Annotated in this window: 49 protein-coding genes (1 of these 49 cut by a window edge); 41 read left to right on the forward strand and 8 right to left on the reverse strand. The window is 48.3% G+C overall.

Annotation, left to right across the window (positions count from 1 at the left end; all coding sequences use genetic code 11):
- Both HP401_RS04165 and HP401_RS04170 read left to right on the forward strand, forming a co-directional pair.
- On the forward strand, positions 1-678 hold the 3' portion of the coding sequence (locus HP401_RS04165) for a carbon-nitrogen hydrolase family protein (protein ID WP_173604176.1). 279 nt of this gene lie to the left of the window's left edge; 678 of the gene's 957 nt are visible here — the last part of the coding sequence; its start codon lies off the left edge, out of view; the stop codon is at positions 676-678.
- A complete protein-coding gene (locus HP401_RS04170) occupies positions 666-842 on the forward strand; it encodes a hypothetical protein (RefSeq protein WP_173604177.1) in 177 nt (58 codons plus the stop codon). Before HP401_RS04165 ends, HP401_RS04170 begins: the two co-directional genes overlap by 13 nt.
- Before the next feature lie 333 nt (positions 843-1,175).
- Here the strand turns inward: HP401_RS04170 and pdxR are convergent, their stop codons facing one another.
- A complete protein-coding gene (gene pdxR / locus HP401_RS04175) occupies positions 1,176-2,639 on the reverse strand; it encodes a MocR-like pyridoxine biosynthesis transcription factor PdxR (protein WP_173604178.1) in 1,464 nt (487 codons plus the stop codon).
- A 246-nt stretch (positions 2,640-2,885) separates the two neighbouring features.
- On the opposite strand from pdxR, the gene HP401_RS04180 reads away from it, so the two are divergent.
- Positions 2,886-3,395 (forward strand): DUF2165 family protein, encoded by a 510-nt coding sequence (locus HP401_RS04180; RefSeq protein WP_173604179.1) that lies wholly within the window; start codon positions 2,886-2,888, stop codon positions 3,393-3,395.
- 190 nt (positions 3,396-3,585) lie between these two features.
- On the opposite strand, the gene HP401_RS04185 is transcribed toward HP401_RS04180, so the two are convergent.
- Complete coding sequence (locus HP401_RS04185; RefSeq protein WP_173604180.1) at positions 3,586-4,227, reverse strand: hypothetical protein; 642 nt, start codon at positions 4,225-4,227, stop codon at positions 3,586-3,588.
- A 200-nt stretch (positions 4,228-4,427) separates the two neighbouring features.
- Positions 4,428-5,744 carry an MBL fold metallo-hydrolase gene (locus HP401_RS04190; RefSeq protein ID WP_173604181.1) on the reverse strand — a complete coding sequence of 439 codons (1,317 nt, stop codon included), beginning with the start codon at positions 5,742-5,744 and terminating at the stop codon, positions 4,428-4,430.
- A 175-nt stretch (positions 5,745-5,919) separates the two neighbouring features.
- Here HP401_RS04190 and HP401_RS04195 point away from each other — a divergent pair, with 175 nt between their 5' ends.
- Positions 5,920-7,119: a hypothetical protein gene (locus HP401_RS04195; protein ID WP_173604182.1), complete on the forward strand. Its 1,200-nt coding sequence runs from the start codon at positions 5,920-5,922 to the stop codon at positions 7,117-7,119.
- A 116-nt stretch (positions 7,120-7,235) separates the two neighbouring features.
- On the opposite strand, the gene HP401_RS04200 is transcribed toward HP401_RS04195, so the two are convergent.
- Positions 7,236-7,898: an NAD(P)H-dependent oxidoreductase gene (locus tag HP401_RS04200; protein ID WP_173604183.1), complete on the reverse strand. Its 663-nt coding sequence runs from the start codon at positions 7,896-7,898 to the stop codon at positions 7,236-7,238.
- A gap of 112 nt (positions 7,899-8,010) precedes the next feature.
- On the opposite strand from HP401_RS04200, the gene HP401_RS04205 reads away from it, so the two are divergent.
- From HP401_RS04205 to HP401_RS04220, 4 genes are all read left to right on the forward strand, one after another.
- Entirely contained in the window at positions 8,011-8,391 is a 381-nt protein-coding gene (locus tag HP401_RS04205; RefSeq protein ID WP_173604184.1) for a winged helix-turn-helix transcriptional regulator, read from the forward strand.
- Positions 8,392-8,500: 109 nt separating this feature from the next.
- Positions 8,501-10,024, forward strand: coding sequence for a YcdB/YcdC domain-containing protein (locus tag HP401_RS04210; RefSeq protein WP_173604185.1), 1,524 nt, complete (start codon positions 8,501-8,503; stop codon positions 10,022-10,024).
- An 84-nt stretch (positions 10,025-10,108) separates the two neighbouring features.
- Positions 10,109-10,657: an RNA polymerase sigma factor gene (locus HP401_RS04215; protein WP_173604186.1), complete on the forward strand. Its 549-nt coding sequence runs from the start codon at positions 10,109-10,111 to the stop codon at positions 10,655-10,657.
- Entirely contained in the window at positions 10,644-12,332 is a 1,689-nt protein-coding gene (locus tag HP401_RS04220; protein WP_173604187.1) for a YcdB/YcdC domain-containing protein, read from the forward strand. Before HP401_RS04215 ends, HP401_RS04220 begins: the two co-directional genes overlap by 14 nt.
- A gap of 95 nt (positions 12,333-12,427) precedes the next feature.
- On the opposite strand, the gene HP401_RS04225 is transcribed toward HP401_RS04220, so the two are convergent.
- Positions 12,428-12,751, reverse strand: coding sequence for a hypothetical protein (locus HP401_RS04225; protein WP_173604188.1), 324 nt, complete (start codon positions 12,749-12,751; stop codon positions 12,428-12,430).
- A 43-nt stretch (positions 12,752-12,794) separates the two neighbouring features.
- On the opposite strand from HP401_RS04225, the gene HP401_RS04230 reads away from it, so the two are divergent.
- From HP401_RS04230 to HP401_RS04260, 7 genes are all read left to right on the forward strand, one after another.
- On the forward strand, positions 12,795-13,793 hold the full coding sequence (locus HP401_RS04230; protein WP_173604189.1) for a thiamine pyrophosphate-dependent dehydrogenase E1 component subunit alpha: 999 nt from the start codon (positions 12,795-12,797) through the stop codon (positions 13,791-13,793).
- Positions 13,794-13,821: 28 nt separating this feature from the next.
- Entirely contained in the window at positions 13,822-14,856 is a 1,035-nt protein-coding gene (locus HP401_RS04235) for an alpha-ketoacid dehydrogenase subunit beta (protein WP_173604190.1), read from the forward strand.
- Positions 14,857-14,890: 34 nt separating this feature from the next.
- Complete coding sequence (locus HP401_RS04240) at positions 14,891-16,135, forward strand: dihydrolipoamide acetyltransferase family protein (protein ID WP_173604191.1); 1,245 nt, start codon at positions 14,891-14,893, stop codon at positions 16,133-16,135.
- 13 nt (positions 16,136-16,148) lie between these two features.
- Positions 16,149-17,528: a dihydrolipoyl dehydrogenase gene (lpdA, locus tag HP401_RS04245; protein ID WP_173604192.1), complete on the forward strand. Its 1,380-nt coding sequence runs from the start codon at positions 16,149-16,151 to the stop codon at positions 17,526-17,528.
- A 190-nt stretch (positions 17,529-17,718) separates the two neighbouring features.
- On the forward strand, positions 17,719-19,602 hold the full coding sequence (locus tag HP401_RS04250) for a sigma-54-dependent Fis family transcriptional regulator (protein WP_173604270.1): 1,884 nt from the start codon (positions 17,719-17,721) through the stop codon (positions 19,600-19,602).
- 294 nt (positions 19,603-19,896) lie between these two features.
- Complete coding sequence (locus HP401_RS04255) at positions 19,897-21,591, forward strand: YcdB/YcdC domain-containing protein (RefSeq protein ID WP_173604193.1); 1,695 nt, start codon at positions 19,897-19,899, stop codon at positions 21,589-21,591.
- 349 nt (positions 21,592-21,940) lie between these two features.
- Positions 21,941-23,908, forward strand: coding sequence for a M6 family metalloprotease domain-containing protein (locus HP401_RS04260; protein WP_173604194.1), 1,968 nt, complete (start codon positions 21,941-21,943; stop codon positions 23,906-23,908).
- Positions 23,909-24,028: 120 nt separating this feature from the next.
- Here HP401_RS04260 and HP401_RS04265 read toward each other — a convergent pair whose 3' ends face one another.
- Positions 24,029-25,123 carry a suppressor of fused domain protein gene (locus tag HP401_RS04265; RefSeq protein ID WP_173604195.1) on the reverse strand — a complete coding sequence of 365 codons (1,095 nt, stop codon included), beginning with the start codon at positions 25,121-25,123 and terminating at the stop codon, positions 24,029-24,031.
- A gap of 145 nt (positions 25,124-25,268) precedes the next feature.
- Between HP401_RS04265 and HP401_RS04270 the strand changes: the two genes are divergently transcribed.
- The 21 genes from HP401_RS04270 (at position 25,269) to HP401_RS04370 (ending at position 47,806) form a co-directional block, all read left to right on the forward strand.
- Positions 25,269-26,447: a DUF4272 domain-containing protein gene (locus HP401_RS04270; protein ID WP_173604196.1), complete on the forward strand. Its 1,179-nt coding sequence runs from the start codon at positions 25,269-25,271 to the stop codon at positions 26,445-26,447.
- Positions 26,428-27,156 carry an alpha/beta fold hydrolase gene (locus HP401_RS04275; RefSeq protein ID WP_173604197.1) on the forward strand — a complete coding sequence of 243 codons (729 nt, stop codon included), beginning with the start codon at positions 26,428-26,430 and terminating at the stop codon, positions 27,154-27,156. Before HP401_RS04270 ends, HP401_RS04275 begins: the two co-directional genes overlap by 20 nt.
- Positions 27,153-27,998 (forward strand): DUF2785 domain-containing protein, encoded by an 846-nt coding sequence (locus HP401_RS04280; RefSeq protein ID WP_173604198.1) that lies wholly within the window; start codon positions 27,153-27,155, stop codon positions 27,996-27,998. The genes HP401_RS04275 and HP401_RS04280 overlap by 4 nt, the downstream gene beginning before the upstream one ends.
- A 348-nt stretch (positions 27,999-28,346) precedes the next feature.
- Complete coding sequence (locus HP401_RS04285; protein WP_173604199.1) at positions 28,347-28,919, forward strand: TetR/AcrR family transcriptional regulator; 573 nt, start codon at positions 28,347-28,349, stop codon at positions 28,917-28,919.
- 59 nt (positions 28,920-28,978) lie between these two features.
- The gene (locus HP401_RS04290; protein WP_173604200.1) at positions 28,979-30,865 is read left to right on the forward strand and encodes an alpha/beta fold hydrolase; all 1,887 of its coding nucleotides are present in this window, start codon (positions 28,979-28,981) and stop codon (positions 30,863-30,865) included.
- A 231-nt stretch (positions 30,866-31,096) separates the two neighbouring features.
- The gene (nikB, locus tag HP401_RS04295) at positions 31,097-32,032 is read left to right on the forward strand and encodes a nickel ABC transporter permease (protein WP_015893375.1); all 936 of its coding nucleotides are present in this window, start codon (positions 31,097-31,099) and stop codon (positions 32,030-32,032) included.
- 1 nt (position 32,033) lies between these two features.
- A complete protein-coding gene (locus tag HP401_RS04300; RefSeq protein WP_041749656.1) occupies positions 32,034-32,888 on the forward strand; it encodes an ABC transporter permease in 855 nt (284 codons plus the stop codon).
- Positions 32,889-32,925: 37 nt separating this feature from the next.
- On the forward strand, positions 32,926-33,915 hold the full coding sequence (locus HP401_RS04305; RefSeq protein WP_087348871.1) for an ABC transporter ATP-binding protein: 990 nt from the start codon (positions 32,926-32,928) through the stop codon (positions 33,913-33,915).
- Entirely contained in the window at positions 33,912-34,874 is a 963-nt protein-coding gene (locus HP401_RS04310; RefSeq protein ID WP_173604271.1) for an ABC transporter ATP-binding protein, read from the forward strand. The genes HP401_RS04305 and HP401_RS04310 overlap by 4 nt, the downstream gene beginning before the upstream one ends.
- Before the next feature lie 21 nt (positions 34,875-34,895).
- Positions 34,896-36,002 carry an aminopeptidase gene (locus tag HP401_RS04315; protein ID WP_173604201.1) on the forward strand — a complete coding sequence of 369 codons (1,107 nt, stop codon included), beginning with the start codon at positions 34,896-34,898 and terminating at the stop codon, positions 36,000-36,002.
- 17 nt (positions 36,003-36,019) lie between these two features.
- Positions 36,020-37,048, forward strand: a complete 1,029-nt coding sequence (locus HP401_RS04320) for a dipeptidase (RefSeq protein WP_064202045.1) — start codon at positions 36,020-36,022, stop codon at positions 37,046-37,048.
- Positions 37,045-38,358, forward strand: coding sequence for a helix-turn-helix domain-containing protein (locus HP401_RS04325; protein ID WP_173604202.1), 1,314 nt, complete (start codon positions 37,045-37,047; stop codon positions 38,356-38,358). The genes HP401_RS04320 and HP401_RS04325 overlap by 4 nt, the downstream gene beginning before the upstream one ends.
- 160 nt (positions 38,359-38,518) lie before the next feature.
- Positions 38,519-40,159, forward strand: coding sequence for an ABC transporter substrate-binding protein (locus HP401_RS04330; RefSeq protein WP_173604203.1), 1,641 nt, complete (start codon positions 38,519-38,521; stop codon positions 40,157-40,159).
- Positions 40,160-40,195: 36 nt separating this feature from the next.
- Positions 40,196-41,665 carry a serine hydrolase domain-containing protein gene (locus HP401_RS04335; protein WP_173604204.1) on the forward strand — a complete coding sequence of 490 codons (1,470 nt, stop codon included), beginning with the start codon at positions 40,196-40,198 and terminating at the stop codon, positions 41,663-41,665.
- The gene (locus HP401_RS04340; RefSeq protein ID WP_173604205.1) at positions 41,662-42,792 is read left to right on the forward strand and encodes a mandelate racemase/muconate lactonizing enzyme family protein; all 1,131 of its coding nucleotides are present in this window, start codon (positions 41,662-41,664) and stop codon (positions 42,790-42,792) included. Before HP401_RS04335 ends, HP401_RS04340 begins: the two co-directional genes overlap by 4 nt.
- Positions 42,793-42,804: 12 nt before the next feature.
- Positions 42,805-43,269 carry a GNAT family N-acetyltransferase gene (locus HP401_RS04345; protein ID WP_173604206.1) on the forward strand — a complete coding sequence of 155 codons (465 nt, stop codon included), beginning with the start codon at positions 42,805-42,807 and terminating at the stop codon, positions 43,267-43,269.
- Positions 43,270-43,498: 229 nt separating this feature from the next.
- Positions 43,499-43,858 carry a GIY-YIG nuclease family protein gene (locus tag HP401_RS04350; RefSeq protein WP_173604272.1) on the forward strand — a complete coding sequence of 120 codons (360 nt, stop codon included), beginning with the start codon at positions 43,499-43,501 and terminating at the stop codon, positions 43,856-43,858.
- A 23-nt stretch (positions 43,859-43,881) separates the two neighbouring features.
- Positions 43,882-44,361 (forward strand): DUF6530 family protein, encoded by a 480-nt coding sequence (locus tag HP401_RS04355; RefSeq protein ID WP_173604207.1) that lies wholly within the window; start codon positions 43,882-43,884, stop codon positions 44,359-44,361.
- A gap of 1 nt (position 44,362) precedes the next feature.
- On the forward strand, positions 44,363-45,571 hold the full coding sequence (locus HP401_RS04360) for an MFS transporter (protein WP_173604208.1): 1,209 nt from the start codon (positions 44,363-44,365) through the stop codon (positions 45,569-45,571).
- 16 nt (positions 45,572-45,587) lie between these two features.
- Positions 45,588-46,709 carry an AAA family ATPase gene (locus HP401_RS04365; RefSeq protein WP_173604209.1) on the forward strand — a complete coding sequence of 374 codons (1,122 nt, stop codon included), beginning with the start codon at positions 45,588-45,590 and terminating at the stop codon, positions 46,707-46,709.
- Positions 46,710-46,783: 74 nt separating this feature from the next.
- Positions 46,784-47,806 carry a vWA domain-containing protein gene (locus tag HP401_RS04370; RefSeq protein WP_173604210.1) on the forward strand — a complete coding sequence of 341 codons (1,023 nt, stop codon included), beginning with the start codon at positions 46,784-46,786 and terminating at the stop codon, positions 47,804-47,806.
- 57 nt (positions 47,807-47,863) lie between these two features.
- Here the strand turns inward: HP401_RS04370 and HP401_RS04375 are convergent, their stop codons facing one another.
- Complete coding sequence (locus tag HP401_RS04375; RefSeq protein WP_173604211.1) at positions 47,864-49,495, reverse strand: peptide ABC transporter substrate-binding protein; 1,632 nt, start codon at positions 49,493-49,495, stop codon at positions 47,864-47,866.
- A 233-nt stretch (positions 49,496-49,728) separates the two neighbouring features.
- On the reverse strand, positions 49,729-50,298 hold the full coding sequence (locus HP401_RS04380; RefSeq protein WP_015893358.1) for a DoxX family protein: 570 nt from the start codon (positions 50,296-50,298) through the stop codon (positions 49,729-49,731).
- A gap of 664 nt (positions 50,299-50,962) precedes the next feature.
- On the opposite strand from HP401_RS04380, the gene HP401_RS04385 reads away from it, so the two are divergent.
- From HP401_RS04385 to HP401_RS04405, 5 genes are all read left to right on the forward strand, one after another.
- Positions 50,963-52,285, forward strand: coding sequence for a glycoside hydrolase family 68 protein (locus HP401_RS04385; protein WP_173604212.1), 1,323 nt, complete (start codon positions 50,963-50,965; stop codon positions 52,283-52,285).
- A 33-nt stretch (positions 52,286-52,318) separates the two neighbouring features.
- A complete protein-coding gene (locus HP401_RS04390) occupies positions 52,319-53,659 on the forward strand; it encodes a glycoside hydrolase family 68 protein (protein WP_173604213.1) in 1,341 nt (446 codons plus the stop codon).
- An 81-nt stretch (positions 53,660-53,740) separates the two neighbouring features.
- The gene (locus tag HP401_RS04395) at positions 53,741-55,042 is read left to right on the forward strand and encodes a glycoside hydrolase family 68 protein (RefSeq protein WP_173604214.1); all 1,302 of its coding nucleotides are present in this window, start codon (positions 53,741-53,743) and stop codon (positions 55,040-55,042) included.
- Between the two features lie 166 nt (positions 55,043-55,208).
- Positions 55,209-56,588, forward strand: coding sequence for a sucrose-specific PTS transporter subunit IIBC (locus HP401_RS04400; RefSeq protein ID WP_173604273.1), 1,380 nt, complete (start codon positions 55,209-55,211; stop codon positions 56,586-56,588).
- 174 nt (positions 56,589-56,762) lie between these two features.
- Positions 56,763-57,605, forward strand: coding sequence for a PRD domain-containing protein (locus tag HP401_RS04405; protein ID WP_173604215.1), 843 nt, complete (start codon positions 56,763-56,765; stop codon positions 57,603-57,605).
- The last annotated feature ends 66 nt before the right edge of the window (positions 57,606-57,671 follow it).

Below are 57,671 nucleotides of genomic sequence, written 5' to 3' on the forward strand. Positions count from 1 at the left end.
GGGGAGGCAGCGCGCAAGGCTGGTGTGTATCTCATCATTGGTGTGATCGAGCGAGACAATGAAAATAGCGGTGGCACCTTATATTGTTCCGTCTTATTTTTCGGACCAGATGGTGAGTTGCTCGGCGTGCATCGCAAGCTGAAGCCAACTGCATCCGAACGGTTGATTTGGGGCGAAGGAGACGGAAGTACTTTACCGGTATTCGATACTCCGTACGGTAAGATCGGGGCTCTGATTTGTTGGGAGAATTATATGCCGTTAGCGCGAGCAGCGATGTATGCAAAAGGCGTTCAAATCTACATCGCACCTACAGCAGACGCGAGGGATGCATGGCAAGCTACCATCCGCCATATCGCATTGGAAGGTAGATGCTTCGTTTTATCGAGCAATCAGTACGTAACAAAAGATATGTATCCGACTGATTTGGCCTGCTACGATGATCTGGCTTCTTCACCAGACGAGATGAGCAGAGGTGGAAGTGCAATTGTGGGGCCATTGGGCGACTATATCGTCGAGCCTGTTTTTGGTCGGGAGGAGATTCTCTACGCTGATCTAGACATTCGCGATATCGCGTATAGCCAATTCGATTTTGATGTCGTTGGACATTACTCGCGACCCGATGTTTTTACATTGTTGGTGAATGAAGAGAAAAAAGAGAATGTGAAGTGGATGAAGTAAGTCCGTTTGTCAAATGCAGCAGGCCTCCATTGCTTGATGAAAGCGGTGGAGGTCTTGTTGCTGTAGCGGAGGAGAAGCGCATTTCCAGTCTACGCTTCAACCTACGCCCGCAAGGGGGGAGACTGTCCGCACCGGAACAAATGGCGGGAGCGCTTCAAACGTAGCAGTTTCGAAGAAGTATTCCATAAGTGAAGCTGAAATTCCCCGCCATTTCTTCCGGTGCTGAGATGGGCTCCAGAGGCGCTTGACTGGAAATGCGCTTCTCCTACGTAGCTTTGTCCAACATCCTTGTAGGTAAATCCAAGTAGTAAAATACTTGAATCAAAGCTTCCTGTCTTGACCTCTTAAACGCTCTGATAGCTTGAAAGAAACAAAAGCTGTACGAAAGCCCTGTCACATGTTTGGAAGGAGACCGCCCGAACGTAGAGAGGATACAGGCGACTGGAAAACATGTGGCAGGGCTGCCCCCGACCACAATCGTTGGCCGACCACCATCTTTATAACAAAACCGCCTTCAGCGCATCCGCAAATTTAGCGACACCAAGCGTAATTTCCTCTTCTTGTGGCCGCGCAAAGGTAAAGCGAACGTAGCCGGAGTCTGAACCATACACACTTCCTGGCACAAAAACGACTCCTCTGCGAAGGGCTTCTTCAAATAATTGGTTGTCGTTCACATCCGGGTTAATTTTACACCACAAGTGTAATCCGCCTTGGGGAATGGTGAATGAAAGCTCATTGGGCAACTCTTTTTGCAGTGCCTCCACAAGCAAATCTCTTCTGTACTGTAAATGCATGCGTAACCGCTCTAAATGAGGCAGGAAGTTATCGGAATGCAAAAACTGGGCCGCGATTTTTTGTGGCACCACGCTCAGGCCAAAATCCATCTGCTGGCGGGCATCTGCCAAACGCTCGACAACGGAATGAGGCGCCACCATCCAACCGACTCGTAAACCGGATGCAGCAATTTTGGAAAAGGAACCGATGTAGAGAACGGAGCCAAGCTGATCCAATGATTTGAGTGGTAGTGGAGGCTTGCCGTCATAGGAAGTGAGACTGAATGGATCGTCCTCTACAATCGGAAGACCAAGTTCGCTTGCTACATCCAACAGCTGCATGCGCCGAGTGGGATCAAGACAAATCCCAGTCGGGTTTTGAAAGGTAGGATTGATAAAGATCATTTTGATCCGATGCTTTTTATACAAGGCTCGAATATCTTCTGGATTCATGCCGTTATTGCTGACGGGGAGGCGGAACAGGCGGAGACCAGCAGATTGAAACATAGGCAACGAGTAACAATAAGAGGGATCTTCGATGGCAACTGCATCGCCGGGTGCAAGCAGACATTGGGTGATCAAATACAGAGATTGTTGAGAACCCGACGTGATCAGAATGGAAGAGTCCGTTGTCTGTACATTCCGGTAACGTGACAAATAGGAGACCAGTTCTTCACGCAATGGCGTAAAGCCTTGCGGATTATCGTATCCCAAATATTCGGTGAAGGGGTTTTCCTTCATCTGGGTACTGATCTCCTTGCTTGGTGAGAGCTGGGAAGACAATTCTCCACTCGCAAAATCGATGAGACTGCTGTCTTTTTGTAAGGCCTCTCTGATCCGACGCAGATAAGACAAATTCGGGAGGAATTGACCACCTTCTACATATCGATGCCAGTTCGGTGTATGCTTCGGAGTTGCCTCCCATTTATTTTTACACACACGAGTACCGCTTCCTGTTCTGCTCTCAATGATGCCTAATGCCCGGAGTTCCTCGTACGCTAAAATAACAGTGCTTCGGTTTACACCTAATTGCTCAGCCAGTTTTCTCTCAGAAGGGAGTAGGCTCCCAGGGGGGAACTCTCCGTATGAAATTCTGCGTTCAATCTCATCGGCTATTTGGTGGTATAAAGTTTGACTGCTCGACCGATCAGGCTTCCAAATAATAATCACAACCTTGCACATATTCATTGTTTGTTATATGGGGGAATCCAATTTCATCATAACATTGTTAAGAAAAACACATGTGACAAAACCGTTCCAAACTGTTGAACATGGGAGTATGATTAGGTTTCCATCTAATGGATATGAATACTCGTGATAAAAATAGATAGATTTTTCTTACAAAGAGAAAGGGGGAGTCAATCCGATCGAGAATGAGTAAAGACAGTAAAGGGAATAGGGAATAGGGAATAGGGAAAAGAGGTGTGAGCATCATTGAGTAATTTGACATTACGGTATGTAAAGGTTTTGGTTGTAGCATTATCCGCAGCATTTGGAACATCCATTTTCTTAGGGAATCTGATGGACTACCAATCCAACTATCAATTTGTCCAACATGTTCTGTCCATGGATACCACGTTTGAGGGGAACGCACTTATGTGGCGAGCGATTACTGATCCTACTGCTCACACCATAGCTTATATCGGAATTATCATTGCGGAAGGATTATTCTCACTTTTTGGTTGGGTCGCTACAGGAAATATGCTTCGTCATGTAAAAAAGGATGCAAAAACGTTCAATAACTCGAAAACATTCGCATACATCGCTTACATGGTTGCTTTTTGCATCTGGTTTTTCGGATTTGCCATTGTGGGTGCAGAGTGGTTCGCCATGTGGCAATCACAAGTATGGAATGGTCAGCAGGTAGCGTTTAACATTACAGAGGTGATGATTGGATTCGTTCTTTTGGTTTCCTTGCGAGATCGAGAATTAACAGATGGGTAATACAAGAGCTACGTTCAATTCGGGGTAGAGGGCTTCCGACAGACTGTAACTCCCGCTCTACCCGTTGGGGCGCCGCTACTTCCGCATCGGGAGACCTTGCCTCGTTGGTAGAAAGAGTTGGATGCAACAAACAGAAAAAGCACCCATTGGCGGGTGCTTTTACTCTTTATAAGGGGGAATCGTTGTTTCCTTATTGCACTTTATAAGACATCAAAATTTCTTGCGCGAGCGGTTTCCACTCTTCCATTTGTGCCTCGGTGCAATTGAAAGTGGTCATCAGCATTTTGCCGTCGAGCTCTGTAAAGAAGATGAGGTTGTAAATTTTTGTATCAGCAGCTGGAGTCAGAAGTTCGAACACACCAACATTTTTTCCGTTGATTTGGATAACTTCATCGCGATACCAGGTTGCACCTTGGTACATGTTGGAGAAGGCTTGTTTCATTGGGTCCTTCATGTCTTTGAGAAGGTTGTCCTGAATAGGTGTTTCTGTATGACTAAACGCAATGTTAATGGTACCTTTTTCATCGGTATAGATCAGGGAAGGACGATTTTCCATCGGATATTTTGCTTTTGCCATCTCTTCGGACATGACAGTAAAGCCTTTTGGAATCAAGATTTCCACTTTGTCGTTCAGAACCTTTTTCGCTTCCAGCTTGTCGCTTGTTGTTGCAGCTGGTGTAGTAGAATCTGTTTTTGGAGCTTCTGTTGTTTTAGCAGCGTCTGTGGTTTGTGCTGCATTTTGCTCAGCTGGCTTTGTATCAGCTGGCTTGTTCGAACAAGCAGAAACAGCCAACATGGAGAGCAGCAAAGCTACGGATACTAGTTTTTTCATCTGAATTGATCCACCTTTTTATACATAATTGGAAATGTGCGGAATTTCCTTTCCGATTCTATCATGGGGTGTATAATATTGGGAATACGGGAGGTTAATTGCGAATATTCGAATAATAACTCCCTCTCTTACATGCCCAAGGGAACTAGGATAAAATACACCTATTTAAACTGTGGTAAAATGAGTATAATTACCTATTTTCATATATTGTTTGACGTAATATAGCGGTCGCGAATCTTCTCTCTCAAATAATTTACCGCAAAACGCAAAAACGCCCTGTTCCACCCCATATAAATACCGAAATTGTTTAGCTGTGCAACATGACCGAGCATGACAAAGCGCTTGAAACGGGCATTCCGACCTTTTGGAGCTTGCAGTCTGCCATTGATGCGTAGCGTACTCCATCCCCACAAATGGGTGAAGCAATAATGCAGAGCCTCAGATGACAGCTCCACATCACAATCGAGTGGATTGCATGGGGATTCGATCAACCCATCTGCTAGGGAAAAGCGAAATGTCTTTTGATAGTCTGACAAATAAAAGGTAACGGGCCTAACGATAGAGAGAAACAGCGAATGATTATTTTTCCGAATCTGTTCTTTGAAGTCCAAGCCTGCCTCGAGTAACATGTCCCATTCGATTTTGATCGAAGGAAGAAGAGTAGGAGAGGAAGCCATCTTCTCATAGTCACGTTCGTAGAGGGCGAGCGCTTTTGCAGGATCATGGGCTTCATGTGGCGTCCACGTATCCCCGGGATACAAAATAATTGGTTCGGCATCCGTTTCCTCCCGCAAAAGGCGGTACACACTGTCTACTTTATTGATCGCATCATTCATGTAATAGTTTTCGTCGTGACAAAACCAGGCGAAGCTGGCGAAGGGAATCACGTAGAGAGGTTGAAGGACTTCCACCTGTTTTTTCACCCGGGCGAGCTTTTCCATGGCTCGTTTTTTGCGGAGCAGGAAGTCTTCCTTGTTCCCCGCCCAGCCTGCATACGAGAATTGCGTCCATACTAGATCGATGTCACCGACACGGTTCAGGATATCCTTGGCTTCTTGTGTGGTGCTGACCTCGCAATCGTTCAGGTTCAGGATTGTCATATCAGCTGTTTTGATGCACAGCCAGGAATCGCCGACAGGAAACGGCCGACATAAAACAGAGATATCGTCGGACAAGGAGTACCATTTGTCCGGGGAGAGCTCAATGACTTGCTGAAAGCCAAAGGCACGGCACCAATCGATCACTTTTTTATCGGTTGACTGCTGGTAGAGGATCGTAATTCGCTTGCGATACTCCTCGGGTATGGTTCGCAGGCTCTGTGGATGAAAATGATCCGGATGCTCATGAGAAAACCATATATGCGTAATCTCGGCAAAATCCTCAGAGGTGAAGCGGGTTTTGGCTAATAAGCCCCAGCCGTTATCAAAGGCAGTTCCCGTAAGCCAAGGATCGGTCAATAATTTGATGGAATCGTGTTCCCATAGAAACGAAGCGTGGTTGATCATTTGAAATTTCATGTGGTTTGTCTCCCTATGTATACTAGCGATTTGCTAAAAGGGATGATCCTGCCGGGAAGGAAAACGTGACAGGAATTTGAAAAATATATTTTTTCTGGGGGATGTGTCACAAGCTGTGCATGAGGAGGATCGTAACAAGTGAACAGCAATCAACGAGTCGAAAGGATGAACCGACATGAAAAAGCAAGCACTTGTTACCGTGAGCATGGCAGCACTCCTTCTCTCAGCAGTATCCCCATTCGGGATCGCACAGGCACAAACCAACATGGTAGCCGCTGCGAATAAAGCGAAAGCGATCACTTTTGATCAGCTCCTTAAAGAAATGGATAAAAAACAGCCAGTCTCCATGTACATCGAATCCACGCACACATCGAAAGTGAAGCAGGGCACCCAGACCCAAAAGGCAAAAACATGGGATAACACGATCAAAGGCGAATGGAGAGAGGAAATCTCAGATGGGAAAAGGGTTCAGTATGCCGTAGGGAAGGCGGGACAGGTGGCAGCGTATCAAGAAGGCGGCAGAGGATTTGTCCACTCCGCAACGATTGGCCCATACGATAATGAAATCAACAAGACGAAGCGAGAGCTAAGTCGCTTGAAAGTGACGCTGCCAGATTCGAAGGTGGAGATTACCGTGAAGGAAGCACAACTGTTGAATCGAGCTGTGTATCACGTCGCGAAAAAAGAAGAGGCGAAAATCAATGGCAAGCCTCATCATTACCAGGATGACCTGTGGATCGACAAAGAAACAGGGCTGCTGCTCAAGCGGACCTTCACCCACAATCAAGCACAAGCATTTTCGTACACCGTAGACAAGGTGGATTTCCAACCCGCATTTGACGAGAAAATATTCGAAGTGAGCATTCCAGCGGGTGTGGAGCAGAGCAAGTTTTCCCCTGAGGTGGAAAAGGGAGTAGCCGAGGTGACGAAGCTTTTCCCGGACACTGCGCAGTTTTCCGATTATGATGATTACGGCATCGAAGGTAACTGGCAACTCCTGAAAATGATGGAAACACAAAAACGAGTGTACAGTCCGACCCCTCGCGCAGAAGCTTTCGTTATCATGGATGCCCGTACAAACGAATTGAGCAAAGTCATGATCAAAAATCCAGATTGGGTTTCGAAAAAGCTCCCTGCCGAGACGGTGGCAAAAGAGAAAGCAGCTGCTTTCCTAAAACAGCTGGTGGGTGATCAATCAAGCCAGTATAAAGTAGAGGAAAAGGTCGAGCGGGGCGGTGGTGGTTCCAGTTTTGAAGACTATGACTATGGCTTTGTGACAGCAGACGTGACGTTCCATCCAGCCACAGGCAAGGGAATCACGATATTTGTGGATGAAGCAGGTCGCATCATAGGCTTTCAGTATACGGATGAGTAAGTAAATAGGTAGGGAAGATAGTCGCTTGCTTTTGCGGGCGACTATTTTTTTGTCAAGATGAACGCCAAAAAGCATTCGGAATACGAATGCTTTTCACGTGTAACCAATCCTTGATATTAACCGATAAAACGAATAATCTCTTCTTTCGCTTGTCGGGTTTTCGCACGGGGTTCATTTTTCCGATAGCCAAAAGCCACCATGCAAGCGACGCCGAAACGTTCTCTATCCAGCAGCCCCTCCGCCGCAAGGATATCCTCAACCTTTTCTTTTGCAAAGCCTTCAATGGGGCAGGAATCAATGCCGATCATCGCAGCAGATGTCATCATATTGCCAAGCGCGATGTAGGTCTGTCTGGATGCCCATTCGAACATGACTCGCTCGTCATCAAACAGGGAGAAGTCGTTTTTCAGGAAGTGATCGTATGCAGCGCCTTTTTGCTGTACGACGTTTTCCGGCAACTCCTGCGTGTCTTTCATCATATGTTGGATATACTCGGAATCAGCGGCCATTTCTTGTTTGGTCCGCGCCAATACGATGACGAAATGACTTGCGGTTGGCAGTTGTTTTTGCGCACCCCATGCGACAGGTAACAGCTTCTCTCTAAGCGTCGGATCTTGCAGCACGAGGAAGTTCCATGGTTCAAAACCAAAGGAGCTAGGCGACAGGCGAGCTGTCTCCATAATAAAGTCAAAGTCTTCCGTCGTAATTTTTTTAGCTGCATCAAACTCTTTGCAAGCATGTCTGAATTGATAGGCTTCTATAATTTGATCTTTATGCATGATGAGCTCCCTCCGGTAAAAGTGTTTTACAAAAATAAGCATACCGAATACACTAAAGAAAAGTAAGTACGCACTTTTTCGGTTAATACTTACGAAAAGGGAAGTGAGTGGGATGAAGAAGAAACCAGCGATGAGGTACCTATTAAATGGCAAGGAATATCCTTGCCCAATCGAGCTTGCCGTCTCGGTTTTTGCGGGAAGATGGAAGGTATCCATCATTTGTCAGCTGTTCAAAGGGAAAAAAAGGTACGGAGAGTTAAAGAAAAATATACTCGGTGTGAATCATAAAATGCTGGCAGAACAATTGCGGGAGTTGGAGGAAGCAGGAATCGTCAAGCGTGAAGTGTATCCGGTCGTTCCGCCAAAAGTAGAGTACGAATTAACCGAGCTAGGGCAAGGCTTGGGACCTGTCATTGAGTATTTACGAGAATGGGGAGAACATTTCCAAACAGAGGAACCAGAAGAGTCTCTATCTACTGCTCACGGGTCATAAAAATCGCCACCTGAAAGGGTGGTTTTTTTATTTTGTAACCTCGAGGTGGTATTTCCGACTATTACATAGGACAAAAAACAAACACAAAATTCCTGGGGAGGGAACAACTGTGAAACATACAAAGAAATTGGCAAGCACGTTACTAATGGCAAGCCTGTTGGCGACAACTCCGGTATGGCTGCAACACCCGACAATGACCGTACAAGCTGTGGACAATCAAGAGCAGATGAAGCTCTCACTTGCAGCAGAAAAAACACTCCAGACGCTTTACGTCATCCAGCCTGAATTAAAAAATATGGACAAAAAGATGAACGGACCGAAAAACGGCGTGTATGAGCTGCGTTTTGACAAGAGAATTGCCCCAGGCAAGATGGAGCTGTATGCCATGGTGGTCCTCGATGCAACGACTGGTGCTTTGCATAGCTACGAAAACGAACAGGAGATGCAGAAGCAAAACAATCAGCCATCGGAAGCGGTGGCCAAACAAAAATCTGCGGCATTTTTGCAAAAGCTCTTGGGCGATGATTTCAAAAAGTACAAAGCCACTCAGACAACAAAAGGCGAATGGGATGCTGTTACCTACACGCGCCATGAGCATGGTGTACCTGTTTTCACCGATCGTTATGTCGTTGGTGTCAACGGTTCGAGTGTCATGTACGTGAACACGTTTGAAGGCGCCCCGCTCCGAGCAGCCTCTTCCTTGTTTGCCAAGCCAGGAAAGGTAATGTCCAAAGAAGAAGTGACGGGGAAAGTAGCTTCGCTCATGGAGCTTACGTATTCCGCGCATAAAAAGGAGACAGGAAAGCCGGCTTTGAAATACTCGCTGGAGTCGACCGGATACTTGGATGCTGTGACAGGAGAAGAAATCGAGAGTGCCTTTTCCCTTAAAAGCCGTTACTCGGATGTCATTGCGGTCAAACCAGGCGGCAAAAAGCTCACAGCTAGCAATGCCGATGAAGCGATGAGCGTGCTGACAGAAGAATTTCAAATCCAGATGGATGGAATCACGTTAGAGAAGGATACGCATACCCCGGCGGAAATGAAAGGGGAAGGGGAAACGATTTACAGGTCCAAGGGAAGAGATGGCAGAATCACGGTCTATACGAACAACAACGAAGTGACCGGCTTTCAAGTCCGTGGGAAAGTCGAGATGGCCAATGATATACAGCATGGCAACAAACCGGCAAATGCCCAGCTTTCGTACGAGCAAGCCAAGGAAAAAGCGGTGCAGTTTTTACAGCCGTACCTCGACTCTAGTGTAAAAGAGCTGAAGATCGATCAAAAAGAGATCAGGATGCCATCTGCAACGTCATACAGCTTCAGCTTCTACGCGCTGCATGACGACGTGATTGTTACGGATCAGAATTACCTCGTCAACGTAGACGGACAGACCGGGGAAATCGTGAATTACATGAACTCCTTTACGAAGCCATCTGCTCCGTTCCCGGACAAAAAGACCGCCATTTCCAAAGAAGCAGCCGCCAAGCACTTTTTGAAGGACCGTCCTGCTGTGCTCGGGTACATGTTCCCTGTTCAGAATGAGAAGGTGCAAGCAAAGCCAAGTTTGGTTTATTCCATCGACACGGTTTCTTACTTCTTGCTTGATGCGGTAACAGGAAAGTCATTCAAATAATCGTATTCGATCCCGCTTCCCATCATGAGGGGCGGGATTCCATCATGTAGACATGTCCTGTCGCGAGAAGAGGAGGAAGAAGCCTTGGATGCTCGAGAAAATCGAGGTCAGCAAGACATATCAGGGATATACAGGATGTATTCCAAAGAAGTCTATCAGTATCTCTATCATTTTATTGGAAGTCGGGAAGCCGCAGAGGATTTGACCCAAGAAGTGTTTGTTCGCGTCATTAAATCCTTGCACAGATTTGAGGAGCGCTCGAGTATGCGCACTTGGATTTTGCATATTGCCAAGCATGTTGCCATCGATGAATACAGAAAGAAACGGCTGCAAACAATTTTTGCCGGGCCCTTGCTAAAGCTGTTGCCCAGCTCAGAGGGGTTGCCGGAAAAAGAGCTGCAGGATAAAGAGGAACGTACTCATTTTGAAAAAGCGCTGCTGCAACTGAAGCCCAAGTACCGAAACGTCATCGTATTGCGGGGAATCAGAGAGTATACGGTGAAGGAAACAGCGGAAATTCTCGGCTGCACAGAGGCGAAGGTCAAGGTAGACTTTCACCGTGCGATGAAGATGGTAAAGGAAACGGCGTTACACACTTATGAAAAGGGGGCTGGTGTGAATGAAATTTCCTAGCGATGAAGAAGTGTTACAGGAATTTCGGAACAGACCGGATGCAGTCCCCCGGAGCGAGTTTTTGCACACATTGGAAAGAAAGCTGATCGAAGTCGATCGACAGCATCGAAGCAGAAGCAAAACGCGACGCACGACAGTTCGATTGGGAGTATCGGCAGCTGTGCTGCTCGCAGTCTTTTTGCTGGCGCCGATTTTTACCCGGCTGATTACCAATCCGGAATCTATCATGACGACGCAGCCAGAGGCTCCGCTCGTGTTAAAGGGTCAGCAGCTGAAGGTGGCAGAAGTATCACCTGCCGCGAAGCAAACCTTGGAAAAGCTGTTCAATCTCGTTCCGGAATTAAAGACGATAGAACCCAAAGTCATTGGAAAAGAAGATGGAATCTATGAGATTGTCTTCTATCAAAAGGAGCAAGGAAGGGAACAGCGGTACGTATCTGTAGAGATGGTAGCAGTCACGGGGAAAATAAGCCGTTACGAAAATGAGAAAGCGATGAATGAAGGGGCCCCTTCGCCTACAGAAGAACAAGCGAAGCAAGTATCTGCTGCCTTTTTACAAGCGCTGTTGGGAGACGAATTCAAGCAATACCAAGCGAGTCAGTCCAGCGGCACTGATTGGGATGCGGTGACCTATACGCGCTATGCAAATGGGCTACCCGTTTTCTCAGACCGATACGTCGTTGGTGTCAATCGTAATGGTGTGACGTATGTCAATACGTTCGACGCCGCGCCACTGCAAATATCTGCGGAGTCGTTTGCCGAACCGGACGCTGTATTGTCCGAAGAAGAGATCACAGAGAAAGTAGCGTCGCTCATGGAGCTTACCTATTTTGCGAGTTCGAGACATACTGGGAAGCCATCGCTGACGTACTCTCTTCAGACGACTGGATACATGAATGCGGTAACAGGAGAAGAGGTATGGGGGGAAGCGTCGCATACAAGTCGGTACTCCGCTTCCATCCCGGTAACACCTGGAGGCAAGAAGGTCACTGTGCAAATGGAGGAAGAAGTTGCAAAGGCTATGGCGGAACAGTTTCAGGTGAATCTGGACGAATTTATCCTCACTGGTGGTAAGAAGACGATGGAGGGCGAGCAGATGACGTCCTACAAGGCCAAGAAAGGGCTAGGCAGAGTCACCGTCTACTCAAACAACGGGGTAATTACAGGTTTTCAGGTGCGGCGTGGTACAGAGACGGCCAGATCTACCCAGCATCAGAACAATCCAGTAAATGCTCAGCTTAGCTATGAGGAGGCCAAGGAAAAAGCCGTTGAGTTTTTGCAGCCCTATCTGGACAGCCGTGTGGAGGAATTAAAGATTGATGAGACCCAGATGTCGATGCCTTCTGCAACGGCGTACAGCTTCACCTTTTACGTCCTTCATAATGGCGTGATTGTTGGTGATCAGCAATACCTCGTCAATGTGGATGGGCAAACTGGGGAGATCGTCAATTTCATGGACTATTTCACGAGTCCGACCGAATCGTTTCCGGAATTGGATACAGTCATATCGAGGGAAGAAGCAGCCAAGCGATTTTTGCAGGGCCATCCGGTTGAATTGGGGTATGTGCTTCCGGTAACAGATGGGAAACTGCAACAAAAGCCACTTCTAGTTTATACGGTGGACACGATTTCTGGCTTTAGGCTGGATGCGGTAACAGGAAAGGCATTCAAATAAACATAGGTGATCCCGCTTCTCATCATGAGGGGCGGGGTTTTGATTGGCTCGGGTCTGGGGCGAGAAGCGCAAGCTCGTATGGCGCCTTTTTTCGTTCAACCTTGCCATTGACCAACCGGGTTCGATCGTTCAAAAAACCAAAGCCAGTTTTCTGCGAACAGCTGGTTGTCATTTTGAACGGCATAAGGCTGCTCCAGGTAATAGAATAGGATTTGCAGATGAGGCCTTTCTGGTATAACGCCGGGAGTTTTTTTTGCGTTGCCACACTCCAAAGGCACGCGGTGAGCCAGTGTACAAAAGGAGACAAAACGAGACAGGTGTCCACTTTTGTTTCCTGCCAAAATTAAAGCGGTTACAAAAAAACGCAATGTGACCTGCTTCGACGGTTGGCATACTTTTTGCGATATCCATTGTGTCAAAGGCCGGACCCCAATAAAACATGTTCGAGGAGGAGACACGCAAATGACGAAAGTGGATCAGCAAGTCAAAGGAATTCCGTTGTCCCGTGAAAAGGCAGCTTGGATGTACCAAACAATGCTGGAGATCCGGAAGTTCGAGGACAAGGTGCACGACCTGTTCGGCCAAGGGAAAATCCCTGGTTTCGTCCATTTATACGCGGGGGAGGAGGCCATTGCGGTCGGGCTTTGCGCGCACCTGGACGACAGCGACACCATTACCAGCACGCATCGAGGGCACGGACACTGCATCGCAAAGGGGTGCGATCTGAATGGAATGATGGCGGAGATTTACGGCAGAGCCACGGGACTTTGCAAAGGAAAGGGGGGCTCCATGCACATTGCGGATTTGGACAAAGGAATGCTCGGGGCAAACGGCATTGTCGGGGGTGGCTATCCGCTTGCCTGCGGAGCCGCTTTGACAGCCAAGTACAAGCAGACAGGCGCTGTAAGTGTATGTTTCTTTGGAGACGGAGCGAACAACCAGGGTACGTTCCATGAAGGGATCAACCTGGCAGCCATTTGGAAGCTGCCAGCCGTGTTCGTAGCAGAGAACAACGGATATGGGGAAGCCACGCCGTTTTCGTACGCCTCCAGCTGCAAAACCATTGCGGACCGTGCGATCGCTTACAACATTCCCGGCATCCGAGTGGATGGCAAGGATGTGCTGGCCGTTTATCTGGCAGCGCAGGAAGCAATCGAGCGTGCCCGCCGTGGAGAGGGGCCGACTCTGATCGAGTGCGTGACGTACCGCAACTACGGCCATTTTGAGGGCGACGCCCAGAAATACAAAAAAGATGAAGAGAAGAAGGCGCATCTGTCCGAAATAGACGCAATCAAGAAATTCCGGAACGATCTGCTCTCAGGAGCGCTGTTTACTGAAAACGAGCTGGATCAAATCGAAGCTGCGGTTGACAAGGCGGTCGAGGAAGCAGTCGCGTTTTCGGAAAACAGTCCGTACCCGGAGCCGTCCGAGCTGCTGACAGACGTATACGTATCGTACTGAAAAAATGATAGCAAAGGGGGAAGGGAACATGACTAAAAAAATAACCATGTCGCAGGCAATCAACGAGGCGATGAAACTCGCGATGCGCAGAGATGAAGACGTGATTTTGATGGGCGAGGACGTAGCTGGCGGGGCACAGGTCGACCATTTGCAGGATGAAGAAGCATGGGGAGGCGTTCTCGGGGTAACGAAAGGCCTCGTTCAGGAGTTCGGCCGAGAGCGGGTGCTGGATACCCCGATTACCGAAGCGGGCTATATCGGGGCGGCGATGGCTGCCGCGACCACTGGTCTTCGCCCGATTGCGGAATTGATGTTCAACGATTTCATCGGAAGCTGCCTGGACCAGGTGTTGAACCAGGGGGCCAAGTTCCGGTACATGTTTGGGGGCAAAGCACAGGTGCCCGTTACGATCCGCACGACACACGGCGCCGGATTCCGGGCGGCGGCGCAGCATTCACAAAGCCTTTATGCTCTGTTCACGGCCATTCCGGGTATCAAAGTGGTGGTTCCGTCCACACCTGCTGACGCGAAAGGGCTGCTGCTGGCATCCATCGAGGACAATGACCCCGTAATCTTCTTTGAGGACAAGACGCTATATAACATGACAGGAGAAGTGCCAGGCGGTTATTACACAATTCCGATCGGCAAGGCGGACATCAAGCGTGCTGGTTCGGATTTGACGATCGTCGCGGTCGGTAAACAGGTGCATACAGCCTTGGAGGCGGCGGAGCAGCTCGCCAGGAAAGGAATTGAAACGGAGGTCGTCGATCCGCGGAGCCTGTCGCCACTCGATGAGGATACGATCTTGGGGTCCGTTCAAAAGACGAATCGGCTGATTGTCATCGACGAGGCGAATCCACGTTGTAGCATTGCGACCGACATCGCGGCCTTGGTTGCGGATAAAGGCTTCGACAGTCTGGATGCGCCGATCAAGCGGATTACAGCACCGCATACCCCGGTTCCGTTCTCACCTGTGCTGGAGGATCTGTACTTACCGACGCCACAAACGGTGATTCAAGTGGTATCTGAACTGCTTGGCGATAAATCGCTGCTGAGCGTCTGATTCAGAAAGAAAGAAGAAAACGGAGGGAAAACCGATGGCAGTCGAGGTGCTCATGCCGAAGATGGGAATGGCGATGAAAGAGGGAACGGTTTCCCGTTGGAACAAACAAGCCGGCGATCTGGTATCCAAAGGAGAAGTGATCGCTAGCATCAGCTCGGAAAAAATCGAAGCGGACCTGGAAGCACCGGCGAACGGTGTTTTGTTGAAAATCACTGTTTCGGAATGGGAGGGTGTGCCACCTGGAACGGTCATTGGATATATCGGTCATCCAAACGAGCAAATCGCGGAGGAAACGGCCGCAACGGCGACGTTCGAGACGGTTACTGGCGAGAAAAAGCTGGAGGAGCCCGTGGCTATGACGAAGTCGGACACGATTGCGGCAAGTCCAACGAGTGCGAAAGAAGTGAAAATTTCCCCGGTCGCGCGCAAGTTGGCCGAGGCGGCCGGTCTCCCCGTCGAATCTCTCATCGGCACGGGACCGGTGGGTAGGATCACAAAGGAAGACGTAGAAAAGGCGATTGCTGAACGGGAGGTGAAGCAGGCTGTAGCAGCGGAGGATGATCGGCTACCTGCTGTTGCCGTGGAGGAAACGACGGAGCAATTGCCTGTCACGGGCATGCGGAAAGTGATCGCTTCCCGGATGATGGCCAGTTTGCAGGAAAGCGCCCAGCTTACGATCACCACACGGGCCGATGTCACGGATTTGATCGCTTTGCAAAAGAAAATGAACGAAGTCACTCAAAAAGAGCACGAAATCAAGCTGACCGTAACTGATCTCATCGCGAGGGCGACGGTTCTCGCTCTCCAAAGGCACAAGCAAGTAAACAGCGCCTATATCGATGACCGGATTCATCGGTACGGGCACGTCCACCTGGGAATAGCCGTCGCGCTCGAACAAGGGCTGGTCGTTCCAGTCGTTCGGTACGCAGAATCAACATCGGTGCTGGACCTCTCCCGCCGGATCAAAGCGCTGGCTGCACAGGCGCGGGAAGGGACGCTTGGCATGGAAGAGATGCAAGGGTCTACCTTCTCCATCACGAACCTTGGGGCATACGGAATTGATTTCTTTACGCCAGTGCTGAATTCGCCGGAGGCAGGCATTCTCGGCGTAGGGGCTGTGCAGGAAACGCCTGTCTTCATCGGTGAGGAAGTACAGCGGCGGAGCATTCTCCCGCTCAGCCTGACGTTCGACCATCGGGTACTGGACGGAGCACCGGCAGCCGAATTTTTATACACGCTGAGAAAATACCTGGAAGAGCCGTACCGGATGCTCTTGTGAAGGACGTGATGGGATGAGTACGATTGCAGTGATCGGAGGGGGACCTGCGGGCTACGTTGCGGCGATTGTCGCCGCCCAAAAGGGCAAACAGGTCACCCTGATCGAGCAGCGGGTGTTGGGTGGGACCTGTCTGAACGAAGGATGTATGCCAACCAAATCGCTCCTGGAGTCCGCCGAGATGGTCGAGAAAATAAAGCATGCCGGCCGCTTCGGCATTCGCGTGCCCGAACAGGAAGTATCGATTGACTGGCCGGGAGTGCAGAGCTACAAAAACAACATCGTAGAGCAACTCGTCATGGGAATCGGATTTCTCATGAGAAAAAACAAAATCAAGGTGCTTACGGGGAAGGCTCGTTTTGTCAGTCAACGCCAAATAGCGGTAAAGATGGACCAGGGAGAAGAAATTGTTGAAGCCGATAAAATCATCATCGCTTCGGGATCGGAGCCGATGGAGCTACCGTTTGCGCCGTTTGACGGTCGCTGGATCATCCACAGCCGACACGCGATGTCGCTTTCGGCGATTCCCGAGACATTGCTGATTATCGGCGGGGGCGTCATCGGATGCGAGTTTGCTAGCATATACAGTCGCATGGGGTGCGACGTAACAGTGATTGAAATGGCGGATCAGATTCTCCCCGGAGAAGATGCGGATATTGCGGGTGTTCTGCGAGATCAGCTGGAACGAACCGGGGTGAAGATCTTGACCTCCACGTCATTGACGTCGGTCGACCAGCAGACGAAAACCGTTCGTTTCAAGAATCCGGATGGTAGCGGGGAAGCATCAGCAGAGATCATGCTGGTTGCTGTCGGAAGGATGCCTCGGACGGCTGAACTGCAACTTGATCGGGCGGGTGTAGCATTCGGCAAGCAAGGGATTTCCGTAAACGGACATATGCAAACGAACGTGCCACATATTTACGCATGCGGGGATGTTGTCGGGGGCATTCAGCTCGCCCATGTCGCTTTTCATGAGGGAACAGTAGCAGCCTTGCATGCATGCGGTCTGGACGCCAAAGCCAATTATCGGGCTGTACCGAGGTGCATCTACACGTCGCCGGAAATCGCTGGTGTCGGCCTCACCGAGAAGCAAGCCAGGTCCCAATACGGAGACGTAAGAATCGGAGAATTCCCGTTTTCCGTTAATGGAAAGGCAATCATTCTCGGTGAAGCGATCGGAAAGGTGAAGGTCATCACGGAACCGGAATACAACGAAATACTGGGTGTGTCCATCGTAGGCCCGCGGGCGACGGAGTTGATTGGGCAAGGAACGGTCATGATCCACGGGGAAATGACGGCGGATATGATGGAAACGTTCATTTCTGCTCACCCGACGTTGTCAGAAGCTGTTCACGAAGCTCTGCTGTCTGCCATCGGTCATGCCGTACACGCCTGAAGCATCGACTCAACCAAAAGCCCCCTGTAACCCAGGGGGAATTTTGATTTGCTGCCATTGTAAACGCTGCCATTATTGATTAGAATTTAGACAAAAGGAGACGACCTTGCATACATTCTGGCAGGAGTTACTTCAGGCGAGTTACTGAGGGAGGGAATGTATCTTGTTTGAATTCGCATTAAGTTCGCAGATGTGGAAGCAGTTCGTTCAGGAAGGCGTACTGGATTCTTCACGGATTCACCAATCCATCATCGAATCTTGGTATCGCTCCCGGAACGCTCAAGTCAGCCCGTACTTGGATCGGGGAAGGCACATTCTGAGCGGGGAATCTCTCCGGCACCAACAGCAAAAGAACGCTATGCTTATGGACGTCGCTGCCCCTTTTCTCGAAAAAATGGATCGACTCGCGAGCGAGATGGGAATGATCGCGCTTTTAATCGACCCAGAAGGCTACGTGCTCTGGATGAAAGGAAGCAAAAGTGTCCGGGAGGTAGCCGAAAAAATACGATTCGTAGAGGGCGTGCGCTGGACGGAAGCCGAGATGGGGACAAATGCAATTGGAACGGCGCTGTCGCTGGGGCAGCCGATTATGGTAACCGGCTCGGAGCACTATTCCATAGCTTCCCATGGTTGGAGCTGTGCTGCCGCTCCAATACGCAACGATGACGGGGAGGTCCTGGGTATCCTCGACGTTTCGTGCCCGGTTGACCGGGCGCATCCATACATGCTGGGAATTGTCACTCAGGCCGCCTATACGCTGGAGAAAGAAGTAAAGCTCCGCTCTCATCACGACGAGATGGAATTGATTCAGGGTTCGATGGAAGTACTGGAAAAGGAACAGCCGCTCATCATTTGCAACCCTCGTCAAAAAGTCGTCGCGGCGAGCAGACTTATTCGTCAGAACATTCCGAACTGGTGCGGAATGCGTACCGAAGAAATATACATGCGCGGGTACCGAAATCGGATGGAAGTGCCGATTTGCTCTGCGGAGCACGGTGGTTTCATCGGAAAATGTATCTACCTTCTGAATGCAGGGGAGCAACAGGTGAGGCAGGCCGTCTATCAGGACAAGGATTCAGCCAAGCCGTTTCGGTTCCGCGGCGAGGCTGGCACAAGCCGTGCATTTCGAAAGACGCTGGAAGAGCTCGGGCGGGTAGCTTCCGCGGACATCAATGTCTTTATCCTGGGCGAGACAGGCACCGGAAAAGAAGTGATCGCCCGTTCGATTCATGAGAACAGCAAGTGGGCAAGCGGGCCGTACGTTGCGGTGAATTGCGGCGCGATCCCGACAGAGCTGCTGGAAAGCGAACTATTCGGTTATGTGGAAGGGGCATTCAGCGGGGCGAAGCGAACCGGAGTGAAGGGGAAATTCCAACTTGCCCACCAAGGAACTATTTTCTTGGACGAAATTGGGGAGATCCCACACTCCATGCAGGTGGCGCTTCTCCGTGTCTTGCAGGAACGTAAAGTAACTCCGCTGGGCGGCAGCCAAGAGATACCCGTCGATTTTCGCGTGATTGCGGCTACGCACCGCAATATCCACCAACTGGTCAAAGAAGGGAAGTTCCGAGAAGACCTTTTTTATCGTCTGTACGTCTATCCCGTGCATGTTCCGGCACTCAGGCAGAGGGCAGAAGACATTCCGCACCTCGTTCACCATTACTGTGAAAAGCATGACTGGGATGCTGTGTTCCCTCCGGAATTCTTTGCCGCGCTGATGGATTACACCTGGCCAGGAAACATTCGCGAGCTTATGAATGTGCTGGATAAATTGCGGATTCTCTCTATGAACAGATGCGACGACCTTTTACATCAGCTGCATTCCTTGCTCCATCAAAGCGCAGAGCTGAGCAAAAGCGTCTCTACCAGCCTTAGCTTTCCTGAACAGAGGACGGAGGAGCACCGGGCTTCTCTATCGTTTCGCGATAAGATCATGCAGCAGCAAATGGTCGAGGCGCTGCAAAAGACAAACGGGAATGTGTCGAAAGCGGCGAAACTTCTGGGAATCCCCAGAAGTACGTTCTATAAACGAATACATCGGTTTGAAGAAACTGCCAAACCTCCTCGCAGTTGACGGTGTCAGAGAGGAGTACCACAGGATAAGTCTTCCTCTTTTCCAACGAAGAAAACGGAAACGAAGGTACGCGAGCTTTTCAGGGGGTCAGATAGAACGGGCTGTTCCGTGAAAATATAGGTTTAGACTACACGTCCTCGCCGATTAACGCGAGGACGTGTTTTTTAATAGAGATAAGGGATTATATAATAAAAATGGAATAATATGTGACGCGAATAATTGCCCTTCCGTCTTACCCTTGGTAAGGTCAAACAGAACTTATCCGCAAATCTGAATACTATTTGGAGGTGCCCAATGAAACTCAACTCATCCATGATGACGGTTATAGCGGCGTGCTTACTTGCCTCTGCACCTGCTTGGACTACCCATCAACCAACAGTACAAGCAGCAAGCGATGTGAAAAAGGCAGCGTCTCAAAAAAATGATTATTCCCAAGATGTTCAGAATTCTCTGGACAAGCTATTTGAGGCGATTCCCGAGTTGAAAGGGTATCGACTAATTGATAAACATTATGAGGAAGACAGCTTTCGCGGTTATCCGTCACCGATCTGGAGCTTGCACTTCACCAACAGGCCAAAAACAGATGAAAAAAAAGAGTATGACGCATACTCATCCGTTAGCCTTGAGCTGGACGCACAGACGGGCCGGCTGCTTTTCATGGATATCCAAAATCCAGCATGGGCTTCAGCCGATTATCCGGAAGAAAAGCTTGCCAGAGAGAAGGCTTCCACTTTTATCGAGGACTTATTCGGTACGGAAGCAAAACAGCTAAAAGCCGTACAAAGTCTCAGCAGGGGAAAAGCAGGATCAGGTGACGGGAAGGGCAACAAGCTGGAATGGGCTCGCTCCACTGTGAAATACCACTCTCTCATCAATGACCTCCCTCTGTCCAACAACTCTATCTCCGTATCCGTTGATCATGCTGGCCATATTATTCGCTATGAAGCGTATCATTTCATCGATCCTAGCAAAGTGAACTGGCCTGATCCGAAAAAAGCGATAACACTTGAGGAAGCAAGCAAAATCTATAAGGACAAGCTTAAGATGGACCTGGTATACGTATGGGAGCAACCGATTTCCTATGCTCAAAATGGAAAACCGGCAGAAAAGAAACCGATGCTTATTTATCAACTGAATACCATTGGTTGGATCGATGCTCTGACCGGCAAAGTCACAGGGGAAGAAACAGAAATGGCAGGGGAGAGTGTTCATGTAAAAGGAGAAGGGAAAAGCATCAAAATATCCTCCCGCGAACAAGGAGAGAAATGGCTGAAAACACAGTTTGGTATTGATGTTTCTGGTGCGACCTTTGAATACGATGATCACAAGGACAATCTTTTAGAAGGACTTCAGACAATCGAATCCTATCGGTGGATCAACGATTCAAATAAAGGTACGCCTGCATTTGAGATGGTTAGCCTCATTACAGATGAACAGAGTGATCGGCTCATCGACTTCGATCTGAATTTCCCAGACGAACGAAAAACAGAGCAGAAAATCAGTGTAGAGGAAGCGAAGAAAAAAGCGATCGCAGCACTCGTACCTTATCTTGACCCGGCGTTAACGGAGCTAACACTTATCGTAGAGTCTCCTGAAGAAGATATTCCGGAGTGGGTAGACAAGAACAAGCTGGATAAGGAAGAGGATAAAGTGTATTCATTCACTTTTCACGGAAAACGCAACGGGATCGAAGTATCTGACGAGTTTTATATGGTGGGTGTAGACAAGGCGACGGGCACGATTACCGATTTAAACCTCCATCCACTCAACCCGGGTGTTACCCTTCCAGATTCCAAAAAGATTGTAAGTGCAGTAGAAGCAAAAGAAACGATCCAACAAGAAATTGCCCTGGAGCTGGTCTACGTATGGGAGCAGTATGATGGTCAAAGAGCTCCCGAACCGCAACTAGTCTATCAACAGAAATGGAAAAATGGCTATAGCTTTATCGATGCTTCGACAGGGAAGCTCGTCAAGGTGTCCCGCCAATAAATGACGTAACAGCCGATATGCTCTCGCAGCAATATCGGCTTTTTTAGTACACCTAGCATGGACGTCGTCTCTAGGGTGAAAGTCCCGAACGGGGGCGTTTATTAGTTAATGATAAAAAAAAATTCCCGATTTATAGAAAAAGTTAACATGTTACCAAAAATTTCCAATAATGTAGGTAAGGGCATTCTGGCAGTTCTGTATAGATGATCTGTCGATTCATTCTACGTATGAATCTGGTGCATTTATCAACAGAATATTCAGCATGCCATAGAAAGGGGGGCGATCTTCCTGAATCTATAGAGGAAACCATTCCCACAGGATAACAACTTCTAAATCGGGAGGAACATTTATGCAAAGAAATTTAAAAGGCCTGTTCACGTCTGTTTTTTCATTGATTTGTGTTTTGTACTTTCAAACGGATGTTTTTGCTGCACCCGCATACGATGGAGTTGTCAAAATGAAGCAACCGTCTGGTGAATCGTTTCAAGCCGTGATGCATGGAGATGAATGGTTCCATTGGGCGAGCACAAAGGATGGCGATGTCCTTTTACAAGATCAGGAGGGATATTGGAATTACGCTGAACTTACATCAGATGATCTGCAATCGACGGGGATAAAATATAAAATTGACGAAAAGCCTTCAGAAGCGGTAAATGAGAAAAATTTAATGGAATGGATAAATGAGTACGACCCTCAAGCAAATAAAAAACAGGAGTTCATGAATGAGCTTCAACAAGAATTCTCGGGATCGCCAGAAAAAAATATTGACGGAAGTATCACGCCCGTTTCAGGAACCCAAAAATTGCTTGTTTTGTTAATTGGATTTACAGATGTTGATATCGCCTATAACGACAACGATTGGAGCAACAAATTCTTTTCTGCAAATCAAAAGTCGGTAAAGAATTACTATAATGAAGTGAGTAATGGAAAAGCACAGATCACCCCAGCATCCGAAATATATGGTACGCACAATGATGGAGTTGTGAAAGTAAAATTAGATTACGCTCATCCGGATACATCGGGAAAGGACATTAGGACGGTTATAACAGATGCACTGGATAAAGCGGATCCTGTGGTGAACTTTGCTAGTTTTGATACAAATAATGATCAAGTCATCGACTCTAAAGATAGCTTCTACATTATAACTGTTCTTGCTGGTAATGAAGAGGCTAGTGGTGGTGCAGTGCCAAATATTTGGGCACATCAGTGGTATGCTCCCAACACAAATCATGATGGTGTTACAGTATCAGGGATGTATACGACGCAGGGTGAAAAACAATTTGGTCATATGGCAACGATGGGTATCACTGCTCATGAATTCGGTCATTCCTTGGGCCTTCCGGATCTCTATGGTGCTAATAATCATGTGAGTGGTCTAAGTATAATGGCAAATGGAACCTGGAATAATCTCCAAGGGGAGGAACCTGGAACGACACCCACTCATATGGATGCCTGGTCAAAAGCAAAATTAGGATTTGTCACACCAACTGTAGTAAATGCCACTAACAATTTTACGTTACAAGCCATCCCGAATAATTATAATGTTTTAAAGGTTCCTTTAAAGGATAATACGTATTTTTTAGTTGAGAATCGTGAAAAAGTTGGATATGATGCTAGCTTGCAAACAGTTTCTGGAGGCATCGCGGTTTGGCACGTTGATGAATCCATGAGTAATAACACGAATGATCCTCATCCTTTCATTGACATTGAGCAATCCGTGAGTGAATATCAAGACCCATTCTATTACACGAATAATAATCATGCTGCTACTTTTAGTCCAGACACCAATCCGAATAGTAACACCTACACGGGAGAAAAATCGGGAGTAACGATTACGACAACAAGCACAAGTAATTCGGCCATGAATGTGGCAGTCACAGCAGGAGAAGCTGGTCTGATTCCGAAAACGAATTGGACGCTAAAATACGTAGACAGCGATGAATTGTACAATGAAGCTCCGAAAGCCTTTGATGGAAACAACAGCACGTTTTGGCACACGAAATGGAGCCCCGTAGCTCCAATGCCGCACGAGATTCAAATTGACTTGGGTGCAACGTATAGCATTTCCAAATTTAGTTACCTGCCCAGACAAGATGGTCAAGTGAACGGAACGATTAAGAACTATGAGTTCTACGTCAGCAGTGATGGAGTGAATTGGGGAACAGCTGTAGCCACAGGTACCTTTGCAAATGATACTACGTTGAAAGAAACCAGCTTTGCAGCCAAGACAGGTCGCTATATTAAACTGCGTGCCTTAAGCGAGGTAAACAATAACCCATGGACAAGTGCGGCTGAACTCAATGTATTTGGGCAATGATGTATGGTAAAGGGTAGCTATTGCAATCATTGATACGCTACTCAAAAAGGTTATCATCTGCTGAGAGCTTCGCTCGGCATTTGATAACCTTTTTATTCCGCTAGAAACTGTTTTCTAACTTCATGCTTCCTTCCTAAATTTCGCAACCCCATTAAAAATCCAGCTTGCACCATCTCCCGCAGAGTGCTGAAGCAATTGCTCAGACCCATGCATTTCTGCATACTGTTGTTCCTCCGCGGTAATCGGAATCATCCATAATAGATTCACAGGATCACCCGCCATGAGCGGAAGTGGAATGCGCGGGGCATCCTCAGGTTTTGCGAGCAGCATAGAGGAGAAGCGGCTATTCATCTGACTGATTTCCTGGCACGGAATGGTGTGACCCTGTGCGAGGAAGGTCATATACGACCACGGCAGAGAGGTTTGGCCGCTGACGTAGGCCAGCAATTGCTGTTCGTTTTGGGCGAGCCATTTGGTTTCGCAGGCAAAGGCCAGCTCGAATCGGCGTAATTGCTCCGGTTCTTCTGTATACTGCTCGACTTTTGGCTGAGGCAAAATGGACACGCCGAGGGTCATCGCATAGGTGACGTCTCCTTTTTCGATAGTCACCAATGCTTTTGGGGGCCAGTGTCCGCCGTCGATGCCGTAATATTGTTTAACTGGGCCAAGAGTCGAGGTAATCGCGTCCATGAACTGCTGCTGGATGTCAGGCCAAGGGTTGCCATCCCAGCTCGCCCAAAAATGCTGGGCAGCCTCGATGCGAGCATACATGGCGTTCGACTCTGGTGTTCCCAGCGGAAAGCATAAATCAGATTCTCCGGTGCAATCTCGCGCATACGAAGGATAGTGCGAGCCGTCCGGGGAAGGGCCGGCCCAGCTAGGAATCACACACAGCACCTCATCCTCATACAAAAGCGCCGCTGCATCGCCTTCCTCCAGCCACACGATCGAGAGCTGCTCCGGGTCCAGCCTGTCTGCCCCATCCGGATGAGCGCAGCAATCGCGTGGAAGCATGGGAGCTTGACCATCCTCCATGGCAGCGAAATCGATCGAGTCAGGTGCAGGTCCGTAATTTCTTACCCAACAAGAGCGAATGCTGGCATGCTCCTCGCCTGGATAATCCCACAAATAAAAAAAGACACCGTTCTCATCCTCTTCAACAAAAGCTTGAATCGGACAAATGGGGGAGAACTCCTCTAATAGAATGTTTTTCATAGGTTTCACCTTCAATCGTCGTGATAGATTCGCCGATAACTATAAAGATTTGTGCTTGATTAAACAGGGTTAGAATACCATAATTGAATATTGATTACAAAATTCGGTACTTTGAAAATGTTTTCCCAGCAAAGGAGGTTACCAGATGAATCAATGCACCATCTATGTCTCCATCCAACAATGCGAGAAAGTCGTCTCTGCGATTGTCGAGGCTTTTCGTGATCAATTGGTAGAGGTATCCGCAGACGAACGGTCCGTGACCGTGACAGATAAAAAATGGTTTAGCAAGAGCAAGATCACCTTCAACCTTATGCGCGAGGACGATGACCAAGAAGCTTTTCTCCAGATGAAAAAAGGGATGTACGGCTACTTCGCACAGATTGAAACGACCCACGAGAAGATCCAGCAAAAGCTGTTGTACCAAATTACAGCGCTCAATGTGGCGGTAGGAATCGTGGCGAGCAAGGAAATTGATCAGACGGCGTTTGCGTCCATTATGGCGATTGCCGAAGAAGTACACGGGATTGTTTTTCTCCCTACCGGAGACATGCTCGATAAACAAGGAAGGCTGATTCTCAATACGGCAGGAGAATCCGAAGTGGACGATTTTCTGGTGACGGTCAGTGTAGACCTGATCGACGGACATATTCAGCCCTCCCAGTCAGGCGAAGCGCGCAAGGAGCGGAGCATCAAGCTATTGCAGGAGCAAGGCATTCCGTACATCCCGCATCTTCCTGTCATCGTAGGGGATGAGGACGCTGTCATCAGGAGCAAGGATGAGATGGTACAGCGAGCGATTGCCCTATGCTTGATTGCGGTATATGCCGGCGGGATTGCCGAAAACGGACAACTCAAGGAAGAGCGGGAGTTCATCGAGGGCATTATTGAGCAGTTTGGCGCTGCTGAATTCTTTACGGAAAAAGAGCGAGACTTCTTGAATGATCCACAGCCAGACCGAACCGATATGATTCAGATGGTTTGGATGTACGAATGCTACTGGGTACTGCTGTGGGCACTCGGCTATGTGGAAGAGCTCCATTTCCCAGATGAGATTTGTGACGTGAACACCGCAATTGACGCTCTCAGAAGCGCAGGCGACTATGATACCTTCTATAGCAATGCGGTCGTGAGAAGCAAACAAGAGATTCTCGACCAGGCAGATTTAATCTACCGCTATGACTGGGCGTGTGTGGATGCGCGCATCAACAATCGTGTGGTTGCGGGTGGTTTGAATGACGAAGTAGTTGTGGAAAGACACAGAGCATTGAATTGGCTGGTTCGTTACATGGAGGATGACTGGGATCATGTCTCGACGGATACATAGGTTGTATTCGCGAAAAAGTGGGACTCCTAGTGTAATCTTCCTAGCAGGAATGGGCGATAGCGGGGAGACATGGAAGATCGTGCAAGACCGCATCTCGCAGGAAGCGTCTACCCTATCCTATGATCGGGCGGGGATTGGCAGGAGTCCAGCGGCTGCGGTCGTCCCAAGGACTTGCCGGGATCTGGTTGAGGAGCTGTACGATTTGCTACGGGAGATTGAGGTGGAGACGCCTTGTATTTTGGTCGGACATTCTTTTGGCGGTTTGGTCGCGAGACTCTTTACTAGTCTATATCCGCAGCTTGTTTCGGGGCTGGTTTTGGTTGACGCCGCTCCCGAATATAAGGAGCTCGCCTATGAAAAGGTGTTGCCTGACAACCTGATCGCAGCCAATCGAGAATATTACGAGAATCCGATGCGAAACAGTGAGAAGATCGATAAAATACGGAGCTATCAAGAGAGTGTTAACTATTTTCGGCAAAGCAACATCCCTGTCTCGATTATTACGAGAGGCTTGCCGGACGTGTGGGACGAGGAATGGCCGAACGAGGAAATCTTAGCAATCGATCAACGTCTGCAGGCCGATTTCAAGCGGCTTTCAACCTCAAGCAAGCAAAGAATAGCTACTCGCAGCGGGCATTATATTCATCACGATGAACCGGAAATGGTGGTGGAGGAAATTTTGATTATGGTAAGGGGGATGAACACATGAGCGATACAAGAACCCAGCTTGTGCTGGATCTGCAAAGATTGGAACAGGAACAATACCAGCTGCGTGAAGGGGAACAACTGGAGGATTTCGTCGGACGATTGTTGCAATACATTGGAGACCCTGACCCGGAATTGCGGGATAACCTCATCTATCCAGCATTTTATTATTGGATTCTCGACGAGGACAAGCTGACGGAGGCGCAATTGCGCAGCCTCCTGCGAGAACTGACCGACGAAAAGCATTTGTTCTATCAGATCGGCAGCGAGGGTGATCCATCTGTATTTACGAGGACATTCTCTGCATTGCCGATTGCCTTGATCATGCGACGTCACAGGCAGAAGCCTTTTTTGGAGCTCGCTGATTTCCAGCATGTGAAGAATGCCATGCTCCGCTATTTTCAAGAGGAGAAGGACTTGCGCGGCTATTTGTCCGAGGGAGGCTGGGCTCACAGTACCGCTCACGGAGCAGACGTATTCGTAGAGCTAGTGCAGTGCCCAGAGAGCGGCGAAGCCGTACAGCGAGACGTTCTTCAAGCGATCCAGGGCGTGCTACATAACGGAAAGCATATTTTCAATGACGAAGAGGACGAACGACTTGCGAGCATCGTAGATACCATGATAGACAAAGGCTTGCTTCCAGAACAGGAACTTGCTGACTGGATCAATAGTCTAGCAAGCTGTGCCGAGTTGCCAAAAAGTCGTACTCAAGTTATCGCTCGGGTGAACAGCAAGAACTTTTTGCGCTGTCTCTATTTCAGAAGGGCAAGAGATAGCCGGGAAAATGAGCTTGCGGCAGCTATGCTTGCTGCCGTAACGAAGTGTAACAGATTTGCGATCAATTAATGGGTGAAGGTTGATGCCAAGACAGAAGGCATCAGCCTTTTCTTTTTTTATACGAAGTTTTAAATGGAAGCGATGAACCAACAAAGCTGGCAAGAAGAAAAAGCGCAGGGCTCGTAGACCTTGACAACGCCTATCCAGTCGGAACTTCAAAAAGGGGACCACGCTTGTCGAACACCTCTTCTTTGAGAACCTTCCGCCCGTAGGGTGGCTTTGGCTCGACGGTCCCCTTTTTGAAGTGTAGACGGACAGTCAATCCCCCTTGCGGGCGTGTCAGAGTCGAAGAGAACTGCGCTTTTTCTTCTCCTCCACTGATTGACAATCCCTTACTAGTACTATATAGTACTAATCATGAAACGAACCTCAAACCGTGACCATGTCATCGCCACTGCATCTAATTTGTTTTTGCAAAAAGGAATCATGAATACCAGCATGGATGACGTCGTAGCACAGAGCAAAGTCTCCAAGTCCAACATTTACTACCACTTCAAAAGCAAGGAGGAGCTCGTCGTAGCTGTACTCGGCTACAGAATCAACGTCCTGAGAGGAGCACTGGAAGCCATCTTGCAACGGACAGACCTGTCTGTTTCCGCACGGGTAGGGCTGATTTTTACCACCATCGCAGAAGAACTGGAGGGCCGCTCCTGTGTAGGAGGCTGTCCGATCCTTTCCTTGCTGTCGGCACAAATACCAGAGGTCAAAGCGCGAATCAACGAGTTCCTGATCGAATGGCAGAACCTAGCGGAAAAGCTGCTCGTGGAGGGAATCGCCCGTGGAGAATTCAAGGAAAATATCTCGATTAAGCAAACGGCAGTCTTGTTCGTGACCATTATGGAGGGAGCGATGCTCATGGCTGAATCGCAGGGTCATGCACAGGTACTCGTAGGCGCAGGTCAGACACTTCTACACTTGATTCAAGTGTAGGATTTTTTTGAAGTGAATTAGTACTGAATAGTTCTATAAATATAAAGGAGGCAGAAACAATGGCTGTCGTTTTTGTAACAGGTGCGACTGGATTTATCGGCAAGGAGTTAACAAAGCAGCTGGCCCGGTCCGGTCATACCGTACTGGCGCTGGTTCGTTCGCCCGAGAAGTGGGATGAATTGCTGATGCAGATGACACCTACAGAGAGGTCTAATTGCAAGGCCGTGCGGGGTGATTTGCGAAAGGAGGGCTTGGGATTATCAGCGAGCGATTACGAGCAGGTATTGCGCGCAACTATTATCATCCATGCAGGTGCCCCGATGGATATTTCGCTGGATGAAACGGTGGCGAGGGAATTGATTTTACAAGGAGCAAGTCACCTTGCAGCACTAGCGAATGAATTGCATAAACAACAGCGTCTACAAAAGCTGATTCATATCGTTGGCTACATGAGTCCGTTTGACGATGAGAGTGGAAAGCTGGCGACAGATGTTTTTGCGCCAACCGATTTTTATCAAGAGGCAGGGGGCTACGAGAAATACAAGTTTCTGGCAGATCTATACCTCAGACAAGAGGCGTATCAAAAAGGAATGCCGCTGGTCGTGGTAAATCCGTGTACGATCATAGGCCCGCGAAGCACCGGGAACACAGAACAAACAGATGGATTCGGGCTCGTGATCAGCTCCATGCGGCGTGGTAAGATCCCTGTTCTTCCCGGTGGTAAGGAGTGGTGGCTGCCCTTGCTTTCCGTCGACGATTTTGCCCAGGTCATTGTGGGGATTGTAGAGACAAATCACATCGAGCATCAAACGTATTACGCCTTAAATGAGCGGAGTGCCACGCCAGCTTTTTCAGAGCTGATTTCGTTGATGGCTAAAGAATTACGGATGAAGCCACCAACCATTCCTTTCCCGGTATCGGTCTTGAAAAAAATTCTCCATAACGGCGGCAGCCGCTTGCTCGGGGTACCTGCCAATTCGATGGATTTTCTCGTAAAGAAAGACTTCCCGCTCGCTCCCTTTCAGCAAATGAAAGCGAAAAAAAGCATCGATGCATACGACGTAGCGGCGTATCTTCCCAGTGTGATTGCCGATCTCGACTACCGTTTGTCGGTCAAGGATCAGAAAGTACCTCCTTGCTTTCACCGAGAGCAAATCGCAGGCATGGCCGCGTACAAGAAAGAAGGCTCGGGTACTCCGTGGCTGCTCGTGCACGGGCTTTTCAGTGAGATGAGCGATTTACTCCCGCTCGCTGAACAGCTGGGTGAACAGGAAGTATGGTTACTGGATTTGCCCGGATTTGGCAGATCGCCCTATCACCATCACGAAAAACCGCTCGAGGGCTTTATCGAGGCAGTGGCCGAGGCATTGCGACAGCTGCCATCTCCGGTTCATCTTGCAGGACATTCATTTGGCGGGCTTTTGGCATGGGAGGCAGCAAAGCGAGTACCGGAAAAAATCGAGAAGCTATACCTTTTGCAGCCACCCCTGCATGCCCCGAAGTATTCTCGGCTGCAGGCGGGATTGGGGAAGAGTCCAGCCCTCCTTCAGCTTTTTTTGCAAAAGCAGTTAACGTCAGCCAAATTGGAAAAAGCAATGCTTGAGCAAGGGGTATTTCAGTCTACGTATGAAATGCCAAAAGGCTATGTAGAAAAGGCAGGGAAGCTCCTGCAATCCCCGCGCATCAGCAAGACGCATACAGACGTGCTGCGCTACTTTATGAACGAATTCCGGCAAATGGCGGTAGCGACACAGCCTCTCCCTTTTCCAGCCCAGATCGTATGGGGAACTCAGGATAAAACGTATCAGCTGACAAAAGGAGCAGAGGATGCATTCAGGAAAGCGAATGTAGAGATTGAAAGGCTCTCCGTTGCTCATCATTTTCCCCTCAGTCATCCACAGCTAACGGCAAACGTATTGCTACAGATGAGGCACGGCAAGGAATGACGACGGAACGATTCTTCAGAAGGGCATGGTAGAAAGGGACCATGCTCTTTTTGAATGGGGTGAGAAAAAACAAGTTGAACTTTCTGTGAATTTGGAATAGACTATTTTTAACTAATAACGACACTATAACGACAAGTGACGTTAGTGGAGAAAGAGGGAGGAGAGCAAAGTGCAGGAGCGCAACAAGAAGAAGCTAGTTCATACCGTTTCTCACATCTGGGTGAAGACCTCATGAAGCAGTATATTGTGAAGCGCCTATTGTCGGGCATCATTGTCCTGTTTGGACTCTCCGTTTTTACGTTTTTGCTCATTCATCTCATCCCCGGAGACCCTGTGCGGATCATGCTGGGGCAGCGGGCGACTGTAGAACAAATCGAGTCGCTTCGAGGAGAGCTGGGCTTGAACAAGCCTTTGGTAGTCCAGTATCTCGACTATGCTTCTGGCGTTTTAAAAGGAGATCTCGGCACTTCCCTGAAAACGGGTCGACCTGTCAGCACAGAAATTGCTGATCGTTTTCCAGCGACAGCAAAAATGGCAGTAGCCAGCCTCGTAGTGGCAGTTGTGATCGGTATCGGGCTGGGTGTCCTAGCGGCAAAATACAAGGATACACCCATCGATGGAGCGATTATGACCTTTTCCACCTTTGGGATGTCCATACCCGGCTTTTGGTTAGGTTTACTCGTCATCCTTGTATTCTCCGTCCATTTGGGCTGGTTTCCGATTGCGGGAGGAACGGGGTTAAAAGACATGGTTCTTCCAGCGTTTACCCTGGGGACATTGACGGCGACGGCACTCAGCCGACTCACTCGTGCTGGCATGGTAGAGGTTTTGTCCAATGACTATATCCGAACAGCACGTGCGAAAGGGATGAATGAACGAGTTGTGCTGCTGCGGCACGCTTTTCGCAATGTGATGATTCCAATTGTGGCTGTCATTGGCTTGGAACTCGCTGGCTTGCTTGGTGGGGCTGTGATTATCGAGCAGGTTTTTGGCTGGCCGGGAGTGGGGACTTTGGCGATTCAAGCAATTAGCTCGCGGGATTTTCCGATGATTCAAGGAACGACGCTGTTTATCGGAGCGGTGTATGTCCTCGTTGTCATTTTGATTGATGTCCTGTACGCGGTTCTCGATCCTCGCATTGATTACGCCGCGAAGGAGGGGGTATAGCATGTTCTGGAGCAGACAATGGTCCATGCCTCGTTTCGAATTATTTGAGAAGATCATGCAGCAAAAGAAAGCGAAATACAGCTTCCTGATGATGCTCTGCATTGTTTTGCTTGGAATCATCGGGCCGTGGATTGCTCCGCATGATCCCACGAAAACGTACTACGAAGCATTTATGCAAGGCCCGTCGAAAGACTTTTGGCTAGGGACAGATGCGATTGGCCGCGATATTTTTTCCCGGATGCTGTACGGAACACGAGTGACAATGACCGTAGCTGTGCTGGCGTCTGTCATGACGTTTGTAGCAGGAACGCTGATTGGTGTGACATGCGCTTACCTCGGAGGAATTGTTGACAATGTGATCATGAGAATCATGGACATCATGCTGGCGTTGCCCGGCATTGTGCTGGCTCTAGCCATTGTCGCTGTACTCGGACCGAGTCAGGAAAATGCGATGATCGCGATCGGAATATCATCGATCCCGGCCTTTTCGATTCTGATCCGTGGTGCGGCACTCTCGATTAAGCAATCCGGTTATGTGGAAGCAAGTCGCTCCATCGGCAGCTCGAATTGGTGGATCATTACGCGCCAGTTCATTCCGAACATCTCGAATGTACTGATCGTCTATACGACCATGTTTATAGGTAGTGCCATTTTGGGGACCTCGGCACTGGGCTTTATCGGTTTGGGTGCGCAGCCTCCTACACCAGAGTGGGGAACGATGCTGAATGAAGGGAAAAATTACTTGCGAGAAGCTTGGTGGCTCGCGACTTTTCCCGGTCTTGCGATTACGGCAGTCGTTTTTACGGTGTATTTGCTGGGGGATGCTTTGCGCGATATCTTTGATCCCAAAGCATAGTTGACGAGCTTCCGTTCCCGAAAAAGGAGTGAGTAACGTGACAAACATGTTGGAAGTGACAGGATTGACTACCACGTTTTCAAAAAATGAAAGGGCTTTCAAGGTGGTGGACAATCTTTGTTTGCAGGTCAAAAAAGGTGAATCGGTCGGGATTGTCGGAGAATCAGGATGTGGAAAAAGCGTTGCCTCCCTATCCATGATGCGCTTGCTCAGTAAAAACGGAAGCATTGAAGGCCGTATTCAACTGGACGGAGCCGATCTCTTGCGCTATAGCGAAAAAGAGATGCAGAAGATCAGAGGAAAAGAGATCGCCATGATCTTTCAGGAGCCGATGACTTCGCTGAATCCCGTACTGACTATCGGCAAGCAATTGAGCGAAGGACTGGAAAAGCATGAGGGCATGAACCGAGCCCAATCGAGACAAAGAGTGGTCGAGCTATTGACGCAGGTAGGCATTTCGCGTGCCAATGAAATCTATCACGAGTACCCGCATCGTCTGTCAGGGGGGATGCGACAGCGCGTGATGATCGCGATGGCGATTGCCTGCCATCCAAAGCTGCTGATAGCGGACGAACCGACGACTGCACTAGACGTAACGATCCAGGCGCAAATATTGGATGTCATGAAAAAAATCCAAAGAGAGCTGGGCATGTCGCTCATCATGATCACGCACGATTTGGGCGTCGTCGCCGAGACATGCGACCGGGTACTCGTGATGTATGCCGGGCAGGTCATTGAAGCCGCTGATGTTCGCACACTGCTGCGCAGCCCCAAGCATCCGTACACCGTGGGCTTGATCAAATCAACGCCACATAACGCCAAAGGCCTGAAGAGATTGCACAGCATCGCGGGAAGTGTGCCGACCCCTGATCATTACCCAAAAGGATGTCGTTTTGCTCCGCGATGCGAGAAGGCGATGCCTATTTGTTTGGAACAAAATCCCCCGTTACTGGATGTTGATCAGCAGTCGGAATGCCGCTGTTGGCTGTATCGAGAGAACAGGGAGAGCACGGCGGTGAATGGATGAAGACGCCTCTTTTGCAAGTGAAGAACCTGAATAAGAAGTTCCTTGTCCGCAAAGGGTGGTTTCAGCCGCCGAGTTACGTGCATGCCGTTCATGGAGTGAACATGACTATCAACGCAGGTGAAACGCTGGGAATCGTGGGAGAGTCGGGATGTGGCAAGTCAACGCTGGGCAGATGCATTTTGCGCTTGATCGAGCCGACAGACGGCGAGATCGTGTTCGAAGGTCAAAATATCCGCAGCTTACAGAAGCCAGACATGAAAAAGCTGCGGCGTGATATGCAAATGGTGTTTCAAAATCCATTTGATACCCTCAATCCAAAGCTGACGATCCAACACATTTTGTCAGAGCCATTGATTGCCCATGGTATTCAAAAACGCGAGCGAACAGCCATGATCGAGGAGACACTGGAGATCGTCGGTTTGAACAAAAGTCATTTGTCGCGATATGCCCATGAGTTTTCCGGAGGACAAAGGCAAAGAATCGGAATCGCTCGCGCCTTGATGCTCAGACCAAAGCTCATCATCGCTGACGAACCTGTGTCCGCTTTGGATGTATCGATCCAATCGCAAATTCTCAATTTGCTTCAGGATTTGCAGGAGCAGTTTTCGCTCACGTATCTTTTTATCTCGCATGATTTGAGTGTCGTCGAGCATATCGCCGATCGGGTAGCGGTGATGTACTTGGGAGAAGTGATTGAGCTAGCGAAAAAAGAAGAGCTGTTTCAACGTCCGATGCATCCCTACACACAGTCGCTTCTCTCCGCCATTCCTATCACAGATCCTGACGAGAAAAAAGAACGGATCATGTTAACAGGGGATCTTCCGTCTCCATCAAATCCGCCGAAGGGCTGCAAGTTTCATCCGCGTTGTTGGGCATGCATGGACGTGTGCAAAACAGAAGCCCCTCTATTAACAGAAGCAGACGGCAGACTGGTTGCGTGTCATCTCTATGAAAAATAAGGGAGCAGGAGTGATAGATAGATGTTGGACCCACGTCTTACGAAGCTGGCGAATGTGCTGGTAAATTACTCTACAAATGTGCAGCCGGGAGATAACGTGCTGATCGATGCGATGGAGGTGGACGCTGCTCTGATAAAGGAGCTTGTCAAAGCAGTTTCGCGAGCAGGCGGACATTCCTTTGTGAACCTGCGTGAATCCTCGATTAGCCGTCAGTTATTGTTAGCGGGAACAGAGGAGCAATTCCGTCTAGAGGCAGAGATGGACAAAGAACGAATGGAAAAAATGCAAGCGTGCATCATCATCGAGGGTGGGCTGAACATCAACGAAATGTCTGATGTCCCGGGTGAGCAGATGAAGCTGGCTACATCCTTTTCCAAAGAAGTAAGTATCGTGCGTCTCAAAAAGAAATGGGTCTATCTCCGTTATCCGACGCCTTCCATGGCGCAGCTGGCGAATAAGAGTACAGAAGCGTTCGAACAGTTTTACTTTGATGTCTGCACAATGGATTATGCCAAAATGGCAAAAGCCATGCAGCCGCTCAAGGAACTGATGGAGCGAACTGACCGCGTGAAAATCACGGGACCTGGCACAGAGCTGACCTTCTCCATCAAAGGCATTCCAGCGATCCCGTGTCCGGGGCAATATAACATACCAGACGGTGAAGTGTTTACGGCCCCTATTCGCGATTCGGTGAACGGTGTCCTATCGTTTAACACGCCTTCGCCTTATCAAGGCTTTACCTTTGAAAAGGTACGGTTGGAGTTTGTGGACGGGAAGATCGTTCATGCCACAGCCAATGACACGGAGCGCTTGAACAAAATTCTGGATACGGATGAAGGTGCCCGGTACATTGGGGAGTTTGCTTTGGGGGTCAACCCGTTCATCCGGGAGCCTATGCAGGATATTTTATTCGATGAAAAAATCGACGGTAGCTTCCACTTTACCCCGGGCCGCTGCTATGACGAGGCATCCAATGGCAACAAGTCAAACATCCATTGGGACATGGTCATGATTCAACGCCCGGAGTACGGTGGCGGTGAGATTTGGTTCGATGACCACTTGATTCGCAGAGACGGACGCTTTCTTTTACCGGAGCTTGAACCACTTAACCCGGAAAACCTGAAATAACAGGGGGAGCATGAGGCATGACACATGGAATCGACGGGCATTTTGACCTTTTGCTGGATGTTGCCATTCAGCGGGAATATGGCAGACGAAAAGTGATTGAAACGGATTATTTGCCTGATTTCGTCGCGGGCGGGGTGCATACAGTTGTCGCAGCGATTTATATCGACAACAAATTCCTGCCGGAGATGGGCTTGAGAAAAGCACTGCAACAAATCAGCGCGTTGCACGCAGAGGCAGATGAATCGCCTGATAAAATCATGGTTTGCAAAAGCGTGAGCGACATCGAGACCGCGAAGCGACAGGGGAAAATTGGTTTTGTGCTCTCTCTGGAAGGCGCGGAACCGTTATATAATGATCTGAGTATGCTCCGTGTTTTTTACGAGCTGGGCGTACGCCTTTTGGGTCTCGTGTGGAGCAGGAGAAACTTCGTTGGAGATGGCAGTCATTTTAGTCCGGTACGGGAAGGGCGCAAGGGAGGGCTCACGGAGTTCGGTATCCGCGTCGTCGAAGAGGCAGAAGCAATGGGCATCATCATTGATGTCAGCCATCTGAATGACGAAGGCTTCTGGGATCTGATCGAGGTAGCGCGTAAACCCATCATCGCTTCTCATTCCAACTGCCGGACATTAGCGAGCTCCATGCGCAATCTGACAGATGAGCAAATCAGAGCGATCGCATTCACCAACGGCGTAATTGGCATCAATGGCGTCAATCTATTCGTAGCGGACACAGACGACCAGGCTGATATCGAGCACATGATCAACCACGTCGATCACATCGTGAAGCTGGTTGGGGTTGAACACGTCGGACTTGGTCTGGACATCATCGAGCCATTTATGAAATACGATTCTCCCAATATGTTTATCCAACCAGGACGCAAAGATTTTGATGTCGTAAAAGGACATACAAAGGTTCCAGAGCTTGTGCGTGCCCTTGCCAAAAGAGGGTACAAGGATGAAGCGATTGAGCGTATTTTGGGCAAAAACTTCATCCGCGTGTTTAAGGACGTCTGGAAATCAAAGAGAGATGAGGAGGTGGAGCATTGACCATTACGATAGCGGTAATCTCTTCGGAAGAATTTTTGCCAAGGATCTTGAAGCATACCCAATCCATCGATTACATTCAACTGACCTCGTATACGTACCAGAACCCCAAAGAGAGCGCTGCGTTGGTTGATCAAATCCATGACTGCGACGTGCTGCTTTTTGCTGGCCCACTTCCTTATTTTTTTGCCAAGGAAAAGGTAGAGCAAAAGAAGCTGCCTGCCGTGTACATCCCGATAGATGAATATACGATTTCCCTTTCTTTGTTTCATACCTTGCTGAACGTACCAGGAGGACTGGACCGCATCTCAATAGATTTGCCAAAGGCGGAGTATATTGAGAAGGTCGCTGATGAATTGGGCATTATTTCTACGCCTTGGTATGTAAAAGACTACAGTGAGATTATTGAAGAAGGCGGGACGAAATTTGACGTAGAGGAGATTATTCAGTTCCACAAGGAGCTTTGGGAACAGAAACAGAGCCATTTTGCTTTGACTGGTGTTGATTACGTATATCGTCAATTGCGTGAGATGAACATCCCTTCCGCATCGCTGGTTAGTCCCGATAAAAATATTCGCGATGCCGTCAATCAAGCGATTGCTTATGGTCAATTGAAAATTAGCAAAAACTCGCAAATCGCTGTGGGAATTGCAGCGATCCAGCAAAATGATGGTCCGCCAGTAGAAACACAGTGGCAGGATGCGACGATTATTTTGCTGCAAGAGCTGCTGGAGCTCGTCAAAGAGACGGACGCTTCCATTCAAAAATTGGGAATGGATCAATTCATCATCTATGGCACGAGAGGCAGTATCGAGCAAATGATTGAATATGGGAAGATCATGCAAGTATTGGGCAATGTCGATCTGCTGGCCAAAGTGACGGTTGCCATCGGGTTTGGTTTTGGTCTAACTGCGAAAGAGGCCGAAGCCAACGCACGCATAGCGATTTATCATGCCCAGAAAACAAAGGAAAGCAGTGCGTACTTGGTAACAGATGAAAAAGAAGTGATTGGACCGTTGAACACTGAATCGAAGACCTTCCAATTAAAAAGCGAGAACAAGGAAGTGCTGGAGATCGCCGAGAAGACTGGCGCAAGTGTCGCTACGATCACGAAAATCATGCAGTATGTCAAACTTCACCGCGATAACCGCTTCACCGCTTCCGATTTAGCCGAGTACCTCCAGATCAGTCGCCGCAGCTCGGAAAGAGCCTTGAAAAAGCTGATCGAGCATCAGGTCGTAGAGATCGTCGGAGAAGAACAGCCGTATCAGCAAGGACGCCCGCGGGCTGTGTATCGCCTTAATCATCCGTGATTCTCCTCATGTAACATCAACCTGTCCCGGTTTTCCGTTTACGAAGGCAATCCGGGACCCCCACATCTCTCATCTAAGAAGCAATCCGATCTAATTAGCGACTATATACCGACATAAGTAGGCTTCGAATGGAAAAGACTCGAAAAATGGAGGTCGCGACATGCTATCAGAACGGTTAAAGGGCCAATTTTGCAGCGTTTTACTCATTTGTGTACTCGTCTTTTCCATCGTTGGCTGTAGCTCTGCTCCCACTCCGGCTACAGACGGGAAGCAAGCAAATCAACAAGCAAAAGTCTCCCAGCCCAAAAAGGGTGGGACGATCACCATGGGCTACCAGATGGAGCCGGATACGCTGGACCCGCAAAAGACGTCGTTGCCAGCGGGAAATTTTGTTGGGGGCTTGTTGGGAGGAGCTCTGCTGATCCTCGATCCCTTTACGTTTGAGTTGAAGCCGCATCTGGCTGAATCGTACACGATCTCGGAAGACGGCAAGACCATGACGTTCAAGATACGTTCTGGCGTGAAGTTCCATGATGGAACACCGCTCACTGCGGAAGTTTTTAAGCAAAGCTATGAACGTGCACTCGATCCAAAAACAGCCTCACCGGTTACAGGACCGGACGTATCTTCGATCAAATCCATTTCAGCTCCTGATGATTCCACATTGATCTTTCATTTGGATGAGCCCTCCCCTTCGTTACTTTCTAACTTAACATATAGCGGCTACCAGCAACCTATTTCCATAGAGGCACGAAACAAATACGGAAATGAGCTGGGACGCAATCCTGTGGGGGTAGGTCCGTGGAAATTCGAGAGCTGGAAAACAGGCGAATCAATCACACTGGTACGAAACGACGAGTATAAGTGGGCAGCTCCTTTTGCTCTGAATCAAGGACCTGTAAGACCCGACAAGTTCGTTCTGAAATTTATTCAAGACAACCAGACCATGATGGCTGCTCTCGACAGTGGGACGATTGATATTGCCACTGTACCCCCGAAAGACGCGAAGAAATACAAGGATCACAAAGATTTTACGGTGTTGGAAGGAATGCAGCCTGCAGAGTTCTTCATTGGGATGAATCTGGAAAATGAAATCTTGCAGGATGTCCGCGTGAGAAAAGCACTAAACTTGGCGATCAACAAAGATGCATTGATCATGGCAGATCTGCAAGGAGAGGGGGTGCCTGTCTACGGGCCGATCCCACCAACGATGATCGGATACGATGCGGCAGTAGAGCAGTACGGCTACAAGTACAATGCTGAGCAAGCCAGACAAATGCTGGATGAAGCAGGATGGAAGCCAAACGCGCAAGGGATAAGGGAAAAGGATGGAAAAACGATCAGCCTGACAATGCTCATCGAAGATACAAATCCCGGGCATCAGTTGGTGCAAAGCATGTTCAAAGAGATTGGTGTCGAAGTGCATATCCAAAAGTATGAATCAGCGACAGCTCTTGAACAGGCATTGAAGGGCGAGTTCGATTTGTTCTCAACGAGTCATGGCAGTGTCGATCCAGATATTTTGCACTTGTTACTGCATTCGAGTCAGATTGGGGGCTTGAATTTCTTTCGCCTCAGTGATCAACAGCTCGATAGTCTGTTAAATAAAGGACGAACGACAACAGATCAAGTACTGCGACAGCAGGTCTTTGCAGACATTCAAAAAAGAATCGTGGAACAGGCCTATTGGATTCCGCTCTATTCCGCAAAAACATTCGTGGTCGTCAGTAACCGGATTCAAGGCCTCAAACCAAATCCATTAGCCTCCTTAATTATTCAGGACATGTGGGTGAACGAGTAGGGCATGGTATGACAACATTCGAAAGAGGTGGAAAAAATGAGACAGCAAGGCTGGTTAGTAGAATGGGAAGAACTGGTTGAAAAAGACATGAAGGAAGGCAGAGTTCCGGGCTTCGTCATGGGTGTGAATTTGAATGGACAGAGCCTGTTTCGCAAAAGCTTTGGCTATCGTGATCGTGAAAAGGAACTCGAAATCACGCCAGATACCGTGATGGGATTGGCTTCCGTTACGAAGTCCTTTACATGCATGGCGATCATGCAGCTACAGGAAGCGAAGAAGCTCTCTGTTCATGATCCGGTAATCAAGTACCTCCCTGAGTTCCGTACCCCGGATCGTCAAAAAACGGAGCAGATGACAATCCACCATTTTATGACGCACACGACGGGCATGCCGCCTCTGCCCATTGATAACCTGGCGATTCGCAACTCCATGCTCGATGACATGCCTGACGAGGATAACCCGATTCACCGGTACTTGAAAAAGGAGTACCAGAAACCGATCTACACATTCGAAGAGCTGATGGAAGCTCTTGCCCTGGCGGATTATGAACTAGTGGGCTCTCCAGGACAATTGTTCAGCTATTCAAATGATTGCTATTCTCTCCTGGGAGCGGTCATAGCCAGAGTGAGTGGGAAATCGTATGACGTTTATGTCAAAGAGCATATTTTGGAACCAGCAAACATGAAGAGCAGCACCTTTCTTCTGAGCGATCTGCCACACCTACCGGATGTAACGACCATCTATCATTTTAAAGAGAGCAATGGTGTATCTGAGATTTACCCTGATCCAAATTGGGAGGATGGGCTACTCGTAGCGGCATCGGGACATTTGAATTCAACAGTGCATGACATGTTGAACTACGCTGAAATATTCCGTACGGGCGGATGTGTGGGCAAAGAACGGATTTTATCTGAGGAGAGCGTCAAACAAATGATCTATCCGCATGTCCAGAACAGCTACGGAAGGTATTACGGATATGGCTTATCCATTCAACCCGACTACTATGGGGGTACCTTGATCAAGCACGGTGGAGCGATCAAAGGTGTCGCTGCCCATTTAGCGATTGTTCCAGAGCGGGGAATTACTTCCATGGCTTTGGCCAATTTGATCGGAAGCCCCGTCGAAAAAGCCACATTGACAGCACTCCATGCCGTAGAAGGGCGTCCATTGAATACGCCACAGTACCAATTCGAGACATACAGCGTCCCTCTTGCCCAATTAGAAGAGTATGTCGGTCGATACGTCAGTGGGGAAGGCGTGGATATCATCGTATATCTGGTAGAGAATGTCCTGATGATGATAGATAAAACGTCGGATGTGTTTGGTGGAGGAAAACAACTGAACTGTCTATTGCGACCAATTGGGGAGCATCAATTTATCACCGATAGAGAGGGAAGCGAGCTGACAGTTGGCTTTGTAAAAGGCGAAGATGGCACTGTTAAAGCCATGTCTCTTTATTATCGAATCATTCCACGAGTAGCTGCTGCGGAGGAGAGTCGAGTATGAAAATAACGTCAGTAAGGGTTCATGCCATAAGGTTGCCGCTAAAACGCCCATTTATCATCGCGTACGCCTCCTATGAGGATATGCCGTCCATTATTGTAAAAGTGGAGACAGACAATGGCCTGGTCGGGCTAGGAGAAGCGGTACCGGATCAAAATGTCACCGGAGAGACATGGGAGTCTACCTATACAATGCTCGTTCATAACTTGGCGCCTGTTGTGATCGGTGAGAATCCGTTTGATATCGAGAGAATCCACGAGAAGATGAACCAGGCTGTATGGGGAGTACCAGCAGCAAAAGCCGCCATCGATATCGCTTGCTATGATCTGATGGGCAAGGCGGCTGGTCAACCCGTTTACCATTTCCTGGGAGGAAAATATCACACGACTCTTTCCTTCCCGTATGTGTTAAGCATTTTAGAGCCAGAGGTCATGGCAGCTGAAGCTAGGCAAGCAGTGGCAGCCGGGTATGACTCGATCAAAATAAAAGTGGGAGCTGATCTTCAGACAGATATCCAGCGAATCCGGGCTGTTCGGCAGGCAGTTGGTCCTGACGTAGGGTTGCGGGTGGACGCCAACCAAGGTTGGGAGAACCGTGCGAACTCCTTGCTTGTTATGAAACAGATCGAGGATTGTCACATTGATTGGATGGAGCAGCCTGTCTTGGCAGATGATCTTGAGGCTCTGGCTGATATTCGCAAGCAAACGACTACTCCAATTATGGTAGACGAGGGACTGCACGGGACAAAGGAAATGCGGGAAGTCATCGCGAAGAAAGCTGCAGATAAAGTAAACATCAAACTCATGAAAAGTGGAGGGATTTATCCTGCTCTCAAATTGGTGAATCAGGCGGAAATGGCCGGGATGGAGTGTCAGATCGGTTCGATGCTGGAGTCCTCGATTGGCAGTGCAGCTGGTGCACATTTGTCACTGGCGAAGAAAAACATCATTTCCAATGAGTTGGCAGGACCTACGTTCATTTCGCGGGATGTGGCGGAGCTTACGATTCACGGAAGTCAGATTGTCGTGACAGATCAGCCAGGCTTAGGCGTAGAGCTAGACGAAGCAGTGCTTGCCGACATAACGGTTAAGTCAGAGCAGGTCATCGGAGCGAAGCGGCAACCCGTATAGGGAGAGGACTGAATGCAAAATACGCGCATAGAAATCGTCGAGGCATTGACAGAGAGCCAGCTTCAGATGATCAAGGCAATGGAGCAGGAGGCTTTTGGCCCACATGGAGCGATTGATGAATGGGTGCTCGTACCACTCGCGAGACATGGCTGTGTTGCACTTTTTATGGAAGCAGAGGAGGAATATCCTGTCGGGGTATGCCAGCTCTTGAGGGATTTTCGTCAGCCGGACAAATGCTACATGTATGGGTATTACATCCGGGCAGATCGTAAAGGGATGGGGTATGGGTTCTCTTTCTTGAACCGATTGCTGGAGCAGCTGCGTGAGGATGGGTTCCGTCAGATTTGTCTAACTGTAAGCCCTGATAATACTGGAGCAGTCGGACTCTATCAAAAAGCAGGCTTTGCGGTTATCGAGACACGGATTGCGGAATATGGCAGTGGAAACGATCGCTATTATATGGTGAAAACGTTATAGAAGGGGAGTCTCTACAAGCATTTTCGTAGACATTTTTCACTATTGTTTGTTGGAGATTCATTGGCCCTGTACTCGTTGTAACCCGACCCAAATTAGGCACCGGACATGTTCCGGTGTTTTTTTTGTGCACTTGACAATTATAAGACGATGAATCATTATGTTTATTAAATAATAAACAAAAACTAATTTTGTCTAGTTTAACCCATTCATAAAAACTGGGGGAGAAATGATGAATCGAGAAGAACTGAAACAACTGTATAAAGAATCGGAAACGCAAGGAGGGGTGTATCAGATCAAAAACACCCATAACCAAAAAGTCTGGATCAGCGCCACCCGCAACCTCAAGACGATGAACGGAAAGCTGTTCACTCTCAAAATGGGTTCGCATATAAACAAGCAGCTTCAACAGGAATGGAATGAATACGGAGAAGAGGCATTCGTCTTTGAAGTGTTGGAGGTTTTGAAGAAGAAGGAAGACGGATTCTTTGATGAAAAGGATGCCCTGAAGAAACTGGAACAAAAATGGCTCGACCAGCTCCAGCCATACGGAGAGCGTGGATACCACCAGGAAAAAAAGAAAGAGCAATAATCAAACGAAAAGAGGGAACGAAAATGAAAATACCTACGAACTTGAACCATAAGCCTGTTGTCATGTCGGATAACTATGAGCGTGTTGATGGTCGATTCGCCAGGAACACAGATGCGAAAGCACTTTCTCTGGGAGTGGCAGAGGGCAGCTCCAGAAGAAAGGTCGATCTATCTGCCAAAGTATGGAGATACACGGGAGAAGAATGGTCGAAACAATCGGAGGAACTGCCTCTCCATCGCGTTCTTGATATGTCCATACTGATTTGTCGGTCTTTGGCCCATTTTCGCGACGCATACAGATATGAGCATTATTATGACCCGCAGGAGCCCGTCATCGACCGAGTTGCCCTGCAAGGGGATGCAATGAACGTGGCGATATGTACGGACAATGAGAGTCTTCATGAAGATATTAAGCTGTTCAGCCAAGCGCTGAGTAACGACGATGAGATGATCAGCGAACGTCTGCGCACATTATCAAAACTATTAAAGGATATGGGGTATTAAAATGTTTTCCAATGTGTATGTTCGAACGATTATCCTCTCCCGCGTGCTGCTGCATTTGGGAATTTGGATCCGGAATTATGCCGTCCTTCTTTTTGTTAGCGAATTGACGAATAATAATCCGGTTTATGTATCACTGATTTCGGTTGCGGAATTTGCACCCATTTTTCTATTCGGCCTGATTGGCGGAACCTTTGCCGACCGATGGCGACCGAAGCGGACAATGGTTTGGAGCGATCTGCTGTCTGCCCTGTCCGTCGGGGCTGTGCTGCTTGCCCTCATGAATGGGGGATGGGTGGCACTACTCATCGGAACCTTTATTTCCGCCGGCCTGTCTCAATTTTCCCAGCCCTCGGCCATGAAACTGTACAAGCGGCATGTGCCGGCTGAACAACTGCAGGGCGCGATGGCTATGTCCCAAACGCTTGTTGCTGTCTTTACGGTTTTAGGTCCGGTCATCGGTACGTTTATTTTCATCCAGTTTGGAATCACAGTCTCTCTGATTTTGACGGCCGTTCTGTTCCTAGGGTCTTCCCTTATCTTAGCGACGCTTCCCCGTGACGCGGGGGAACCGAAGTCTGAGGATGCCGGCGGCTTCATCAAGGAATTGAAGGCCGGACTGCGCTATATCGGGTCCAATCAATCCTTACGAACACTCTGTTTGACTTTCTTCGCTGTCGGATTGGCGTCAGGTCTGACACAGCCGCTTCAAATCTTCCTTGTCATCGAGAATTTGGGACGGGACAAACAATTTTTGCAGTGGTTGGTTATGGCCAATGGGGCAGCCATGTTGGCAGGAGGGGCTCTCATCATCGGGATAGCCAAAAAGGTAAGGCCACAGATGTTGCTCATGGTAGGCTTGCTTGTCTCTGCCGTTTGCACGATGGTAATGGGGGCTACCACAACGATTTGGTTGATGATTGTTCTATTAGTGATCAGCGGTTTCTTCTTCCCTTGTATTCAAAGCGGAATCCAGACGCTGCTTGTACGGAACACAGAAGGGGCATTTATCGGTCGGGTATCTGGTACGATCACGCCTGTTTTTATGGGGATGATGGTGATTGGCATGTTTATATCCGGCTATTTAAAGGAGACGTTATCCCTCGTTGCGGTATATGTGGTGAGCGGGGTTTTGATTATGATCGGTGCGGCTTTGCTGTTGCCTCTTCTTGTTGAGAAAAAGGGCAAAGAGCAGAGTGGCCCAGCGCTATAAAGGGAGTAGAAATGTAATGACGGAAAATGAAAACTTTCATTTGTCACCCGAAAGACAGCTGACGGATGCAGAAAAAAAGCTCGTCTGGAAAAAGCCAACCACGCATAAGGTCAGTGAAGAGGAACAGCGTATTAGTAAAGAAGTCAAACGCAACTGGCATCGCGGGGAAATGAAAATCGCCAATCTATTGTTAGAAGGTGACGCGGGTTCTGGGAAAACACAACTTGCCAAGGCATTATCCGCTAATTTCGGGCTGCCATATACAAAAGTGACTTGTTTTGCTGATATGGATAAATCGGATATTATCGGCGCTATTTTGCCAGTCATTTCTTCTGAACGTCTAGAGAAAATGGAGCCTGCCGAGCAAACGCTATGGAAAGCCTTATATGAAAGCGATGGGTTCCAAAGTATATCTGAAATTTTGATGGACGCACTGGGGATTACACAGGAACAGGCTGCCTTAAAAATGAAGCAATTATTGGAGCGTGCAGCAGCGGAAAACAACGATGGCGAAGCGATTGAGTACCGATTTTACCCTTCGGAGATCGTCAGAGCCTATCAAAACGGTTATCTTCTGGAAATTCAAGAACCAAACGTTATTCGTGATGCGGCGGTGTTAATGGCATTAAACTCTGCCTTGGAGCTGGATGGGAGCATCAATCTTCCCACCGAGATCATACGCAGGCACCCGGACTTCATCGCGGTTATCACGACAAACCGCAGTTATGCGGGAACCAGACCGTTAAACGAAGCGCTGCGAGACAGGGTTCAGCATACGGAAAAGATGGACCTGCCGACCAAAGAAATCATGATCGAACGTGTAATGGCCAAAACCGGTTTTCAGGATGGAAAGATGTTGGGGATTTTAGCGGACATGATTGTCGTTTTAGACAGAACGGCACGGGCCAATGCGATCAAGGGCGTGGCTGGAATGCGTTCCTTTTTCTACTGGGCGGATGCGATTGCCGGAGGAGGCTCCGCAAAAGAATCCCTTTACCATAAGGTCATCTACAAGATCACAACCGATTCGGAAGAAATAAAACTTCTGGAAGAAGCCCTGATAAATCATGGTTTGCTTGCCAGCTTGGAAGAAGCAGAGATTGAGCAAAAAAAAAACGAAAATCTGACGACGCCGTAGAGATTAAGACATGGGGAGATATTGACGACACTGGTTTTAGCAAAGACAACCAGATAGAAGAAAAGGGAATCGCCTTGAAAAAATCTGCCGATGGGGACAAAAGCTCTTCCCGTGTCTCTGATGATGATTCTACCCATATGGAACGTTCGGGCTTGGGTGAAGATGCCTCTCCCAACTATCATCAGGCAAATCCTGAATCCATGTCAGAGGAAGCCAAACAAAAGGAACGTGATTTCCGTAAAAAGCTGAATCGAGAGGCAAGAGAGGTCATTTCCGATTCGATTCATCAAAAAGTAAAGCTCATTGTTCACCGTCCAGACTACGATGAGGAAAACCAACAGGAATATGTTCGTCTTTGTCAGGGACTCATGCCGATCGTGCAGGAGATCGCCAGAAAGACACTTCCGTATCTGGAACATGAGATCTCTTCCGACTTTGCGAGGAATCGTTACTATGGCAGCAAATTTCAAGCAGACAGCGTTGCTTACAAGGATTACAAGTATTTTGCCAAGAAACGTCCGCCAACGGAATCCCCTTCTCTTGTGGTTGGTCTTAGGGTTGATGAATCCGCATCGATGTCAGCTTACGGGAGATTAGAAGCAGCAAAACGAGCAGTAATCGCGGTATATGAATATTGTCAGCTTTGCCATATTCCCATTTTGATCTACGGCGATACGGCGGATGTTTCCAGATTGGAGCAAATGTCGATCTTTGCCTATGCCGACTTTGATAAAGCGGATGCCAATGATCGCTTCCGGTTAATGAGGATTCATGCCAGAAGCAATAATCGCGATGGCATGGCTCTTAGAATAATGGCGGAACGATTAGCCGCTTCCCCCCAAAAGACAAAACTGCTGATTAGCATAAGTGACGGACAACCGAAAGCAATGGATGACTATACCGGAAGCTATGCGGTTACAGATATGAAACAGACGATACAGGAGTATGAACGAAAAGGGGTTACCTTTCTTGCAGCCGCAATCGGTCAAGATAAGGATATGATTAGCGATATCTATGGGAATGAAAGATTTTTGGATATTACCAATTTACAGGAGTTCCCTGCAAAGTTAGTTCGGATGATCGCTCGGTATTTATGATGGAAGCGCGGGCATCTCTCTCTATCTGATTCGCATAGAGAGGATGCCCGCGCTCTATTATTTTTCAATATACGCGTATTTAAAGTAGGAACCGCCGAGAGGGAGGATCACAAAGTCCTTCACCTTGTCGTTTTTCACATAAGCATTGCCACGGAAGTGCAGCGGTGCCAGCGGCATTTCTTCCATGAGAATTCTTTCAGAGTAAAACAACAGTTGCTTGCGCTTTTGCTCGTCGGTCTCATAGTAGCTCTTATTGAGCAAATCGCGGTATTCCTTGTGCTCGAAGCGAACGACGTTGTTGCCACCCAAGTCCTTGAACATTTCGAGGAAATTGATCGGGTCGTTAAAATCGGCGCCCCATAGCCAGATGCCAAAGTCGTATTTGCCATTTTGGACATCATCGTTGAACACTTTCCATTCGGAGGTGCGAATGTCAATGTCGACCCCCAGTGTTTTCTTCCATTCGTCCTGGAGTGCTTGAGCCAGCTTCTTGTCCGTTTCTCCGGTGTCGTAGTAGTACGTGACTTTAGGGAATTGAGTCAGCCCAAGCTCTTCCATGCCTTCTGTCAAAAGCTGCTTGGCCTTCGCCACATCCTCTTTAAAGTAGCCGTCCGGATTCAACCCCATGGAAACGGGAACCCAGCCATAAGCGGGCAGAACACCAGTCTGTAGGATGTTATCCACCAATTGCTGTCGGTCGATTGAATACGAAAACGCCTGGCGAATTTTTTTGTTGGTAAAAGGGGGTTTCTTTGTATTGAAGATGACGGCTTTGGTACCTGGGTTATCTGCGACGAGCAGCTTGCCCTCTTCCTTGAGCTGACCAACGGCATCCGGCGACAAGCCAAAGGAAGGGTAGCCACCCCAATCCAGATCGCCATTTTCAAACATGGACAGGGCGGTGTTGTTATCCTCGATGATGACAATATGGATCTGATCAAGCTTGACGTTGGCGCTGTCCCAATAAGTAGGGCTTTTGCTGAAGGTGAGCTTGGACTTGTGCTCCCACTTATCCATGATAAACGGGCCGTTGCCGACAATCGTTTTCGCTTCTGTTGCCCACTGGGGGTTGCTCTCGATGGTCTTTTTATGAAGAGGGTAGTAGGTAGTGAATGAGGTCAATTCGCGGAAGAACGGTGTTGGTGAGCGCAAGGTGAAATCGAGTGTGTAGTCGTCCTTTGCCTTTACCCCGACGTCTTCTGGCTTGCCTTTTCCGGAGTAAAAATCCTCGCCCCCTTTGATATAGAAGAGCTGATACGCGTAGCCGGAAGCGGTTTTGGGGTCGAGATTGCGCTTGATGGCGTACTCAAAATCGTGAGCAGTAACAGGGTCGCCATTGCTCCATTTGGCGTCCTTTCGAATGGTAAAAGTAAAATGAGTGAAGTCAGGAGTATGCGTGTAGCTCTCCGCGATGGCGTTGATCATCTGGCCTTGACGGTCGACAGTGGTCAGACCCTCGAAGGTGAGGTTGATCATGTCCATCGAGGTCGAATCTGTTGCAATGCCGGCATCCATCGTAGACGGCTCCCCGGTGATGCTCCATTGCAAGACCATTGGCTCTGTGGTAGTAGGCTTTGCTGTCGTTTCCGCTGAGGGGGATTGGATATTGTCGGCGGGCTTTGAGCTACAGCCGACTGAGAGACTAAATAAGAAAACAGCAGTAGAAATGCCTAGTAGCCACTTGTTCATATAGTCCTCCTGTTTAATTATTTGAAAAATAAGAAAATTATAGTTCCTCAAAAGAATAATGCACAGCAATCATACAGTCATTCAACATCATGTATAAATATTCATTGAAAATCACGGGTACATGTTGGAATAAATTCATACAATTTGTCCGTTACTTCAGCAACGATTGAGGGGAAGGGACAACAAAAGCCACCCGTAAAAGGTGGCTTTGTCATTCGAGAGGAAAGAAAGGATTACTTGTTCATCGGCAAAACACCGTCGCGCGATTTTCTCGTCCAAGGTGTTCCGAGATAAGAAAGCGCCCAGCGATCAAGACCATACCAGCCCGCAACCTTCCAAGCCAAAACGAGCCAAGTGGCAAAAATAAAAAGGAGTGGGTTGGTGCTGACCGTTCCTGCGAACAGAAAGCTGACGTTCATCAAGCCGCCGAAAAACGCTGCGATCCCTGTCAGGCATCCGAGGATCAAACCGAGTCCGACGAGTACCTCACCATAAGCGACGAAGAAGCCGAATACCTTAGCATTTGGCAATACGACGTTTTCCAGGAACCAGGCGTACCACCCGGTTACGTCCTTTCCTTCAGCTGCTTTTGCCAAGGAGCCTTTTACGAACCCTTGAATCGCTCCGCCAGCCGCATCTCCGGTCCAGCTATCGGATTGGATTTTTTTCCATCCAGCAGTAATCCATGAATAACCGACATACAATCTGATAATTAACCAGATCGCAGCGGATTTCGTACTGGTGAACAGGAAGTGTGAAACAGGATTTTCAGGAATAATAATTTCGTTTTGACGATTTTGCATGTGGGTGTCCTCCTACATACGTTTTGCACATCTTTGTTCGAGCCGATTTTAACATAACAAGTGGCGGTGTAGTGCGGTTTGGGGCATAAGTTCATACGGTGTTCATTGACACTATAAGCACGGTGTTAATGGTAAATCTTAGTGTATATATTGCCGAAATACAGAAAACTCATGAAAGGATTGACAAGTTAAGATGTGGTAAATTATGAACGAGTGGTGATGTTACTGTTGGTTATTGTTATTTCTCTGTTTGTAAGTGGATGGATGAAAGCAGAGAAACCATGGATATTCTTCTCACAAAAGAAAAAATATCCGATCCAAGCGGACGATTAACTAAGGTTCCAATTAGAAAGGTACTATTTACAGTCTGGGAATATTCTCCTTTGTTTCGATCTGTAGGAAAGGGTATTTTTGACTATTGAAATCGTAATTCGCAGACAATAGAATGAGGATGCGAACAAAATACCGCAGGATTGTTACTGCTAAGCAGGCAAGACCTGAGACGTGAGATGGGCGAAGTATGGCTATCGCTATACAGTCCCTTACGCGTTTTAGGTCTTTTTTGTGTCCTGTCAATGGAGAAGAGCAGAGTTTTCAATCTCTCAATATTCTCATAATAGGTAACTTTGCTGCAATTCATGATGTAAAGGGAGGATTTAAGAAAATGAGAAAATCCAGCAAACCTAAGTTTAGGAATCTAGCTTTATCCACAGCGATCGCTGCCAATTTTCTTGCAGCCATCCCAGCATTAGCCGCCGAAGTCAGTGATGATCACACTTCGATTTGGTCGCGCCAGCAAGCGGAAAAAGTTGCTCTCACGAAAGAGACAACAGCTCCACCTGTCGATTTGGATTTCAAGCTCGTCGCACCGGACCAATGGGTTTGGGACACATGGCCCCTGCAGAACAGAGACGGTTCCCTTGCAACTGTCAAAGGTTACAGAGTCGCTTTCGCCTTGGTCGCTCCGCGCTCTTTGGGTTGGGGTGAACGTCATACGCAAGCAAGCATCGGAATGTTCTACTCCAAAAACGGCAAAGACTGGACCTACGCCGGGATTCCCTATAACAAAAACAAAGCGTTAGGTCATATGCAATGGGCCGGAACAGCCATGCTGGATGAGAAAGGCAAAGTCCACCTCTTCTATACGGCAACCGGGGATAAAAACAATTGGGACGAATCCAGATGGGCTCAAACGGCTGAGCAGCGCATCGCAAAGACGACATTCGATATCGGCGCCGATAAAGATGGCGTGCATCTCACGAACGAAGGTGAACACAAGATCATTCTTGAAGCAGACGGCAAGTACTACGAAACGATTGATCAGTTCAAAGGCAATATCATCACGGCGTTCCGTGATCCGTTCTTCTTCCAAGACCCGAACACCGGCAAAGAGTACATTATTTTCGAAGGCCAGGCCGGCGGTGGCTATTCTTTGAAGCCAGAAAACATCGGTGACGAAGAATACCGTAAAACCCATTCGGTTCCGGCAGGCGCGGAATTGTACAACGGAAATATCGGCATCGCGGAAGTGCTTGACCACGACATCACCAAATTGAAACTGCTGCCTCCGCTGCTCGAATCAGTTGGGGCCAACCATCAGATGGAACGTCCACACGTCGTGGTGAATGGCGATGATTATTACCTGTTCACGATCAGCCATACCTTCACCTACGCGCCTGGCTTGACAGGTCCTGACGGTGTATACGGTTTTGTCGGGAAGGGTCTGCGTAGTGATTACAAACCGATGAACGGAAGCGGCTTGGTTATCGGGAATCCAGCGGAAAACGGTTACCAAGCGTATTCCTGGATGGTGCTTCCGAACCAACAGGTGATCAGCTTCATTAACGAACCAAAAGATGAGAATGGGGAAGTGAAATTCGGCGGTACCTTCTCTTCAACGTTGAAGGTAAACCTGGAAGGTGACAAATCGGAAATTACCAAAGAGGGAAAACAAGGTGAAATCAAGCCGTTCGGCCCGAATCGCTAAGCATATCTAGCCATAAAGGAAAGGGGCGGTAACATGATCCGCAAAAACAAGAAAGCATTGACCGCGCTGGCTTTGGCAACAAGCGTTGTCGCTTCCGGCCTCACCGCGCTTTCGGCCTATGCCGAGGGCGGTGAGCAAACGGTCAACTGGACGCGCGAGCAGGCATCGAAAATCGAGCTGAATCAAGACAATACCTTGCCGTACACCGACATCAGCAAATTGGAAAAATTGGCGCCGGGCTATCACATGTGGGATACGTGGGCACTGACAGACCGTGACGGGAATGTAGCCTCGATCAAAGGCTGGAAAGTGATATTCGCGCTTACCGCACCGAGTGATGTGCTGCCGGGCAAAGTGCACGACATTGCCACGATCCGTTACTTTTATTCGAAAAACGGAAAAGATTGGACGCTGGGTGGCGAGCTGTTCCCAAGCGGATCCGCGCTCGGTTCCCGCCAGTGGGCTGGATCGGCTATGATGGATAACGGCAAAATCCATGCGTTCTACACCGCCACTGGACACAAAGGCGAAGAGCGTTTGACCTATGAACAACGTTTGGCCATGGCTACCGGCGATATCGTCGCGGACAACAGCGGAGTCCGATTCGAAAATTGGGGCGATCACCGCATCATTTTGGAGCCGGACGGAAAACACTATCAGACCAAAGAACAAGCGCAGCAGGGTGAAGGCGGGGGTTACGCTTTCCGCGATCCGATGTGGTTTAAAGATCCGCAAACGAAAAAAGAATACCTGCTGTTTGAAGGGAATTCCGGAGGCATCGCAGCCGACCGCAAGTTGAAACCGGAATATGTCGGAAGCCCTGAGTTTGCAGGGCAGCAAAACGTGCCTCCAGGTGCCGTACACGCTAATGGTAACATTGGCATTGCTGAGGTGGTAGGCGGCGATTTTTCCAAAATTAAAATGCTTCCTCCGCTCGTAGAAGCCAACTACGTAAATGAAGAACTGGAGCGCCCGCATATTGTGGTGAAGGATAAAAAGTATTATCTGTTTACCGACAGCCACATCAATAAATATGCGGATGGACTCACCGGACCGGACGGACTGTACGGATTCGTTTCAGACAAGCTGATCGGCGGATATAAACCGCTGAACGGAAGCGGTTTGGTCTTGGCCAATCCGGCGGATAATCCATACCAAGCATATTCCTGGTTGGTGCTTCCGAACTTGAACGTGGTCGGTTTCGCCCATTTTGGCGATCTGGGCAACATGTCCATCGGCGATGTCGGCAATCAGACTCCGGAATTCCAATTCAGCCACTTTGGTGGCACATTGGCTCCAACAGTGAAGCTGTCGATCAAAGACGATCGCACAAAATTGGAACAAGAGTACGAGCCAGGTTGGATCAAGCAATAAATAAGAATGGTCAACCGAAAGTTGTCGGTTGACCTTCTATTCTTTTCTAAAAACAAGAAGACTACAGGAGGCTGGATCTACATGTTTTGGAACACAAAAAATGCTAGAAAAATGCTGTTAGCAGCAGTTATCGGTTTTTCCGGTATTCTAGCCCCGGTTATCAGTTCAAGCGCCTTCGCCCAAGAAACAGCAGCTACATTCGATTGGACGCGTGAAGATGTCAGCAAAATAAAGATGAATGAAGAGAATACAGCACCTGTCCTCAACAAGGAGGAGCTTGAGGAACTTACAAAGGACTTTCTGGTATGGGATACATGGCCGCTCCAAGATCGGAATGGTCATCCAGCAGTTGTCAATGGCCATAAGGTTATTTTTGCTCTGACGGTGCCAAGTGACGTGATTCCTGGCAAACGCCACGATACGGCGGAAATCCGCTATTTCTATGCAAAGGACGGAAAGAGCTGGCAGTTAGGCGGACGTTTGTTTGATGACGGAAAAGCATTGGGTTCAAGGCAATGGGCAGGCTCTGCCATGATTGACAAAGATGGAAAAGTCCATATCTTTTATACAGCGACCGGACGTGAAAATGAAAAAAAACTCACATACGAACAGCGTTTGGCTACGGCTACCGCTGATATCGTAACAACCAATGCCTCTGTGGCGTTTAAAAATTGGTCTGAACACAAAATCATCCTGGAACCGGATGGTGAATACTATCAAACAGAAAGTCAGTCCAACCAAGGTGAATCCTCTTACGCCTTCCGCGATCCTTACTTCTTCCAAGACCCAAAGAGCGGACAAGAATATATTTTATTTGAGGCCAACTCCGCAGGAACCTTGTCAGAGCGGGCTTGTCAGCCTGACAGTTCAAAACCTTATAATGCGAGTATCGGCATTGCCAAAGCGTCTTCTGACAGTCTGACGGAATTTGAGGCTCTTCCCCCTTTACTGGAAGCCAACTGTGTAAATGACGAGCTGGAGCGTCCAAGCATTATTGTAAAAGGCAATCAATACTATCTTTTTGCAAAAACCCACCATGAAAAGTTCGCGCCAGGTCTCGATGCGCCGGAAGGGTTATACGGTTTTGTGTCAGGGTCCTTATTTGGCGGGTATAAACCCCTGAATGGAAGCGGACTAGTGATTTCCAATCCAAAAGACAATCCGTATCAAGCATACTCTTGGATGGTCATGCCAAACGGTACGGTGATTAGCTTTGTCAACTATGTCCATGTAGAAGGAAAGGACATCCAGCAAATTGGCGAACAAACACCAGATTATCAAAAGGATCATTTCGGTGGGATGCTGGCACCATCTTTAAAGCTCTCCATTGCGGATGACCAGACTAGGATTCTGCATGAGAAAAAGCAAGGCGTGTTCCGTTAGAGAAAATAGGATAGTAATAGAAAGTTTTTGGCGTTCAGTAGTTGCTGAGCGTCTTTACTCTTGTAGACATGCATTTATGATTCTTTCGTTTTCATGGAATGATAAGCGGGATGTTGTTGATTCCCTTAGCTATACAAAAGAGGAGGAACATGCAATAGCAAAGCTGATGCAATCAAAAGAGTTTGTTCAAGAGTTGTTGCCTCTGGTAGGGGGTGAGGAAAATATTGCTGACGCTACCCACTGTGCTTCTCGATTACGCTTGCTTCTTCGAAATGAAGAAAAGGCGGATATATCAGCCATCGAAAAAATGGATGGCGTAGAAGGGGTATTTTCCAGAAGCGGACAATTCCAAATTATATTTGGGACCGGCAGAGTAAACAGAGTGTACAAGGCACTTGTCGAGGCGATCGAGATCGCACAGACAAATCCATCCAAAGAGCGGATGGAGAAGGCGCCAAAGATGAATCCATTCACTCATTTTGTAAAGACACTATCCAACATCTTTTTACCGATTATTCCCGCTATCGTAGTGAGCGGTTTGCTCATGGGGCTGCTTGGTATGGTGAAGGCTTTTGGTTGGATCACGATGGATAGCGCATGGATGAAGATGCTCACCATGTTTTCCAGCTCATCGTTCATTATTCTTCCGATATTAATTGGCTTTAGCGCAGCCAAGGAATTTGGCAGCAATCCCATTTTAGGTGCAGTGATTGGGGGGATATTAACCCACCCGTCATTATTAAACCCTGCGGAGCTGGGGAACAGCGCCCCGCAATATATGGATCTGTTCGGGCTTGAAATCGCGTTGATCGGGTATCAGGGTACGGTGATTCCTATCTTGTTGTCGGTATACGTAATGAGCAGGTTTGAAAAACTCCTGCGAAAATTCATACCCCAGTCATTAGATTTATTGCTCATCCCCTTTATCACCATTACGTTTACCGGGATTGTCTCCCTCGTAGCGATTGGCCCTTTGGGCATGATGATCGGGGAGATGATTTCTGGTAGCTTGTACTACGTTTATCAGTATGCTGGACTGGTGGCAGGGTTCCTGTTTGGCGGATTATATGCGCTATTCGTCGTTACTGGATTGCATCATAGTTTGCACGCCATTGAGGTGGGGTTGCTAGCCGATCCGAAGGTTGGTGTCAATTTTTTGCTGCCGATCTGGTCCATGGCTAACGTGGCCCAAGGTGGAGCTGCATTAGCTGTTTTTTTCAAATCGAGAAATGACAAACTGAAGAAGATTGCGATACCTGCTGCTCTTTCGTCCTTTTTTGGCATCATTGAACCCGTGATGTTTGGCATCAATTTGAGGTTAATCACCCCATTTATAGGAGCGGCTATTGGAGGGGGGCTAGGCGGAGCATATGTCGTAGGTAGTCACGTAGTTGCCAACGCCTATGGCTTAACTGGAATCCCCATGCTTGCGATTGTGACACCATTAGGAATATCAAACGCAGTCCATTATCTTATTGGTCTAGCTATCGCGGTTACTACCGCTTTCACCTCGACATGGATACTTAGATTTACCGAAGAGGAATAAATCATTCTGATGACCCGGGAGAAGGTTTTCCTGGTCCAAATTGGATGCGTTTTATGGGTGATGGTTACGGTAAAATGAAAGGTAATGGAACTCCTCGAAGATGTAATTTTTCTCATCATGGTTCACCTAGTAAATGGGGAAGGTGACGGGAGGATAGACAGGAGGGAGGATACCATGAAAATTAAAAAAATCTTAAATAACAACGCGGTCGTTGTCCAGGATCAGGGAGAAGAAAAGATCGTTATGGGCTTAGGGATCGCTTTCCAGAAAAAAAAGAATGATCTGGTAGACATTTCAAAGATAGAAAAAGTATTTGTCATGAATGAATGGCAAGAGTACGGAAAGTTCGAAGAGATATTGATAACACTTCCTGAAGAACATATCCAAGTGGCAGAGGAAATTATCTCCCATACGGAAAAAGAACTACGGATAACCTTGCATGACCATATTCATATTGCTTTGACCGACCACTTGTCCTTCGCCCTAGAAAGATTAGTGAAGGGAATGGTCATTAAAAATACCTTGCTGAACGAAATCAAAATTTTGTATGCAAAAGAATTTCAGATCGGTTGCTGGGCGAAAACATTGATAAAAGAGAGGCTAGGGATAGAAATTCCCGAAGATGAGGTCGGTTATATTGCATTGCATATCCACACTGCCAGGATAAACGCGGGAGATATGGCAAAAACAATGGATATGACCACTATGATACGGGATATGATCGATCTTATCGAAAGCAGCTTGAAAATCAAGATTGAGGAGAAAACGGTTTCCTATGAGCGATTAGTCACACATTTGCGCTTTGCAGTACAACGGGCAGAGTTGGGCGAATCGTTTCATGATGTAGAACCGAAAATGTCCCAGATCATAAAAGAACAGTACGAGGAATCTTATTTATGTGCACAAAAAGTAGGTGAATTTGCGCAAGAAGAATATGATTTTGAGTTCCCCGAGATGGAATTGGTCTACATCACGATGCAGATTCAAAGGATCTATAGTAGAGTGTTGAGTGGTTAACATGTGGATACATTTAACCCTCGAGTTTAAGGAGGACTCGCTTGCCCTAAGGAAGCGAGTTCTTTT

Origin of the sequence: Brevibacillus sp. HB2.2, assembly GCF_013284275.1 — a bacterium.
GTDB classification, from domain to species: domain Bacteria; phylum Bacillota; class Bacilli; order Brevibacillales; family Brevibacillaceae; genus Brevibacillus; species Brevibacillus brevis_D.

Coding starts and splice junctions, on each gene's coding strand:
- pdxR (WP_173604178.1), bottom strand. CDS start 2,639: ATGAATATGTGCAAGGTTGTGATTATTATTTGGAAGCCTGATCGGTCG.
- HP401_RS04185 (WP_173604180.1), bottom strand. CDS start 4,227: ATGAAAAAACTAGTATCCGTAGCTTTGCTGCTCTCCATGTTGGCTGTT.
- HP401_RS04190 (WP_173604181.1), bottom strand. CDS start 5,744: ATGAAATTTCAAATGATCAACCACGCTTCGTTTCTATGGGAACACGAT.
- HP401_RS04195 (WP_173604182.1), top strand. CDS start 5,920: ATGAAAAAGCAAGCACTTGTTACCGTGAGCATGGCAGCACTCCTTCTC.
- HP401_RS04200 (WP_173604183.1), bottom strand. CDS start 7,898: ATGCATAAAGATCAAATTATAGAAGCCTATCAATTCAGACATGCTTGC.
- HP401_RS04205 (WP_173604184.1), top strand. CDS start 8,011: ATGAAGAAGAAACCAGCGATGAGGTACCTATTAAATGGCAAGGAATAT.
- HP401_RS04220 (WP_173604187.1), top strand. CDS start 10,644: ATGAAATTTCCTAGCGATGAAGAAGTGTTACAGGAATTTCGGAACAGA.
- HP401_RS04230 (WP_173604189.1), top strand. CDS start 12,795: ATGACGAAAGTGGATCAGCAAGTCAAAGGAATTCCGTTGTCCCGTGAA.
- HP401_RS04235 (WP_173604190.1), top strand. CDS start 13,822: ATGACTAAAAAAATAACCATGTCGCAGGCAATCAACGAGGCGATGAAA.
- HP401_RS04240 (WP_173604191.1), top strand. CDS start 14,891: ATGGCAGTCGAGGTGCTCATGCCGAAGATGGGAATGGCGATGAAAGAG.
- lpdA (WP_173604192.1), top strand. CDS start 16,149: ATGAGTACGATTGCAGTGATCGGAGGGGGACCTGCGGGCTACGTTGCG.
- HP401_RS04250 (WP_173604270.1), top strand. CDS start 17,719: ATGTGGAAGCAGTTCGTTCAGGAAGGCGTACTGGATTCTTCACGGATT.
- HP401_RS04255 (WP_173604193.1), top strand. CDS start 19,897: ATGAAACTCAACTCATCCATGATGACGGTTATAGCGGCGTGCTTACTT.
- HP401_RS04260 (WP_173604194.1), top strand. CDS start 21,941: ATGCAAAGAAATTTAAAAGGCCTGTTCACGTCTGTTTTTTCATTGATT.
- HP401_RS04265 (WP_173604195.1), bottom strand. CDS start 25,123: ATGAAAAACATTCTATTAGAGGAGTTCTCCCCCATTTGTCCGATTCAA.
- HP401_RS04270 (WP_173604196.1), top strand. CDS start 25,269: ATGAATCAATGCACCATCTATGTCTCCATCCAACAATGCGAGAAAGTC.
- HP401_RS04275 (WP_173604197.1), top strand. CDS start 26,428: ATGTCTCGACGGATACATAGGTTGTATTCGCGAAAAAGTGGGACTCCT.
- HP401_RS04280 (WP_173604198.1), top strand. CDS start 27,153: ATGAGCGATACAAGAACCCAGCTTGTGCTGGATCTGCAAAGATTGGAA.
- HP401_RS04285 (WP_173604199.1), top strand. CDS start 28,347: ATGAAACGAACCTCAAACCGTGACCATGTCATCGCCACTGCATCTAAT.
- HP401_RS04290 (WP_173604200.1), top strand. CDS start 28,979: ATGGCTGTCGTTTTTGTAACAGGTGCGACTGGATTTATCGGCAAGGAG.
- nikB (WP_015893375.1), top strand. CDS start 31,097: ATGAAGCAGTATATTGTGAAGCGCCTATTGTCGGGCATCATTGTCCTG.
- HP401_RS04300 (WP_041749656.1), top strand. CDS start 32,034: ATGTTCTGGAGCAGACAATGGTCCATGCCTCGTTTCGAATTATTTGAG.
- HP401_RS04310 (WP_173604271.1), top strand. CDS start 33,912: ATGAAGACGCCTCTTTTGCAAGTGAAGAACCTGAATAAGAAGTTCCTT.
- HP401_RS04315 (WP_173604201.1), top strand. CDS start 34,896: ATGTTGGACCCACGTCTTACGAAGCTGGCGAATGTGCTGGTAAATTAC.
- HP401_RS04320 (WP_064202045.1), top strand. CDS start 36,020: ATGACACATGGAATCGACGGGCATTTTGACCTTTTGCTGGATGTTGCC.
- HP401_RS04330 (WP_173604203.1), top strand. CDS start 38,519: ATGCTATCAGAACGGTTAAAGGGCCAATTTTGCAGCGTTTTACTCATT.
- HP401_RS04335 (WP_173604204.1), top strand. CDS start 40,196: ATGAGACAGCAAGGCTGGTTAGTAGAATGGGAAGAACTGGTTGAAAAA.
- HP401_RS04340 (WP_173604205.1), top strand. CDS start 41,662: ATGAAAATAACGTCAGTAAGGGTTCATGCCATAAGGTTGCCGCTAAAA.
- HP401_RS04345 (WP_173604206.1), top strand. CDS start 42,805: ATGCAAAATACGCGCATAGAAATCGTCGAGGCATTGACAGAGAGCCAG.
- HP401_RS04350 (WP_173604272.1), top strand. CDS start 43,499: ATGAATCGAGAAGAACTGAAACAACTGTATAAAGAATCGGAAACGCAA.
- HP401_RS04355 (WP_173604207.1), top strand. CDS start 43,882: ATGAAAATACCTACGAACTTGAACCATAAGCCTGTTGTCATGTCGGAT.
- HP401_RS04360 (WP_173604208.1), top strand. CDS start 44,363: ATGTTTTCCAATGTGTATGTTCGAACGATTATCCTCTCCCGCGTGCTG.
- HP401_RS04365 (WP_173604209.1), top strand. CDS start 45,588: ATGACGGAAAATGAAAACTTTCATTTGTCACCCGAAAGACAGCTGACG.
- HP401_RS04375 (WP_173604211.1), bottom strand. CDS start 49,495: ATGAACAAGTGGCTACTAGGCATTTCTACTGCTGTTTTCTTATTTAGT.
- HP401_RS04380 (WP_015893358.1), bottom strand. CDS start 50,298: ATGCAAAATCGTCAAAACGAAATTATTATTCCTGAAAATCCTGTTTCA.
- HP401_RS04385 (WP_173604212.1), top strand. CDS start 50,963: ATGAGAAAATCCAGCAAACCTAAGTTTAGGAATCTAGCTTTATCCACA.
- HP401_RS04390 (WP_173604213.1), top strand. CDS start 52,319: ATGATCCGCAAAAACAAGAAAGCATTGACCGCGCTGGCTTTGGCAACA.
- HP401_RS04395 (WP_173604214.1), top strand. CDS start 53,741: ATGTTTTGGAACACAAAAAATGCTAGAAAAATGCTGTTAGCAGCAGTT.
- HP401_RS04400 (WP_173604273.1), top strand. CDS start 55,209: ATGCAATCAAAAGAGTTTGTTCAAGAGTTGTTGCCTCTGGTAGGGGGT.
- HP401_RS04405 (WP_173604215.1), top strand. CDS start 56,763: ATGAAAATTAAAAAAATCTTAAATAACAACGCGGTCGTTGTCCAGGAT.